Source organism: Candidatus Seongchinamella marina, from assembly GCF_026262685.1.
Classification (GTDB): Bacteria; Pseudomonadota; Gammaproteobacteria; order Pseudomonadales; family Halieaceae; genus Halioglobus; species Halioglobus marinus.
Genome location: NZ_SHNP01000009.1, coordinates 1 through 57,671 on the forward strand (window position 1 = coordinate 1; position 57,671 = coordinate 57,671).

Below are 57,671 nucleotides of genomic sequence, written 5' to 3' on the forward strand. Positions count from 1 at the left end.
CTCAGACACAATTCGAAAATCAAAAATTACAAGAATTTGTGAGTCACTCGTTGTGTCTGAATAGTCGTGATCAACTATCCCAACAAGTGCCCACACATCTGTCTTCGTCTATTTTGTTAAGCAACACCCAAACCGCCGGGGTTTTGGGTTTTGCGCTGAGGGGCTCCCTCAAGCGCGGAGGCGTATTATACAGCCGAGCCTCGCATTGGCAACTAAATATTTAAAATATTTGAAACCGTTTCGGCTTCGAAGGTTTTTCACTTTCTCTTCCTAAGCTGTTGATAGCCCTAGAATTTATAAGTGAAGCCAAACAGCGTTTTAAACGCCGCCCTCTTCGAAGGGAGGCGAACTATACGCAGCAGCTATTGGTGGCGCAAGCCCTTTTTAAAATTAATCAGCAAATGCCAATTTTTGCCATTATTGGTATGCGTTTTGTAAGTGAAAAGAAGCCCTGAAAGGAACAAAAGAAGCAGTCAGTCGATCTCAAAAAGGTGGTACTTCTTTTTGCCAAGCTTCACGAGGTAGTAACGACCGTAAAGAGCTTCAGACAACTCAAAGCAACCAGTGACGTTAGCATTGGCATCCCAGCCCACCGCTCGACTGTTAATTGTTACCGCGCTGCGCCCAAGAGCATCCTTCACTTGCTTGCCAGAACCGGCCATCCCGACCTCGGTCAATAATTGCGTCAGCGTTTCTGGAAACTGACTCCTAGAAACATGACTGGCAGGCAGCCCGTCTTGACGCAATTGAGCCAGATCGCCCTCTGCGAGTCCCTCTATGGAACCACTGAACAGGGACTCGGTAATACGCACGGCAGCAGCCAGCCCCTCCTCTCCATGCACCAGACGAGTGACCTCACGGGCAAGCACCTCCTGCGCTTCCGGGCGGCCTTCTCTGGCGGCATCGGCTTGCTCAATCGCATTAATCTCAGAGACCTCCAGAAAAGTGAAGTACTTGAGGAAACGATAGACATCAGCATCCGAGCAGCCCAACCAGAACTGGTAAAAAGCATACGGTGAGGTCTTGGCCGCATCCAACCAGATAGTACCCGCCTCTGTTTTTCCGAATTTGGTGCCGTCTGACTTGGTGATCAATGGCATAGTTAAGCCAAAAACCTGGTTACCGTTCAAGCGCCGGGTAAGGTCAATACCGCCGGTGATATTACCCCACTGGTCTGATCCGCCCAGTTGTAAAGTGCAATCATGACGCTTGTTCAGTTCGGCAAAATCATAGGACTGCAAAATCATGTAAGTAAACTCAGTAAAGCTGATGCCACTGCCCTCGCGCTCGATACGCTGCTTTACCGACTCCTTCTGAATCATGGCGTTGATCGAGAAGTGCTTGCCTATATCCCGAAGGAAGGTCAGCACGTCCATGTGTTCCGTCCAGTCTAGATTATTGACGACTTCGGCCGCGACCGAACCGGCGTCAAAATCGATAAAACGGGCCACCTGGGCCTTAAGCTTATCTACCCAGTTCGCCACAATATCCGGCGTATTGAGCTGACGCTCCTGAGTTTTGAAGCTAGGATCCCCAATCAGACCAGTTGCACCACCCACAAGCGCCAGGGGTTTGTGGCCAGCCAGTTGAAACCGGCGCAACATCAGCAAGGGCACCAGGGAGCCGATATGAAGGCTGTCGGCGGTAGGATCAAAGCCGCAATAAAGCGTACGCGGCCCGCCGTCTAACCATGCCGGGAGGTCGTCTTCGCCGGCGATCTGGAATATCAGTCCGCGAGCGTGGAGATCTTCAAGTAGTGCGCTGCTCATGTGCTGGTCTCGTACAATCAACGGGATTGGTCAAAAAAGGGGCGCCAACGATACAACACCGCTTCCCAAATGCAAGCTTCTGGTACTTCTGCCTATAGATGTTGTTGATTATTTTATATACTCGAGCTTCTTTATAACAGGAAGCACTGACGGGACATGGGAGCAGCGAACAGACAGCGGGGGGCCACCGCGATTCGCGCAGAGCAATCACCTCTAGCCAGCATTAGGCTGCTGCAGCTGAAACTAAGGCGGAGGCACCTAAAGGCGGGTGTAGCGATGATCGGCTGCATAGCGATTTTCTTTGGACTCAACACCAGCGAAAACGCCAAGCCGGAGCCTCAGCAAGCACTAGAGGACGCACCGCTTGTGCCCGTTGTTGACGGCGGCGCAGCTGCTGAACCAGCAAACCTCCTTACGCCGGAACCTGAAGCCCCGAAAGCACAACCCTGGAACGAACAGGTTGTGCGTAACGGAGACAATTTATCGCTAATTTTCAAACGCGCCGGTTTCGATACCCAAGATGTTCACCGGGTCGTCACGGAGTCTCCGGACGGCAGTGGACTGGCTCGCATCTATCCAGGACAAACCATCGCCTTTCTCGGCAATGAATCCGGAGAGTTGGCGGCAGTGCGCCATGTGAAAAGTGAGCTCGAAACCATCAGTTACACGCTCAGCGCAAATGGCTACGGCAGCGAGGTCATCACACGCACCCCAGTAACACGACAATCCAATGCTACTGGCATTATCACCTCCTCCCTATTCCTTGCCGGACAAGAAGCTGGTTTGTCTCACACCACCATTATGGATATGGCTAATATCTTCGGCGGAGTGATCGATTTCGTAGGCGATCCGCGCAAGGGAGACACCATGCACTTGCTGTTTGAGGAGCTCTACCTCGACGGCAACAAGTTCGACGATGGCGAAATTATAGCTGCCTCCTATGCGAATCAAGGCAAAACATTCACCGCTTATCGTTATACCGACAGCGCCGGAAAAACCGGCTATTTCAACACCGATGGCGTGAGCATGCGCAAGGCGTTCCTGCTGGCACCCGTGGATTTCACTCGTATCAGCTCCAACTTCAACCCTCGTCGCATACACCCTATATACAAGACCGCACGCCCACATCGCGGAACTGACTATGCCGCATCCACAGGGACACCGGTCTACGCCGCAGGAGACGGCCGCGTCATCAAAGCGGGTTACAACAGAGCGAACGGCAACTACGTTTTCATCCAGCACGGCGAACAGTTCGTCACCAAGTACCTGCACCTGCACAAGCGCAAGGTCAAGCAGGGGGCTCGAGTTTCACAAAGCCAGGTGATTGGTACCGTAGGGTCGACAGGTGCTGCTACCGGCCCACACTTGCACTATGAATTCCTGATGAACGGAGTCCACCGCAATCCTCGCACCATCCACAAAAAGTTGCCCAAGGCAAAATCTCTGGCTGCATCAGAGATGCCGCGTTTTCGCCAGGCCATTAGTGAAATATCCGAACAGCTGGCGGCCCTGCAGCAAGACACCGACAATCGATTGGCCATGACTGAGTCCAGTGAAGACAAAGGCTAGCAGTGTCTAACGGACTGTTCATCGGCCTCATGTCAGGCACCAGCGTAGACGGCATAGATTGCGCTCTCGTTGAGATCAAAGACACCCGGGTAAAGCTTCTACAAACCCTGCAACTTGATATTCCCCCTGCCGTTCGCGAGCAAGTCGCGAGCCTGAGCCACAGCGGCCCGGAAGAAATAGAGCAATTGGGTGTGCTGGACAGGAAGCTAGGCAGTCTTTTTGCCCAGGCCAGCCTGGATTTGCTTGAAAGCGCCGGAAAAACGGCGGGAGAAATTACTGCGATTGGCAGCCATGGTCAAACTATCCGACATCGCCCACCATCAGGCGGTCACAGTCATCAGCAAAGTTTCACCTTGCAGATTGGTGACCCCAACACCATTGCCGAAATGACCGGGATTACCACGGTGGCTGATTTTCGCCGCAGAGACATGGCAGCCGGTGGTGAAGGTGCACCATTGGCGCCGGCATTTCACGAGGGCGCTTTTGCGCAAGAACACAGCAATCGCGCCATTATCAATATCGGGGGCATTGCCAACGTCAGCCTGTTAAAGGGTAATCGCCTGGTGGCAGGTTTTGATACCGGCCCGGGGAACACCCTGCTGGATCACTGGATTAGACAACAGCGACAGCTACCATACGACCAGGATGGCCAATGGGCCGCCAGCGGCGAAGTAGAAGGCCCGCTGCTTGAGAAACTAATGGCTCATCCCTACCTGGCCCTGACTGGGCCTCGCAGTACGGGCAAGGAGGCTTTTAACCTGCCTTGGCTTTACGACTTGCTGTCGGCATTACCTGACATCCCTCCACAGAACGTGCAGGCCACGCTGGCTGAATTCAGCGCTAAAACAATTGCCGATGCCATCGTGCAAACTCATGTAGAGGTTGACGAAATCTATGTTTGCGGCGGCGGCGCTCATAATGGCCAACTGATGAAATGTCTCTGTGCGGCGCTGCCGGGCACGACGGTCGGAAAAACCGATGAGCTGGGGATCGATTCGGACTGGGTAGAAGCCGCCACTTTTGCCTGGCTGTCGTGGCGCACAATATCGAATCTACCGGGGAATGCGCCGGCGGTTACCGGGGCCAACGCAGAGAGAGTGCTTGGCGCTATTTATCCAGGGAACGTGTAAGAGAAGCTTTAAACCTCTTTCTGGACCAATCGGGTCACTGGTTTCAGTCGGCAGAACAGTGCGCCAATAAAAGTCAGCAGCTCCCCAACCTCCAGATCAGCTCTGTTAATCGCTAAATAGAGAAAGAAGCACCGCAACCGCAGGTAGTGGTCGCATTGGGATTGTTAACGATGAAGCGAGAACCCTCCAGGCCCTCGGTGTAGTCAACTTCGGACCCCACCAGATACTGGAAGCTCATGGGATCCACCAGCAAGGTGACACCCCCTTCTTCAATGGCTGTATCATCCTCAGCGACGTCCTCGTCAAAACTGAAGCCGTACTGAAAACCGGAGCAGCCGCCGCCGGTAATATAAACGCGCAATTTCAGCGCCTTGTTTTCCTCTTCCGACACCAGTTCCTGCACCTTGCGCACAGCGCTGGCGGAAAGATTAATACTGGATGGATTGAAAGATTCAGCTACAGACATGATTTTGCTCATGGCCAACAAAATGGCCGTCAACAGTTTTAAGACCCACTATTATCATAAATCCGACTAATTTGGTCAACTTTTAGCCGAGGCAAGTTTACCTGGACCGGATTTCTTGCCCGAACTCGCCTCAGTGACCTCCACCGATGGGTCCGGCGCTTTCTCCCGTCCACCGGTAGCTGCTGTGACGTGAGTCAGACTGCCATTGACTTCAGAGCCGGCGGCCATCTCCAAAAGGGTGTAGTGCACATTGCCCTGCACCCGTCCCTTGGCTGCGAGCTCTAGGTGCTTAGTGGAATATACGTCACCCTCTACCATGCCGTTCACGATCACCGAAGGCGCACGAATCTCGCCCTGGACGAGGCCCTTGTCGATAATGCGAACCAGTGCGTCCTTGCCCTCTTCGGCATAAATATTTCCTTGCACCAATCCTTCAACATCGAGGCTGCCGCTGAAATGGATATCGCCTACGATCGTTGTATCCCTGGCGACTAATGTAGTGTTTCCACTGGGCCCAAAACCTGATTTTCTACTTCCCAACATGGGTAAATTTCTCCGTAACTTGCCAGGGGTATTGTTCCCTGACTTCCATTTTACGCGGCGCGGTGGCTGTAGCCACCAGACTGACGCTTCTGGGCTCAAAACCCTCTGGCAGACTCAGCTCGCCGTCTATGGACTGAAAATAACGAAAGCGAAGGGCAATTTCACTGCCTTCGATGTCGGAGCTGAGTTCTGCGAGCGAATAGCTTACCTGCTGGCCGGCAAGCACGCCAATGACCTCTGCAGATAACTCGCCTTTTAGCTGGGAGTGCTTGCGAGCTTCCTGTTGCGCCACAATTCGATAGGAATAGTAGCCGGGGTTGTCCAGGGCAACCAGCTCCAACGGACGCAAACTCAACCCCTGGGCAATTTCTCCCGGCGCCATCAGGCTGCGATAAAACTGCAACCCCTCTTCCAGCGAAGCTATTTGCTCTTTCTGATCGGCGAGGTCCCTGCGCACCATTTCCAGGGCCTGTTGACCCATCTGGTTCTGGGTGCTCTGGACCTCCAGTCGGGCCTCGGCAACCACGAGCTGTGCCTGTAACTCGGGCAACTGGGTTTTCATAGCCCGATAAAGCTCCGGATTCAGGCCCATACCACTATAGGCTGCGCGCTCACCGATGTAGAAAGCAGCCACCATAAAACCTAATAAAATCAGTACCGCCAGCAGCAGCCGCTGCCGCCAGAGGCGGCGCATTTCCTGACTACTGAGGTGTCGCTTACGAGTAATTGGCATGAGCAGTAATCAGGGCAGCAAGCCGACCTGCTTGAGGCCCATATCCTCAGGCAAGCCCAACATGATATTCATATTCTGGACCGCCTGGCCCGAAGCTCCTTTAACCAGGTTATCGATAGCAGCCATGACCACAACAGTGTCGCGGTCCTGAGGAACCTGCAGGGCGATTTGGCAACGGTTGGCGCCTTTAACGGTGCGGGTCTGGGGGCACGTGCCCGCCGGGAGAATATCCACAAAGGGCTCATCCGCATACCACTCTTCGTAAAGCGCCTGCAGATCAACGCCGGTATCCAACAGGCGAGCAAACAAGGTGGAATGGATTCCCCGAATCATCGGTAACAGGTGCGGCACAAAAGTGAGCTGCACGGGGCTACCGGCTATAGCACCGAGCCCCTGCTCAATTTCAGGTAAGTGTCTATGCCCCGCTACCGCATAGGCTTTAAAGCTATCAGAGACCTCAGATAACAGATTGTCCACCTTGGCCTGGCGCCCGGCACCACTGACACCGGATGCGCTGCTGGCGATCAGATGCTGGCTATCTACCAAGCTATTTGCGAGCAGCGGAATCAAGCCCAACTGCACCGAGGTGGGATAGCAACCGGGACACGCGACCAGGTTAGCGCCGGCAATTTGCTCGCGATTAACTTCCGGCAAACCATAAACAGCCTGGGCCAGGATTTCCGGGCTGGCATGGGTCTCACCGTACCAATGGGACCACAACTGCGCATCCTTGATTCGATAGTCTGCTGATAAATCCACTATCCTTGCACCTGACTGCAGCAATTCAGGCACCAGGTTCATGGCGACGTTGTGCGGCGTAGCGAAGAAGACGATATCGCAGGCGGCAAGTTGGGCCGCATCAGGTTCGCTAAAGGCAATTGAGTAGTGCCCGCGTAAATTGGGATAAAGGTCATCTACCCTTCGCCCGCTTTCGGCCCTGGACGTGATAGCTACCACCTGAGCCTCCTCATGCAGCGCTAACAACCTCAATAACTCTACACCCGTGTACCCGGTGCCCCCTACAATACCAACCTTGATCATAGTTTTACCCGCCTTCCTATTCACCCGCATACCTCGCGGGCGGTGAACCCAATAGTATAAAAGTAATGCTGGCCCAAATAACTGGTAATATTGGCTTTTTGAGCGGAACCCTAAAGTTCGTGCGGAAACTGATCAGCAACTACAGACGACTTCTGACCAACTACGACTCCGTATTGGCCTACTCACTACTGGGCGTTATCGGCGGCGTCGCTTCCGGCCTGGTCATTCTTGGCTTTGAAGAGAGCATCGCCTATCTAGCTGCGCTTTGGGGCGTGGGCAGTAGCGGTGAAGATTTCGAGTCCTTGCCACCCCTGTTTCGCTTCCTTCTGCCGGCGATCGGGGCCCTGCTACTGGGGGTCTGCTATCAAATGTTGAGGAACGAAGATCGGGAAGTCGGCATTGTTCACGTGTTGAGTCGAATGCACTCTCATTACGGCGCGCTCCCCGCCCGCAATGCCATTATTCAGTTTTTTGGGGGCGCTTTTGCCCTCGCTTCAGGTCAGTCCGGGGGCCGCGAGGGCCCCGGCGTTCATTTGGGGGGCGCGATCAACAGCCTGCTGGGCCAGCGCCTTGGCCTGCCCAATAACAGCCTTCGCGTGCTGATTGCCTGCGGCACCGCTGGCGGCATTGCCGCTGCTTTTAACACCCCCCTGGCGGGTGTGATTTTTGCGATGGAGGTGATTATCGCCGAGTACACGGTGGTCGGTTTCATCCCCGTAATGCTGGCCGCGGTCTCGGCCTCGGCGGTCAGCCGCACCTTTGCCACAGGAGGCGCTGTATTTAACATTCCCAGTCTGCAGCTGACGTCTTTGTGGGAAATTCCGTATATCGTTTTGTTAGGCTTCTCCTGCGGACTGGCCGTGGTGGCTTTCGTGCAGATCAGCAAGCACACGGCGCGATTGTCCCATCACGCTGTCATTTTTCGCTTTACCGCTGCCGGCGTTATCACCGGCGCGCTAGCCTTATTTGTGCCAGAAATCATGGGCATAGGTTATGACACTCTGCGTCTGGCGCTCAACGGAGAAGTCGCCCTTTTGGCCCTGGTCGTTATCGCTGGGGCAAAAATAATCGCCACTTCAATTACCGTGGGAGCAGGCATGCCGGTAGGCATTATCGGTCCCAATCTGTTAATTGGCGCCTGTCTGGGCGGAGCGATGGGCATGATCGGCAATCAATTCATGCCCGGCCTCGCCTCAGACCCAACCCTTTACATTCTTATTGGTATGGGTTCTGCAATGGGCGCCATCATGAACGCACCGCTGGCTGCCATACTTGCTGTGCTTGAACTGACGCACTCCATGAGCATCGCCATGCCGGCAATGCTGGCGATAGTAGCTGCTACGCTGACTCACACTGGACTTTTTCGCCAGCGCTCCCTGCATCAGACTATTCTTCGACAGATGCAGCGCGCAGCTCCAAATGATCCCCTGAACCAACTGCTACACCGCACTCATGTCGGCTCAATCATGGATACCCGAGCGGTGCGAGTCCCTGCGGTACTGACACAGGAAGACAGGGAACCTCTGCTTGAGTTCAACCCCACCTGGTGTTTAGTCGGCCGAGATGGAATAGACCTTTATCTCGTCAAGGGCACTGAATTACTCGCTTGGTTGGCGCAGCACCGCGAGGTGGAAGAAGTTGACGTTACAGAAGCAGACATCCGACGCTGGACTCAAACATCGGTACCAATGCAGGCCAGTCTGAGGCAGGCCATGGACGGTATTGGCAAAGACACCGCAGAAACAGTTTGCGTTTATGAGCGCAGCCGCTCGACCAGCCAACCGATTTTGCACGGGGTGATTACTCGTGAAAGTATTGAGAAGTTCACCCTCGCACAGTTATAACAAGGAACACAATTTATGCTCTGGCTCTGGCTAAAAGCCCTGCACATAATCTTCATGGTCTGCTGGTTTGCGGGACTGTTTTACCTGCCGAGAATATTTGTCAATTATGCGGCGGCAGAAAACCCCGAAACCAAAGCCACGCTGGCTCAAATGGCACATCGGCTGTACCGCTTTATCACCCCCTTTATGTTTATTCTCGCAGCGCTGGGTATTGGCTTACTCATTCTTAATCCTGCATTGTTGCAAGCAAAATGGCTTTGGCTGAAGCTCGCTGGCATGGCTTTTCTGGTGGTCTATCACTTCCAGTGTGGCCGCTACGTGAAAGCTATGCTGGATAGCCGCGATGACCACGGTCACGTATTTTACCGTTTCTTCAATGAGGTCCCTGTCCTGTTTTTGTTTGGCATGGTGTTGCTTGCAGTGTTCAAGCCATTCTAAGGCCGCTGGATATTCTCTCGCCAAGGCCCGATAATCCTGCCCCGGCCTTTAAAAGGGCAAGCATTACCAGCCAGAGCATGAAAACCTATGAGCACTTCGCAACAATTATTTGAACGCGCCAGCAAGCACATTCCCGGGGGCGTTAACTCTCCAGTGCGGGCGTTCAAGGCCGTCGGTGGAACCCCTGTATTTATAGAGCGCAGCGAAGGCGCCCGCATTTTCGACAGCGAAGGCAAACGCTATATCGATTACGTATTGTCCTGGGGCCCCATGTTGATGGGTCATAACCACCCCGCAGTTCGCGAGGCCGTGGTGCGCCAAAGTGAAAAAGGCCTCAGCTTCGGAGCACCAACCGAGCTTGAAACTCAGCTGGCAGATCGAATCTGCAACATCATGCCGAACATGGACATGGTGAGAATGGTCAACTCGGGCACCGAGGCCACCATGAGTGCCATTCGACTAGCCAGGGGCTATACCGGCCGTGATACGATTGTAAAATTTGAGGGCTGTTATCACGGTCATTCAGACTCGCTTCTGGTGAAGGCGGGTTCAGGCGCCCTGACCCTTGGCGTCCCCAGCTCACCCGGAGTACCGGCCGCTCTCGCTGATCACACCATGACATTGACCTTCAACGATCCCGAAGGTGTACGAGCAGCTTTCGCAGAGCACGCCGATAAGATTGCCTGTGTCATTGTAGAGCCAGTGGCAGGAAATATGAGCTGCATACCGCCGTCACCCGGCTTTCTGGAAACGCTCCGCGAAGTCTGTGATAACAGCGGCGCCGTGCTAATTCTGGACGAAGTGATGACCGGGTTTCGTTTCGGCTTGCAGGGCGCGCAAGGTTTCTATGGCATTGAGGCAGACCTCACAGCTTTGGGTAAAGTCATCGGTGGTGGCATGCCGGTAGGTGCCTTTGGTGGCAAGCGGGAAATTATGGAGCAAATTGCCCCCCTCGGCCCGGTATACCAGGCAGGCACCTTGGCGGGTAATCCCATTGCTATGGCAGCGGGGCTTGCGACACTGGAGGTTATCTCAGCGGAGGGTTTTTACGAGCCGGTATTCAAGCGCACTGAACAGCTGTGTGCGGGGCTGCGCGAAGCGGCCAATGAAAACGGCGTGGCATTTACGACCAACTCTGCGGGAACTATGTTTGGCGGGTTTTTCACCGAATCCAGTAAAATTGAAAACTACGCCCAGGTGATGGCCTGCGATACTGAGCGCTTCAACCGTTTCTTCCACATGATGCTACAGGCAGGTATTTACCTGGCACCTGCTTCCTATGAAGCAGGCTTTTTATCCAGCGCGCACACGGACGCGGATATAGAAGCGACGGTCGACGCGGCCCGCTCGGCATTTGCCGCTCTTTAATCGAGGACAGCTCATGACTTTCAGTTCACAGCGAGGCCCCTTTCCCGCCACCCGTATGCGTCGATTGCGGGCCAACGAGTTTTCCCGCCGCCTTGTTAGCGAGAGTCTGCTAACGCCAGCGGATTTGATTTTCCCGGTTTTCGTACTGGACGGTGAGGGCCAACGCGAAGCTATTCCCTCAATGCCGGGTATCGAGCGTTTGAGCATCGACCTGTTGGTGCGCCAGGCCAGGGATATCGCATCACTAGGTATTCCCGCCATCGCCCTGTTCCCGGTGGTTGGTGCTAGCAACAAGAGCTTGATGGCGGAGGAGGCCCACAATGCTGAGGGACTCGTGCAGCGAGCCGTGAAGTCAATCAAGGACGCTGTCCCAGAGCTGGGTGTTATCACAGATGTTGCGCTGGACCCTTTTACCACCCACGGCCAGGACGGCATCATTGATGACAGTGGCTATGTACTTAACGACGTCACCACCGAAGTACTGGTAAAACAGGCCTTGTCTCACGCCACAGCGGGGGCCGACGTCGTCGCTCCCTCGGATATGATGGATGGCCGCATTGGCGGAATTCGTCAGGCGTTAGAAGGCGCTTCTTTTGCCAATACGCTCATTATGTCTTACGCGGCAAAATACGCTTCCAGCTATTACGGCCCCTTTCGTGATGCAGTAGGCAACGCCGATAATATCAAAGGTGGTAACAAATACAGTTACCAGATGGATCCCGCCAACTCTGACGAGGCCCTGCACGAGTGTGCCTTGGATCTGGCGGAGGGTGCCGACATGATCATGGTTAAACCAGGGATGCCTTACCTCGATATCGTTCGCCGCGTGAAGGACGAACTTAAAGCACCAACGTTTGCCTATCAGGTCAGCGGCGAGTACGCCATGCACCAGGCTGCCTTCGCAAACGGCTGGCTTGAGCCAGATGCGGTGATGCTCGAATCGCTACTGGCTTTCAAGCGAGCAGGCTGCGACGGCATCCTCACCTACTTTGCCATTGATGCGGCAAAAGCACTGCAGTAACCCGATGCTGCGTCGCATTCTATACTGCTTGCCCCTACTGGTTTTTACCAAGGCTGGCTTCGCCGAGTGCGAGTGCCTGTGGCAGGGTTCTTTCGCCGATGTTCAAGCCGCAACCGATCTGGTGGTTTCCGGTACCGTCATTGCTGGCAAGGGCAACTCCATTGATCTGGACATTGCCAAAACAATGCGGGGAGCAAGTCCTACTGAGCAGGTGCGTATCTGGCTCAAACGTGAAGATAACTGCCGGCCTGAAGCCAAGCTGTTCCCCACCGGCTCGAGCTGGGTCATGGCGCTGCAACGTATCGACCAGCTTGCACCGGGCGGCTTCAACCCCAGCACCCCAAACATCAGTTTTGGCAGAGTAGGCGATTATCAGCTGTCCAGTTGCGGCGGATATTGGCTCAAACTGAGCAACCAGCATGTCACAGGTGCACTGGTAGATTCGCCCCGCTGGGCGCATGATCCTAAAATGTCTCCAGTGTTGCTGGATCTGGTCGCTGCCTTTGTCGCAGGAAAAGTAGAGGCACCGGCGCTGCTGGAGGCGAGCCGCGAGGATCCCGCCCTACGCGACCTAATGCTTGATACCCGCGCCTTCATGCGTGGGGACATGGAGTAAAAAAACCCTCAAACACTAAGGGAATGTCCGGATTAAACAGGGCTCTGCCAGCAGCCTTGATGTATAACAGGGTAAATGCACGAATAACTACAACGATCCTATGACAAACGTGCTGCAACAGCTAACCCGCATTAGAGACTGGTGGATAGCGCTGTGTACCGGTCGCGATCCCCTGCGGCCATTGGACGAAGAGCACTATCGCCAACGCATACTTGCGATTACAAGCTTCTTCTGCCTGACAACCGTCATCGGTGTCCCCGTTGTAATACCTATCGTTATCGACATATCACCGCAAGGACGCTTCGCTGCGACCACATTGCTGGCCATTATCGGCCTCAGCGTGCTGGTCAGCGTACTGATACTAAGGTACCTGAACAATCGCATTGCGGCGCTGCACCTGTTACTGCTGGTTTATACCGGCGCGTTTGCCATTGCCTGCGCCTACTTTGGCGGCACTCGTTCTCCTACTTTTGCCCTGTTAATCCTGGCGCCGGTTATGGCTTCCATTGTTGGCGGCACTGGCGCCGGCTTGTTCTGGACCGCCCTGGTGCTCATCATTTGGTCAGTCATACTCGGACTGGAGCGCCTGGGCGTGCAGTTCACCCAGATCATCTCGCCGCAAAACTACAACATGGCCATCACCCTTTCATACGGCGCAATGGGACTCTCTGTCATCAGCATCATTACGGTGTACGCAGAAATGAACAAACATCTGCGAGAAGCCTTACAAGGTGCCAACAGCGAGCTTGAATTCCTCTCCAACCATGATGACCTCACCGGACTTTACAACCGTCGCTTCTATGAGCAACGCATGGCGCACCTATTGGAAAGAGCGGAAATCACCGGCAAGACCATCGGCCTAATCATGTTCGACCTGGATGATTTCAAACAAGTAAATGATACCCACGGCCACGGTATGGGAGACGCATTACTGAAAATGCTGGGAGAGCGTTTGCGCCATCAGGTCAGAGACATAGACCTCATTGCGCGGCTGGGCGGTGACGAATTTGTCGTGCTGATGGAGAACATGCGTTCGTCCGACGACTTGCCAGAAATCGCTGCCAAACTGGTCGCTGCGGTGGAAAAACCGATCAAAGCCCGCAATGAGGTGATGGCACTCAAAGTCAGCTGCGGGTTCGCTCTATACCCCGGGGACGGGTTAAGTCGAGCGGAGCTTGAAGAGAAAGCCGACAAAGCCATGTACCGTGCTAAAAAGAGGGGTAGCTCGCCGGACCCTAGCCTAATACTTCACTAAACCCGCCGCAGCACTGCAATACACTACGCTCGCCTCCAACGCGGACGCAACGGATTATCGCCGCCTTCAACCAGATCCATTAATTCATCCAGCATCATCAGCGACAGTCCCCAAATACAGCGCTGCTCATATTGATAGCAAGGGAGAGGGATTTTCACGCCTTTGTAATCCCAAGTCATTTTTTCGCGGTTGCCGGAATCCAGGAGGAACTCCAGGGGCACCCATACCACCTCGGCGACTTCATAATTGGGCGTAAACTCAACCTCCCGCTCGAGATGAAAAATAAAGGGGCTGACCGCCATCCCCAGCGTGTGTTTGCGAGGACGGGCATTAAGATCGCTAAGTCGCCCGAGGCAGCGATCCTGAGGCCCCAGGGTCAGACCGACCTCTTCTTCAGTCTCTCGCACCGCCACCGAATAACCGTTGGCATCCGTTTTATCCATGCGACCACCGGGAAACGCCATATGGCCAGACCAGGGATCACCTTCCCTTTCTGCCCTCTTGATCATTAGAATGTTCAGCTCGCCTTGGCGAACTTGCAACACCATAGCGACCGCCGAACGTTTCATTAGCGGCCGCAGTAAAGGCTTTTTCGGGGAGTACGCCGGCAGGCGCGTTTCAATCAGCTGTAACAGGGAAACCGACAACAGTACACATCCATAATGATTTAGGGGATTAAGCCAGCCCATTGTGCCAGTTACAAGCAACACCGGAACGGCTTTGTTATGAAATATTCGCCACTATTTAGCCTACGCGATGTGCAGTTGGTCTACCGCGCGCTGCCCGCACTCAAACACATCAGTTGGCAGGTACAAACGGGAGAGCAATGGGCTTGCCTGGGACCCAATGGTGCGGGCAAAACCAGCCTGGCGAACATAATCTGCGGTCAGGCCAATCACTACAGCGGCGAGTATCAAGGCTCACCTGAAATCGACTCCAGCGGAGTGGCCTATGTCTGCTTTGAACAAGCGCGTGCACTGTGCGAGCGAGATAAAAAGCTGGACGACTCAGAAACTCGAGCCGATGCCAACGATCCCGGTACCCTGGTGCGCGATACGATTCTAAACAGACAAGCAGCAGATGAGCGTTTCCATTACTGGGTGACGAGGCTGGGCATAGGATATGCTCTGGATCGGGGGTTACGCTTTATCTCTACCGGGGAAATGCGCAAGACCCTGTTGATCAAGGCAATACTGAGCGATCCCGCGCTACTGATACTCGACTCACCGTTAGATGGCCTGGACAGCAGCTCCCAACGCGAACTGAGCGGTATCATCGACGAGCTACTTCGCTCCGATCAAGCTGTGCTGATGCTATGTCGGCAGGAGGAAGACTTACCCGCGGGAATTTCTCACTTGCTGGTATTGGACAATGGCGCAGTGATTGCATCAGGTGAACGCAAGGATGTACTGGCACAAGCAGATGTCAGGACGCTGCTGCATCCGCCGCTTCCATTACTTGGCAAACTTCCACCACCTGCGCCGCGAAACTACGCCGTACCCGACAACTGCCCACTACTCGACCTGAAGGACGTCGATGTCATCTACGACGGACTACAGGTATTGAAAAACGTGCATTGGCAATTCGATCAAGGGCAACACTGCTATATCTCCGGCCCCAATGGCTGCGGCAAAAGCACCCTGCTCAGCCTCATCACTGGTGACAATCACAAGGCTTACGGCCAGGACATTACCCTGTTCGGTATTCGACGCGGCTCGGGAGAAAGCATATGGGATATCAAACAGAAGTACGGCCAGCTCGACAACCAGCTACACCTCAACTTTGCCCGGGGCATGAAAGCACTGGAAGTGGTGCTGTCCGGGTTCTTTGACAGCATAGGTCTTTATGACACCTGGGGCGACGAACAAAAATCAGTGTCACAGCAATGGCTCGCAGCACTGGGCCTGGAGCATATCGAACGGGAAAGCTTCGACGCGCTATCCTTCGGCGTGCAACGCATGGTCTTGTTGGCGCGGGCCATGGTCAAGTCACCGACCATTCTGCTATTGGACGAGCCAACCCTGGGGCTGGATGGCCATCATCGTCGCCTGATGCTGCGCGCCATCGACCACATCGCAAGTAACTGTGACAGCCAGGTAATTTTCGTGAGCCACTCTGTCGGTGACGTACCTAACTGCATTAATCAGCATCTGCGTTTCGAGCCTGACGCTGATGGCTTTGAAGTGAGCTGCGAGAACAGCTAACGCGTGTAGGCCCTCAAAGCATCGCATTGCCGACTCCCATAGCAGTAAAGCAGCCCACGCTCAGCGGTGGCGTTCGCCTGGTTCATATTACCAGCTGCGGCGTGCGTTTGAGCCAATCCCAGATAGATATCTGCATTGTCAGGGTCAATCCGCTGGGCTCGTTCAAGGTAAGCCAGAGACTGATCGTAGTCGCCACGATCCCGCGCAGCGTCTGCCTTGGAAATCAATCCGCTGTGAGCACTAGTGGCATCAGTTCGAGGAGGCTTTGCAGGTTCTACAACAGGGGGCTGGCTGGGCACCGTTTCAGTCGTCTCAGGCTCGCCAGTCTCAATTTTTGGCAGCGAATAGGGGTTTGAGCCACACGCACTCAGTACCAGACTCAGTGCGAGCCACAACAAAGGGGATCTGATACTCAAAAGACGCACTTGGAGCTCCAACCATGGGGGATCAGCAGTGTAACCCAGGCATTAAGTTCGACCGAGAGCGAAAACAGGGAAGTTTCTATCCGGTCCAGATCAACAAAGCAATCAATTTTCAGTCACTGTCGCTACAGAAATACCAGAATGTGCGCCTGAGGTATAAAAAGCGGAGTGTTTATGAGGGCAGTATTGAAGCTGCGCAGTTGGCTGCTGTTGCTCTGCTTCCTTGTGGCCTGTGGCTTTCCTTTGAGTCATTGCGCCAATCGGCGAGGACCTACCCCCAAGAAATGGGCAGACACGCTGATCGAGATGGTGGGGAATTATGAATTCTGACTAGTGACCAAAAAGCGACTGGAACCAATCGCGAATGCCGCTCTTCTTGGGCGAACAGTTGGTGTTGCGTCTGGGCTGTGACCCCTCCATAAACGGCATGCTCTGCGCGTTGGGGCAGCCTTTTCCAGTCAGATAGCCATTGCTGGTATCGATAGTCTGAACCGCCAGACCTTCCGGCATGTTATAGGCCAGCGAGCGTTTGCTGGCTGCTCCCATAAAGTGCGACCAAACCTTCAGGGCCCCGCTACTTCCAGTCAGGCCGGTACCGCCATTGTCATCACGACCAACCCAACTTACCGTCAGCAGGTCTCCGGAGAAGCCGGCAAACCAGGAATCGCGCCCATTATTAGTGGTGCCCGTTTTGCCTGCAAGCGTCAGGGTGTCAGGCACAGATCGGTAAGCGCCTCTTCCTGTGCCGTTGCGCATCACATCGATCAGGGCGTATTGCAGCAGATAAACCGCCTGCAGACTAACTTCGCGATCGTAGGTGAGCTCATAGCGGGTATCGATTTCACCGCGTGCGTCCAGCACCGTTCGAATGGTCTTCAGCGGTGTACGATAGCCACCAGAAGCAATGGTCTGGTACATAGTCGCCATATCAAACGGTGAGTATTCCCCTGCACCCAAGGTCAAGGCCGGCACTTCAGGAATATAATGTTCAATGCCTAGCCGGCGCAGCATATCAACTACGGCATCAATGCCCAGGTCCATACCCAACCGGGCAGTGGCCAGATTGTAAGATTTGGACAGCGCCTTAAACAGCAGTACCTCCCCATGAGCGACGCGGTCGAAATTTCGCGGCTGCCAGGGCTCGCCACTGGGCTGGGATATCGACAACTCAGTGTCCGCGATTACAGAAGCCAGGGAATATCGCTCGGGCTGTTCCAATGCTGCCAGGTAAACCGCTGGCTTGAGCAACGACCCGGCTGGCCTGCGGGCATCCAATGCGCGATTAAAACCGGCATAGCTGACCTTGCGCCCACCCACCAGAGCGGCGACTTCCCCGCTGTCAAAACGAGTCACAATGGAGGCGCTCTCAAGTTCCCCGCCCTTATCTAACTGGTTCATCACCGCGCTGGTGCTGCGCTCCAGCTGATGCTGCAACAGCGGATCAAAAGCAGTCAGAATCCCTAGCCCCTCAGAGGTCAGGTCTTCCTCTCGATAATCCTGCCGCAACTGTCGTCGCACCAGATCCAGGTATGCTGGAAAGGTATCGCGAATTTTAGGGGCGGTATTCAGGCCAAGGGGCATCGCCCCGGCAACCATTGCATGCTCCTGGGAAATCACCTCCTGCTCCACCATAAGATTCAGCACCACGTTGCGCCGTTCTATTGCTCGCTGGGGATTTCGTTGCGGATTGTAAAGCGATGGTCCTTTGATCATGCCTACCAGCAGGGCCTGCTGGTGCAATCCCAGCTGATCCAACGGGGTATCAAAGTAGTGTCGCGCGGCCAGGGCAAAACCGTGAATAGCCCGCGGCCCTTCCTGACCCAGATAAACTTCATTGAGATAGCTCTCCAGAATCTGGTCTTTGTCGTAATGCAGCTCTAGCAAAACGGCCATCAACACTTCGTTGAGTTTGCGCACGATGGTGCGCTCAGGTGTCAGATAATAGTTCTTCACTAATTGCTGAGTAATGGTACTCCCGCCGGCAACCACCCGGCCTGAAACCAGGTTACTGTATGCCGCCCTGGCAATACCGGTAATCGAAAAACCCCAGTGCTGGTAAAAGCGCTGGTCTTCCACCGCCATCAAGGCCTGCCACAGGGTGTCAGGCACATCCTCAAGGCGCACCAACATGCGGTCTTCACCGTGGGAGGGGTAGATGCCACCTATTTGCGCAGGATCCAGGCGCATCAGGTCGACACCGCTGCCGCTCTCGCTAACAGATTGCACCCGAGTAGCACCCAGTTCCACAATCACCCGCCGAGCCGGCTCGCGCTCTCCTGGAAAATCGAAGCCCCGGGTGTAAATTTCAAAACGCCCGCGGTTGCGGGCCACCTGCCCTGGGTTGCGAGTATGGCTAACCTTGCGATAGCCAAGCACCTCCAGTTCGTAAGCCAGATCATCGGGGCTTAATTCGGCACCTGAGTACAATTCCAGAGGCCTTGCAAACACCTTGGCGGGCAGTTCCCACATTTTATCGGTAAAGGTCGTGGTGATGCGGGCATCAAGATAAACCAGATACCCCGTAGCAATAACCAGGAACACCATGAGGAGCTTGAACAGGAGGTGACGAGTTTTTCTCATAGCGCGCGAGTGTAACGCACTTCGTTAATTGTTTTCCCGGTCGTTGACGCAAAGCATTAAAGAGCTTTCAACCCGCACGTTTTTCCGGATAATAGCCGGCTGATCTTATACAGGACCAAATACATGAAAAAGTACGTCGCATACGGCATCGGCGCAGCGCTAGTGGATACCGAAATCAAGGTGCAGGACACCGAGCTAAGCCAGATGAACGTCGAAAAAGGCATGATGACCCTGGTCGATGCTGACCGCCAGGCTGAATTACTGAGTCATCTTGAAGGCCACCTGGTGAAAGCCAGCCACGCCAGTGGCGGCAGCGCGGGCAACTCAATGATTGCGGCAGCACAATTTGGCGGCCCAACCTTCATGTCCTGCAAAGTGGCCAACGACTCAGACGGTGATATTTACATCGCCGATATGGAAGCGGCTGGCGTAGACCACTGCCTGACCGGCGAACGCGAAGAAGGCACCACCGGGAAATGCCTGGTCCTTATTTCCCCTGACGCCGAACGCAGCATGAACACTAACCTGTCAATTAGTGAGACCTTGTCCGAAGAACAATTGGTCCCCGGCGCGATTACTCAATCAGAATACCTTTACATAGAAGGCTACCTGGTGACCTCTCCTACGGGCAGGGCCGCAGCGATCAAAGCTAAATCAATTGCAGAAGAGGCCGGAGTGAAAACGTCTATCAGCTTTTCTGACCCAGGAATGGTTGAATTTTTTCGCGAGGGCATGGAAGAGATGGTTGGCGATCGCGTCAATCTGGCATTTTGTAACAAGGCAGAAGCGCTGGGCTGGGGCCAGACAGACAACCTTGAGGCAGCCATCGAGAAACTAAAGCTGGTCGCAGATACTTTCGTCATCACTCTGGGAAGCGAAGGGGCTGTGACCTTCGATGGCGAAGCACTGGTAGAAGTGCCACCACACAAAGTACACGCGGTGGACAGTAACGGTGCTGGCGATATGTTTGCCGGGGCCTTCCTTTATGCGATTACCCGCGGCGAAGATTTCCCCACAGCAGGCCGCTTCGCCAGCCTGGCAGCGGGAAAAATAGTAGCTAATTATGGCCCGCGGCTGCCTGCAGCTGATTATCCTGCACTGCGAAAAGAGTTTTTCGGCGACTGATTCAACACGCGGTCATCCGCTCAGAAAAGATCAATTTGCTTATCCACCAGGCCGCGATAGCTTAGCCCCACAAAGCTCAGGATACCGTCAGCTACAGGCTGTAGCTGACGCTCCACGTATTGCTCATAATCCAGCGATGCTTTTGAACTTTGAGCGGGTTCAGCACCCGCTGTGGTTATCACGTACTCCACCCAACCGCCTCGAGTGGGGGCCTGCAGGCCCCGCTCTTCATACAACCTCGCCGCCTGCACGTGGGGTGGCACATTACGCTCGTACTCATCGAGTTTGCGTCGCAAGCGCTTGCGATAAACCAGCTGTGAATCGCATTCCCCCGCTCGTAACTGGGCAGTCACCTGCTTAACATAATCCTCGAACGGCTCGTCATAAAACACCCGGCGATAAAGTTCTTCCTGGAAGTCCCGGGCCAAACGGGTCCAATCTGTGCGCACATTCTCCAGTCCTTTAAACACCAACTGGTCGCCACTCGCGGCCGATACCACGCCGGCATAACGCTTCTTACTGCCTTTTTCAGAGCCTCTTATGGTGGGCATAAGAAAGCGCTTGTAATGCGTTTCAAATTCGAGCTCCAGCGCACTATCCAGAGCGAATTCATTGGCTATCTGCTCACTCCACCAACGATTCAAATCCCGCTCCAATGCTTTTCCTGCTGACACCGCCGCCTCGTTTGAGTCTGCCTCGTGAATCCATACGAAAACCGAGTCTGTGTCGCCGTAAATAACCCGTTGGCCCGCTTCCTCAATATAGTCGCGGGTGCGCTGCAATATTTGATGGCCACGGCGAGTAATAGAACTCGCCAGCCGAGCATCGAAAAAGCGGCATCCCGGCGTACCCAATACACCGTAAAAACTATTCATAATGATCTTGATAGCCTGCGACAGTGGCGCATCTCCCACACGCTTGGCCTCGTCACGCTGCTGCCAAAGCTGCTGAATCAGTTGCGGCAGAATATGTCCCTCACGAGCAAAGCGTGCTTCCAGAAAACCAGGCACGGTGGCCTCCTCATCCAGCTCTGCAGAAACACCCAGAGCCAGTCCCAGTGGATCGATACCAAAAGTGCGGATAATGCTGGGATAAAGGCTCTTGAAATCCAGCACTAACACGTGCTCATAAATACCGGGGGTAGAATCCAGCACCCATCCTCCGGGACTGGCGGTATGGTCTTCGCTGGCGTTGGGTGCCACGTACCCGGCACGGTGCAACCGCGGCAGGTAAAGGTTGTCAAAAGAAGCGACTGACCCGCCCATTCGATCCATGTTCAACCCCGTCATCGCCGTTCGAGCTATTGCGAAGTCCATCATCGACGTGACCTGAAAAATACGCGAGACGAGCTCACAGTCTTGCAGGTTATAAGCCGCGAGTGAGCTTTTGTCCTCCCGAAACTGGCGCCCGATCTCCTCGCCCCGGTCCGACCCATGGATCAACTTACCTTCGCCCAACAACTCATGAGCGACGTTGTTCAGGGCAAAACTCTCGAAACTGTAAAAAGCGGCCCGCAGCATATCGATGCCATCAAGCACCAGCCTGCCCGGGCACTGTATCACCTTGCGCTCACCATCATCATCCAGGTTGCGCCAGTGCGCTGGTCGCCGGTCTCGGCCCAAAAGAAGCCTTCGGCTCAGGTGATCCGCGACCCGTTGCAGGTACCAGCAGTCAAAATTGATAACATTCCAGCCGATCAATACATCAGGATCATAGGTCTCAAGCCAATCGAGAAAGGCCTGCAGCAGCGTCTCCTGGCTGGAGCAGGTCTGCACGTAATCCTGCTCCGCCCCCTCGCCCAACATGAACACTTTTCGCGCTTGCTCATCGCCAAAAACACCGTGCACTGCAATGGAAAAAAGCTGCACCCCGGACATGGCAGTTTCGATATCAAAAGAGACCACTTTGAGTTTCGGTTGATATTGAGCGCTGCGAATCGATGGATTATCCAGGCGCAGATATCCCCCGCGATCAACAGGGACTCCCAGAATTTCGGCCCCGCCTGCAATAAAGCGCTCGATCAGGAACCGGTCTGCCGGATTAACGTCGGCCTCTAGTGGATCCAGACCTGCCTCTTGCAATCGATCGGCCAGCCGCCTTGACTGACGGTAACTGTGACAGTAGACGCCCACCACAGGCTGTAAGGCAAAGTTGCGCAGCTTTAACTCACGAAACTCCACTCCCGACACAGCGCCAACCAACACCTTCGCGCGCTCGGCTTCTGCCACTGATAGAAAAAAAACACTCTGCTCGGAATGCACCAGCGCGCACAGTGGCCCCTGGTCCGTGGCAAACCAATACTCAAGCTCAATGCCACCAGGACCGTCACGCCAGTGTCGCGTGAGCAGGAAGCCGGTAAAAGTTTGTGCTGTCAAAGCGACTCTCTTGTCATCACCCACCGTTAAATTTAAGCTATGCCCCCCAACCGGGGTTTTCTTCAAAAGGTACTCGCATGAACAAGCCCGTTATCAAACCCGATCCTCTTTATCAGTTATTGCGGAACGAGGATATCAAGAGTTTCAATGAGCAGCGGGATACCCTGGACAATAGCGACCTGAAAAGTGGCGATTACCGTGGTCGTGACCTGCGCAATATGAATGCCGTCGGGCTTGACTTCAGCAACTCGTATTTTCGCAATGCAGATCTCAGCGGTATTGATTTTCGCCATACCAATCTGGAAGGTGCAAGCCTGCTGGACGCTAAGCTCTCCGGCACCTACTTCCCCAAAGAGCTGTCAGCAACCGAGATTCGCCTCTCTCTGGATACCGGCACCCGCCTGCGTTATTTCCAGGACTGATTCTCAACCCTGGAGTAAAAGGTCTCGCAAATCAATAATCGCGGCATTCGCCCGGCTGATATAGGAAGCCATCACCAGGGAATGGTTTGCAACCAGGCCAAAGCCAGTACCATTGAGAATAAGCGGGCTCCACAGGGTTTCCTGAGAGGCTTCCAGTTCACGAATGATTTGCTGCAAGCTGACCCGCGCATTCTTCTTCGCTAATACGTCCGCGAAATCCACCTCCAGCGCTTTGAGAAAGTGGATTAATGCCCAGGTGGTGCCGCGCGCCTCGTAAAACACATCATCAATCTCCAACCAGGGTGTTTTTACCTCCATCTCGCGGGGCGCTGCGGTTGACTGACTGGCTCCCGCATCTCCTGCCAGGTCGGTATTGATGCGGCGCTGGCCTACGCTCGCTGAAAGACGCTGGGACAGGGAACCCAGGCGCGTGTTCACCGTCGACAACCAATAGCGGAGATTGTCAGCCCGGGCAAAAAACTGCGCTTCTGCCTGAGTCGAATCAGACAGGCGACGAAAATAGCCGCGAGTATAGTCCTGAGCCTGACGGTACTCGGACTCAGAAGAGGGCAGGATCCAGCTGCCAGAGTCGAAGTGGTAACGAGGTTCTGCCATAGCCAGATCCTTGTCTTCGGTAGACTGGGACTGTGAACGACTAAACACCTCCCTCATGGCCCGGGACAAATCCCGCACCTGAACCAGAGCGCCGTATTCCCAGTTGGGCATATTGTCCAACCAGATGCCGGGAGGGAAGCGGTCGTTGTGCAGGTAGCCGCCGGGTTTTTCAAGCAGCGTTTCCATCACTCCCATCAAGGCCGCAGTGGTGGTCGAGCCGGTCACCACTTCACCACCGTCCTGAGCAGCATATTCGGCGGCCTTCTCACTGGGGTCAAAATGATCCGGGGGCAAACTCCAGATCATGCCAACGATAATTGCAATTAAGAGATAGGCGACCAGCGCTAGCAAGGCCCAGCGCACGGGCCTGGCATCTGGAAAGAAATCAATCAGGCTATCGCGCCAGTCAGCCAGGGTTTCTTGTACTTCATTCATCCGTGGTTCGCCTTATTAGTGGTGTTGATGGTGATCATGCCGGCCCTCAGCAGCGCTTTTGCGCACCGCCGATTCAGTACAGACCTTGCCACCGTCCTGAAAGTTCAAACACATCTGCTGATAGTCGCCTGCTCGTGGCATCGCAGCCAGGTCAAACAACATGAAATGCGCTCCGCCCGGGGCCAGAGCCTGGGTCTCGCCCGGTTCTATCGTCAATGTGGTCAATTGCTCCATCCTGACGAGCCCATCTACTTCCCGGGTGGTATGAATCTCTACCCGACCCACGCCATCAATATCGGCCCCCGTCAACGTAATCGGGATCGCGCCCGAATTAGTGATAGCCACATACGCCGCGGTCACTGGTTGAGTCGGCGGCAAGGCCCGAATCCAGGCATCAGCCAGCGTCACCGCCGGCTCGCTGGCTAGCGCTACAGCAGAGCAAAGACCGAGAACGGGAATTAACAAGGTACGAGATAAAAACACGAATTACTCCGGAGGAAACTATCGCCAGGCAACGGCGTCATACATTATAACACTGCCGGTACAGCCAGGGCAGTGGATTGGGAGATAAGGCTAACACTGGTAGACTTCGCAACCGGTCACTTCAATTCAATAAGGATAGACATGCGCGCATTGCTCGCTGCACTACTCGTTTTCACCGCTAGCCTGTCCCTTGGCCAGACCTTGGGCTCCTCTTCGGCACAGCTGCTTGGCGGCGATGCTGCCCCGGAGTTTCTCCCCGTTGAGGAGGCCTATCAACTGGAGGTCGCTGTTGAGGATACCCAGAATGTACGTCTTTACTGGCAAATAGCCGACAGCTACTACCTGTACCAGCACGCCTTCAAATTCAAATTGGAGATTGACGGCAGCCCCGCCAGCGTTAGCGCTGATTTCCCACCGGCGCTGGAGCGCAATGATGAGTACTTCGGTGATGTCAGCGTTTACTACAACAATGCCGATGTACAGCTGCTGAGCGAGCAACCGCTAGAGAAGCCCGCACAGCTTGCGATCACTTTTCAGGGCTGCGCGGACGCGGGTCTTTGCTATCCCCCCAAAACCCAGCATTTTACGCTGACCCCCAGCGGAACCGTTACCGAAATCGCCGCGCCCACTGCGCGCAAAAAGGTTCCCGCAGTCCGAGAGCAGCCAACGGACCTGGGCTCCCTGCCCTACATGCTGCTGCTGGCCTTTTTGGGCGGCGCTATTCTCAACCTGATGCCCTGCGTATTCCCGATTTTATCCTTGAAGGTACTCAGCTTCGCCCGCAGCACCGATCACGATCGCCACCTGCATAGCTGGGTTTACACCGCTGGCGTGGTGCTGAGCTTCGTTGCGATTGCAGCAGTCTTAATTAGCTTGCAGCAAGCGGGCAAAGCAGTGGGCTGGGGATTTCAGCTGCAGTCACCCGGATTCGTCATTGCCCTCGCCTACCTGTTTCTGGTGATGGGCTTATCCCTGTCCGGGCTGGTGCAACTGGGTGGGAACCTGATGAACATAGGCAGCGGTCTGGCGCAGCGCAACGGTCTGCCTGGCAGCTTCTTTACCGGAGTGCTGGCAGTGGTAGTTGCCAGTCCTTGCACAGCGCCCTTTATGGGGACCGCTCTTGGTTTTGCCATCACTCAACCGGCAGCAATCGGTCTTTCGGTATTCGCAGCGCTGGGCCTTGGGATGGCAGCGCCTCTGTTACTGTTCAGTTACAGCGGCGGTGCGCGGGGCTTGATGCCCAAACCCGGCGCCTGGATGGAGACGCTCAAACAATTTTTGGCCTTCCCGCTCTATGGCGCTGCAATCTGGCTGCTGTGGGTAGCGGGCAGGCAAACCGGCGTCAATACGATGGCAGCGGTACTTGCCGGTGCCCTGGTTCTGAGCATGGCAATGTGGCTTTGGGGCCTCGGTGGATGGAAACGCGGACTGGCAGTCTTGTGCGCGCTACTAGCGCTAAGCCTTGCCAGCTGGAGAGGACTGGACCAAAACGGAATGGCCGGCGCGTCGCTTGCCAAAGGTAAACTGACCTGGTCGGAGCAGACACTGGATACCTTGCGCCGCGATGGCAAACCCGTCTTCGTCGATGTCACCGCAGACTGGTGTATCACCTGCCTCGCTAACGAAAGCGCAGTATTACTCACCGACACTATGACGGCGGCCTTTGAAGAGCATGGTGTCGTCTACATGGTGGCAGATTGGACCAATTACGACGAAGATATCGCCAGGTTCATCAGCGGGCATGGCCGTACCGGTATCCCTTTATATCTCATGTACCCGGCCGACCCGGCAGCAAAACCGCTCTTACTGCCGCAAATTCTAACCAATGACACGGTCCTCGAGGCGCTTGAGGCTGTTTCTATTAAAAATACGCTAGTTGCGCGCAACTTTGCCGACGATAGACCCTAAATCAACGAATTTCCGAAAACGTGGCTTATCAATACAAAAACGCCACGGAGATAGCGACAACTTCGTAAAAAAGGCTAACTTCTGCAATTAAGCTGCTAAATGCTGCCAAAATACCAAAAAATACCAGAGTCGGTAGACAGTACGCGCTGATTGGGCCAAACTTAACAAAAATAATGCTCGGCCCCCCAGGAGTTCAGCCATATGGCGACCATTCTCGTATTGCACGGCCCCAACCTGAACCTGCTGGGCGAGCGCGAGCCTGAGATCTACGGCAGAACCACGCTTAACGATATCAACCAACAGTTGCAGCAACTGGCCAAAGACAAGGGCCATCACCTGCTTTGCGTGCAGAGTAACGCTGAGTATGAACTGGTAGAGCGCGTGCAAGACGCCCGACACGAGGGCGTTAACTTCATCCTGATCAATCCGGCTGCTTTTACCCACACTAGTGTAGCCCTCAGGGATGCACTAGCCGCCGTTGAAATTCCATTTATTGAGATTCACCTTTCCAATGTGCATGCGCGAGAAGAGTTTCGCCAGCATTCTTATTTTTCTGATCTCGCCCAGGGAGTGATTTGTGGACTGGGTCCACAGGGCTACGAACTTGGGCTGCAGGCAGCACTACGCCACCTGGAACAATCCTGACAACTAACGAAGAGATATCAATATGGATATTCGCAAGGTTAAAAAGCTGATCGAACTCCTGGAAGAGTCAAACATTGGTGAAATTGAGATTAAAGAGGGCGAAGAATCCGTCCGTATCAGTCGCAATGGCAACCAAAATATGATGCCCGCGCAGGCGCCCATGTACGCGGCACCTCCGGTGGCGGCGCCCGTTGCGCCCGCAGCCGCGGCAGCTCCTGTTGCCGCCAGCGCCGACAGTGCCCCTGCCACCAGCGGGCATGTCGTCAAGTCTCCCATGGTGGGCACCTTCTATCGGTCTCCTGCGCCCACTTCACCCTCTTTTGCCGAAGTGGGACAGACCGTAAAAGTAGGCGATGTGATCTGCATCGTTGAAGCGATGAAAATGATGAACCAGATCGAAGCAGACAAGGCCGGCACCATCGAAGCCATCATGGTGGAAAACGGCGAGCCGGTGGAATTCGACCAGCCCCTGTTCTCCATCGTTTAAGGCTGCGGCCCTCGAGGATCAACAAATGCCCATACTGGACAAGGTACTGATCGCCAATCGCGGTGAGATCGCCCTGCGCATACTGCGCGCCTGCAAGGAACTGGATATCAAGACCGTGGCGGTACACTCTTCCGCTGACGCCGAATTAATGCACGTACGCCTGGCAGACGAATCCGTTTGCATTGGACCGCCCTCCTCTACTGAAAGCTATCTCAATGTGCCCGCGATCATTTCAGCCGCAGAGGTCACAGACACCACCGCCATTCACCCTGGATACGGCTTTCTAGCAGAAAATGCAGACTTTGCTGAGCAGGTCGAGAAAAGCGGATTTACCTTCATTGGCCCAACCGCCGACACCATAAGACTGATGGGCGACAAAGTCTCTGCCATTAAGTCGATGAAGCGCGCAGGAGTGCCCACCGTGCCCGGTTCAGATGGCCCACTCACCGATGACCATGACCGCACCAAGGAAATTGCCCTGCGTGTTGGCTACCCAATCATCGTCAAAGCAGCAGCTGGCGGCGGTGGTCGAGGCATGCGGGTGGTGCACAACGAAGAAGTCCTTATCAGCTCTATTGAAGTGACCAAGAGTGAGGCTGCCGCGGCCTTCGGCTCTGATGTGGTCTACCTGGAAAAATTCCTGCAGAAACCCCGACACGTTGAAGTCCAGATTATCGCCGATGGCCAGGGGAACGCTATTCATCTGGGAGACCGGGACTGCTCACTGCAACGCCGGCACCAGAAGGTTTTGGAAGAAGCCCCAGCGCCAGGTATCCCTGAGGACCTGCGCGCCCAGGTTGCCGAGGCCTGCGTCAACGCCTGTATCGAGATCGGCTATCGCGGCGCGGGCACTTTCGAATTCCTCTACGAGGACGGCGGCTTTTACTTCATCGAAATGAATACCCGAGTGCAAGTGGAGCACCCGGTGACCGAAATGATCACTAATTTCGATATCGTTAAGGAACAGCTACGTATCGCGGCCGGTATGCCACTGTCGGCCACACAGGAGGACATTAAGTTTCACGGTCATTCCTTTGAGTGCCGGATCAATGCAGAGGATCCTCAAAACTTTTTGCCGTCTCCGGGCAAGGTCACCACATTCCACGCACCCGGGGGCTTGGGAGTGCGCTGCGACTCTCACCTTTACGATGGTTATACGGTGCCCCCGTTTTACGATTCACTGATCGCCAAGGTGATTACCTTCGGCGAGAGTCGAGACGTTGCCCTGGCTCGCATGCGCCAGGCACTCGATGAACTGGTGATAGAGGGCATTCGCACTAACACACCTCTGCACCGCGACCTCACCAGGGACCGTGCATTCCAAACGGGAGGCGTAAGCATCCACTACCTAGAGAGTAAACTGGAAGACTGATGCTTGCTGTGCGTTGTACTGGAGCTCAGTCACCGGACTCCAATCCCTTCCGCCTGGCAATCAAGGCCCACCAGGTCATATCCCGATGAGCTGGATTCAGCTTCGACTGGACACCCACCCAGAACAAGTCGAGCAGTTGGAAGAGCTAATGCTCGCCAGCGGCTCAGTGGCGGTCACCCTGGAAGACAACGCCGATCAGCCAGTACTGGAACCCGCCGTCGGTGAGACTCCTCTGTGGGGCCAGACCCGACTGACCGGCCTGTATCCCGCTGACACAGATATGAAAGCAACTCTGGCGCATTTCCCGGCGGAGTTCCTCGCACAGTGCAACCAACGCATCGAAATCCTGGAAGACAAAGATTGGGAGCGGGAGTGGATCAAGCACTACCAGCCGATGCAATTTGGCCAGCGCCTTTGGGTTTGCCCCAGCTGGCTTGAACCACCCGAGCCAGATGCGGTTAATTTGTTACTGGACCCGGGCCTGGCATTCGGCACTGGCACCCATCCCACTACTGCGCTGTGCCTGGCTGAACTGGATGGTATGAATATGGAACAACAAGTCGTCGTCGATTATGGCTGCGGCTCTGGCATTCTCGCGGTGGCCGCCCTGAAACTCGGCGCCTGCGAGGCGCTTGGCGTAGACAACGACCCGCAAGCGCTGGTTGCCAGCAAAGACAACGCACAGCGCAATGGCGTTGATTCAGCCGTTTTGCCTGTCGCGCTACCTGGACAATATGATGCCGATCACTGGCAGCAGCGTGCCGACACCGTCATTGCCAACATCCTGGCAGGTCCATTGATGGAGCTATCAAACACTTTGCTGCACTGCCTCAAACCGGGTGGCACCCTGATGCTTTCAGGCCTGCTAAATACCCAGGCACCTGGCATGATCGAGCACTATGCCCCCTGGGTTTCCTTGCGAATTGCTGGCGAGCACGAAGGCTGGGTATGCCTGAGAGGCGAAACCGCGAAGTAAACCCCAGCTTGTTAGGTCATAGCGGACTCACCCCTGAGCAGAACAGACAGGAATGTTGACCGACTGCACAAACTGGCGAATTTTTGTGCAGATAATCTTCCCCGAGTACCGCCTTGGGAGTATGATACCGCCTCTTTTTCACACCATGCTTTGCATAGCGTTTTTGATGCCGCGAATCGGACCCTACAAACTGGCCAACCCGGTTGCCCTTGCCCCAATGGCAGGTGTGACAGACTTGCCGTTTCGCCGCTTGTGCGCCGAGATGGGTGCTGGGCTGGTCGTCTCCGAAATGATCAGCAGCAACCCTCGCCTGAGAGACTCCCGCAAGACAGCCTGGCGCAGTGTTCATGACTTTGAAGTGGAACCCCGCTCGGTACAAATTGCCGGCAGCGAACCGCTGGAATTGGCCGCAGCAGCGCAATACAACGTGAGCCAGGGTGCCCAGATCATCGATATCAACATGGGATGCCCGGCGAAGAAAGTCTGTAAAAAGGCCGCTGGTTCTGCGCTTTTAGCAGACGAAGCATTGGTAAAAGATATTCTGCATACCGTGGTCAAGTCCGTAGATGTGCCCGTAACCCTCAAAATTCGCACCGGCGCCAACCCCGGTGAACGCAACGGCATCAATATTGCCCGAATCGCTCAGGACGCAGGGATTGCAGCATTGGCTGTTCATGGCCGCACCCGGGCCTGCAAATTCGAAGGCGAGGCAGAGTACGACACTATTGCCGCTATTGTCGCAGCCACCGAATTCCCAGTGTTCGCCAATGGCGACATAGACACCCCCGAGAAAGCCGCCGCAGTGATCCGCCGCACCGGCGCTGCAGGTGTCATGGTCGGTCGCGCTGCTCAGGGCAAACCCTGGCTATGCGGCCAGATCGCCGCGCACCTCTCCGGAGAAACCATTGTTTCGGTAACTCCAGAAAAACAGTTCGCCATTCTTCGACGTCACCTGCTGGCGTTGCATGATTTTTATGGCGAATTCATGGGCGTACGCATCGCTCGCAAACATGTCAGCTGGTACCTACAGGGCCAGCCCGACTATCGCTCGCACCGGGCAGCCTTTAACGGACTGCAAACGCCGGCAGAGCAACTGCAACAAATAACCCGACTTTTTAATATCGACCGTCATAAGGAAATCGCAGCATGACCAGGGCTGAACCCCTCCACTCGCCAGCAGAAGGCGACACTGCCGCCAACGATGAGCAGCTTCAAACCAACGAAGCATCCAACTTACGCAACGCCGTGACCGCCAGCGTGCGCAAATACCTTGCGGAACTGGATGGCCAGCTATCCACAGATGTTTACCAGATGGTACTTGCCGAAATGGAAGCCCCTCTACTGGAGGAGATCATGGCCTACACGCGCAACAACCAGACCAAGGCTTCCATCATGCTGGGCCTGAACCGGGGCACCTTGCGCAAGAAGCTCAAGCAATACCACCTGATTGACAACAAGGATTAGGGCCATGAGTGAGATGGTTAAAGTGTCACGAGCCTTGATCAGCGTTTCCGACAAATCCGGGATCGTTGAGTTCGCCAGTAGCCTGCGCGCAATGGGTATAGAACTGCTTTCCACTGGCGGCACATACAAATTGCTGCAGGAAAATGGTCTGGACGTTACCGAGGTTTCCCAATACACCGGTTTCCCGGAAATGATGGATGGTCGCGTCAAGACCCTGCACCCAAAAGTGCACGGTGGCATTCTCGCCAGACGCGGGCAAGACGATGCGGTTATGGCAGACCACGGGATCGATGCCATCGACATGGTTGTCGTCAACCTCTATCCCTTCGAGGCCACTGTTGCCAAGCCAGACTGCACGCTTGAAGACGCCGTTGAGAATATCGATATAGGCGGGCCCACCATGGTCAGGGCAGCGGCCAAGAATCATCGCTTCGTCAATATCGTCGTCAACGCCAGTGACTACGCGACCATCGTGGCGGAAATGCAGGCCAACGAAGGGGCCACCAGCATGGCGACCCGCTTCGACCTCGCAATTAAAGCCTACGAGCACACCGCCGCCTACGACGGTGCCATTGCCAACCATTTCGGCAAGTTGGTCCCCGGTGGCTCTGCGAGCTTCGCACGAACCTTTAACTCCCAGTTTCACAAAGTGCAGGAGATGCGCTACGGCGAGAATCCGCACCAGAAAGCCGCTTTCTACGTGGAAAAAGAGCCTGCTGAAGCTGGCATTGCGACTGCCAAGCAAATTCAGGGTAAGGAACTGTCATACAACAACGTGGCAGACACCGATGCAGCCCTGGAATGCGTTAAAAACTTCTCCGAGCCCGCTTGTGTCATCGTAAAACATGCCAACCCCTGTGGCGTTGCCATTGCCAGCGACATCGGCAAAGCCTACGAGCTGGCTTTCGATACCGACACCGAGTCTGCCTTTGGCGGCATTATCGCCTTCAACCGGGAACTGGACGCTGCCACCGCCGCAGCGATCTGCGAACAACAGTTCGTAGAGGTGATCATTGCCCCTAGCGTCAGCCCCGAAGCCGCTGCTGCAGTGGCAGAAAAGAAAAACGTGCGTCTACTTGAGTGCGGCCAGTGGTCACCCCAGGGTCCGGCGCTGGACTACAAACGAGTCAACGGCGGATTGCTGGTGCAGGACCGCGACCTGGGCATGGTAAGTGCGGCAGACCTGAACGTGGTCAGCAAAGTCCAGCCGACAGAGCAGCAACTGAGTGACCTGCTATTTGCCTGGAAAGTGGCCAAATTTGTGAAATCCAACGCGATTATTTACGCCAACAATGGCCAGACGGTAGGTGTGGGTGCTGGTCAGATGAGCCGGGTCAATTCCGCGAGGATTGCTGCCATCAAGGCGGAGCATGCCGGCCTGGCAGTGAAGGGCTCGGTAATGGCGTCAGACGCTTTCTTCCCGTTCCGTGATGGCATCGATGCCGCTGGCGAACGAGGCATTGCGGCGGTAATTCAGCCGGGCGGCTCGATTCGTGACGACGAAATCATCGCCGCGGCGGATGAACATGGCATGGCCATGGTCTTTACCGGCATGCGCCACTTCCGCCACTAATCGCTCGGCCTGGAGAGACACAAGTGAATGTTTTGATTATCGGCAGCGGCGGTCGCGAACACGCCCTCGCGTGGAAAGCCGCCCAGTCTGACAAGGCGGAAACTATTTATGTTGCGCCTGGCAATGCTGGTACCGCCAACGAACACGGTATCGAAAATATTGCCCTCGATGTCATGGACTTCCCTGCCCTGGCAGATTTCGCCGAGCACAATCAGGTTGGCCTGACTATTGTTGGCCCGGAAGCTCCCCTCGTAGAAGGTATCGTCGATTACTTTGCCCAGCGCAATTTGCGTTGCTTTGGCCCCAGCGCTGGCGCCGCCCAGTTGGAAGGATCAAAAGCCTTCACCAAGGACTTTCTCGCTCGCCACCAGATTCCCACCGGCGCTTATGCAAATTTCACTGAGGTCGAACCGGCACTGGCTTACCTGCGTGAGCAGGGCGCACCTATTGTCGTTAAGGCCGATGGTCTGGCAGCGGGCAAGGGTGTAATCGTCGCCGAGACGCTGGAGCAGGCCGAGGAAGCTGTCACCGATATGCTTTCTGGCAATGCCTTTGGCGACGCCGGCTGTCGTGTAGTGATAGAGGAATTCCTCGAAGGTGAGGAAGCCAGTTTTATCGTTATGGTCGATGGTGCAAACGTTCTTCCCATGGCCACCAGCCAGGACCACAAACGCATTGGCGAAGGCGACATCGGCCCCAATACGGGTGGCATGGGCGCCTACTCGCCGGCTCCGGTGGTGAATAATCTGATTCACCAGCGCATTATGGATGAAGTGATCATGCCAACCGTGCGCGGAATGGCTGCCGAGGGCAACGATTACACGGGCTTCTTATACGCGGGTTTGATGATTTCACCCGAGGGTGAGCCCAAAGTGATTGAATATAACTGCCGTTTTGGCGACCCGGAAACCCAGCCCATTATGGTTCGCCTGCAATCAGACCTGGTGGCACTCTGTGAGTCAGCGCTGGATAAAAAGCTGGACACGATCAGTGCTCACTGGGATCAGCGTTGCGCCATTGGCGTGGTATTGGCGGCCGGCGGTTATCCCGCAAGCTACGGCAAAGGCGCTGTCATTCAAGGACTGGCCGCACCGCAAGCAGACAATATCAAGGTATTTCACGCAGGAACCGAGCAAGATGGCGACAAGATCGTGACCAGCGGCGGTCGCGTGTTGTGCGTCACCGCGCTGGGCGATGACATCGCTGCTGCCCAAAAGGACTGTTACCTTGGGGTGGACAAGATCAGTTGGGAGGGCGTGACCCTGCGCCGGGACATTGGCTGGCGCGCAATCGCGCGCTATAGTCAGGACTGAGTTCAAAGAGCACTACAAAATGCGCAAGCGCAGACTTTCACTGATCGACAGATTCATCAGCGAGACCGACTCGGTGATGCGTACCATCACCAATCAAGGTCATTCGGCAGGCCGTCCCTCGCCCGCCGAGGGCCATACCGATACCGAGCTGGATGAATCGGACCGCAAACACGTGGCCGGCTTGATGCGAGTCAACCATACCGGAGAAGTGTGTGCCCAGGCGCTTTACCAGGGCCAGGCGCTGACCGCACGCCTGCCGAAAGTGCGCGAAGAAATGCAACAGGCCGCCGACGAAGAGATTGATCACCTGGTCTGGTGTGAACAGCGTCTGCGAGAACTCGATAGCCACACCAGCTATCTGAACCCCGCTTGGTATGGCATGTCATTCGCGCTGGGTGCCATCGCTGGCGCACTCGGTGACGACGTCAGCCTCGGCTTCGTCGCCGCCACCGAAGAGCGAGTGTGCAATCACCTGAAAGATCACCTCAAGGAACTTCCCGGGGACGACCGCAAGTCGCAGCTCATTTTGCAAAAAATGTTGGAAGACGAGGAACGCCACGGAAGCAATGCCCTCAAAGCGGGCGGCAAGGACTTTCCAACGCCAGTGAAGAATGCAATGACAGCGATGTCAGGACTAATGACTGGCAGCAGCTACAGAATTTGATTCCTAGATAGTTATGGGCTCGAACAACACTGTCTTTTATCGCTCCCGCCTCTGGGCCCTGATCTGGATCTACATCCTCTCGATTTATGTATCGCTGCCGCTCATGCGAGCAATTCTTGGCTTTTTAAAGGACTCATTGGGGCAAGCGAGTTTCTCGTTATTACTTTCACTTACAATGATGTCCGTTGGACTAATTATTCTGGTCTGGGGCGGACGCCGAAGCGCCCGTCATTGTTTCATGGCCTGCATCCCAGTCGCCATCATCGGTACTATCTCGTACAACTTGTCGATACCAGAAGAAAAGGTCCACTTTCTACAGTATGGCTTGCTGGGGATGATGGTAACCGCAACGGCCCGTAGCGAATCGATCAGTTTACTGGCAAAACTCGCCATATTCGCCATATCGGTGGGAATGATCGATGAAACCATTCAGTGGTACCTCCCAAATCGAGTAGGGGATCCAAGAGATGTGGCTTTTAATACCGTGGCGGCTATCCTAGGGATATGGATAGGAAAAATACTCTTTGGATCGTCGCCGTTTGGCTCGCTGCCGCGGTCGCCCTGAAAGCAAATGCCCTTGAGATTACCTTCCTCGATGTCGGCGAAGGCGAGGCCATTTTCTTGAAGTCGGCTGGGCAGACAGCCTTGATCGATAGCGGCAATCCGCTTAGCGGAGCGGTAGTCACCGACTTTCTTAAAGCGAGGGGAGTCAATAGTTTGGATAAAGTTATTATTACCCACCCCCATTTGGACCATATGGGTGGCGTATTCCAGATACTTCCTCGATTTACCGTCAAGCAACGCTATGACAACGGGCAAAACGCTGATCCTAAAAATCACCTTTACCGCTGGTATCGACAGGCTTATAGGAACGTTAATTATCAAGCACTAAAACCGGGAGATCGACTGACTCTTGGAGAAGCTGAAATTCTCGTTCTCAACTCAACGCAGCCAGACCGTTCAAGCTGGAACAAAAATTCTCTTGTGCTCATGGTAAGTCATCGTGAGAGTCGCGCCCTGCTGATGGCGGACGCGGATGCCTCAGTAGAGCAGAAATTGCTCGACCAAGGCGCATTGCTAAGCGCAAATCTTCTAAAACTGGGTCATCACGGTCACTCAGACGCAACAACAGAAACGTTTTTGCAAGGCGTATCACCAGATTTTGCGGTCATTTCCATAAATGAAGATAATGCGCGTGGCTATCCGTCAAAGAAGATATTAAACCGGCTAGAGGAGCATTCCATAAAAACGCTGACTACCTACGAACACGGGCATCTATTCTTCAAGAGTAACGGCCAGTGCTTTTATCGCTCTGGACTCTTATAAGCCTTATGCTTCCATCTCCTCGATTTCATAACTGTGGGTCATTTTTACGCCAGCGGCGCCCAACATAATAGAGGCACTGCAATACTTCTCTGCAGATAATTCCACCGCACGCTTAACCTGGTTTTCCTTCAGGGCAACGCCGCTCACTACAAAGTGCAAATTGATTTTAGTAAACACCGCTGGCACCGCGTCGGCGCGCTCTGCCTCAATTTCCACCCGACAGTCGACAACCTTCTGCCGCGACTTTTTCAGCATGCTCATGACGTCATAGGTAGAGCAGCCGCCCGTGCCGATAAGGAGCATCTCCATAGGGCGAGGCCCTAAATTACGGCCTCCCAGTTCTTCTGAGCCGTCCATCACCACCGCGTGACCACTGCCAGATTCGCCCAAGAACATGGCACCATCAGTCCATTTAACCGTCGCTTTCATCGGTTCCTCAACTACAAAAAAACAGGCGCAGGAGCTTAGCACAACATCTAGCATTTTACTTGAGATGCGTCTGGGCTAGAATCGAATCACACTGAAGCAAAAATAAGGTAAAGCGTGTGCTAAAACCGCAAGTGACCAGCAATATCCCCAACGTGGAAAACTTTCTACGACATTGCCAACGGCAGCAATACAAGGCCAAAGGGAATGTAATGAATCAGGGCGAAGCTGGCGACAAGCTTTACCTGATTTTGGAGGGTTCTGTCTCCGTAATGGTGGAGGATGTATCAGAGCCAGGCCACATGTTGGTTGTCAGCTACCTCAACCCCGGCGATTTTGTTGGCGAAATGGGTTTGTTTGAGGACGATGTGAGTTCGCGCAGCGCGATGGTCGTCGCTAAGACCGAATGCGAAGTCGCTGAAATTAGCTACGATAAATTTCACCAGATCAGCGCTCATTATCCCGATGTGCTTTACGCCATAGCACGGCAGTTGGGCAAACGCCTGCGCCAGACCACTCGCAAGCTTACAGACCTGGCCTTCGTCGATGTCTCTGGGCGCATTGCTCATACCCTGATAGACCTCTGCCTGGAGCCCGATGCTATGACCCATCCAGATGGCATGCAAATCAAGATCACCCGCCAGGAGTTGGGTAAAATTGTGGGCTGTTCCAGGGAAATGGCAGGGCGCGTGCTGAAGGCGCTGGAAGAGGACGGACTGGTATCTGTTACAGGTAAAACCATGGTGGTGTTTGGGGCTCGTTAGTCTCAGTGCGACATTGAGCAACAAATACCGATATAAATACTTTTACTCGACCGTCAGCATCATTAGAAAAACAACTCTTTTAGCTTTTCCCCCGGTTCCTCAGCGCGCATAAAAGCCTCTCCTACCAAGAAGGCATGTACGTTTCGCTCGCGCATCACTGCCACGTCTGCAGGCGTGTGAATTCCACTCTCTGTCACCACAACCCGGTCCTCGGGAATATGAGGCAAAAGCTCCAGTGTGGTCTCCAGGCGCATGTCGAAACTATGCAAATCCCGGTTGTTAATGCCTACCAGCTGGGTCTCGAGCTCCAGAGCACGATCCAGTTCAGCCCGGTCATGCACTTCTACCAGCACATCTAGCTCAAAATCAGATGCAACCTCGGCCAACTCGCGCATTTGGTCATCCGCAAGAGCCGCGACAATAAGCAAGATTGCATCAGCGCCTATGGCTCGTGCTTCCACTACCTGATAGGGATCGACGGTAAAGTCCTTACGAATCACCGGTAGCTCGCAGGCCTTTCGAGCCTGCTGCAAATATTCGTCCGAGCCCTGGAAAAAGTCGATATCGGTAAGCACAGACAAACAGGTTGCTCCTCCGCTAGCGTAGCTGGAGGCAATATCTGCAGGCTGGAAGTCTGCCCGAATAATGCCCTTGCTGGGCGACGCCTTTTTCACTTCGGCGATAACCGCGGGCTCGGAGCGGGCAACTTTTGCCGCCATTGCTGCGGTGAAACCCCGAGGCGGCGACTGCTCCTTAATCAGTGATTCAATACTACCCAAAGACTGCCTGCTGCGGCGCGAGGCTACCTCCTGAGCTTTGCGGGCCAGAATCTTGCGTAAAATGGTTGGAGGGTTCACAGCCATCGTTCGATCAAGCCCCGCCACGCATCAACTGGGTGAAATCGATGAAAGACTTGAGCTTCTCTGCTGCCTGGCCGGTAGCCAACAGGTCCTCCGCCATATCAACACCATCGGCCAGAGTGCTGGCAACGCCGGCCACATAAATAGTAGCGCCCGCGTTCAATGCAATTATCGCCGCGGCCTTGCGAGAAGCCTCATCATTCTTGCCCGCGAGCGCGTTACGAATCAGTGCCGCAGACGCATGTGAATCGGTCACTGATAATCCTTCCAAACTCTCACGCTGAACGCCAAAGTCCTCAGGATTAATGTGATAGGTCTCGACAGTGCCGGCCCGCAGCTCTGCAACCTGCGTACCTGCCGCAATGGATATTTCATCCAGACCATCATCCGAATGAAGCACCATCACATGCTCGGCACCCAGTGCCTTACAGACGTGCGCCAGAGGTTCACAGAGTTCTGCAGAAAATACGCCAATCACCTGGCGCTTAACTCCCGCCGGATTGGTCAGCGGACCCAATACATTAAAAATGGTACGCATTCCCAATTCACGCCGGGGACCCACCGCATAGCGCATGGCACTGTGATGGGCAGGAGCAAACATAAACCCCACTCCAATTTCTTCGATCGCCCTGGCGACTTGTTTAGGATCCAGATCCAGAGGCAAACCCAATGTTTCCAGAACGTCAGAACTGCCACTGCTGGACGATACTCCGCGGTTACCGTGCTTGGCCACGTGCGCGCCCGCAGCAGCCACGACGAACGTCGATGCGGTAGACACATTAAACAGGTTGGCGCCGTCGCCACCGGTGCCCACCAGGTCCACCAGGTGAGGACAGTCCACCGTTACCGGTGTAGCCAGCTCGCGCATGACCTGAGCGGCACCAGCTATTTCATCAATGGTCTCGCCTTTGATCCGCAGGGCAACCAGTAACGCACCGATCTGGGCGTCGGTGGCGTCTCCGGACATGACCTGGCGCATGACGCCTGCCATTTCCTCGCGAGTGAGATCCCTGGGCTCTACCAGAGCGACAACAGCTTTTTGAATATCCATGTTATTGCTCCAGGAAATTGCGCAGCAAGTCGTGACCATGCGCGGTAAGAATAGACTCCGGGTGGAACTGTACACCCTCTATCGCCAGTTCCCGATGGCGAAGTCCCATGATTTCGTCAACCTCACCAGATTCAGTCTGGGTCCAGGCAGTAACCTCTAGACATTCGGGCAGGCTATCTCTAGCAACCACCAGACTGTGGTAGCGCGTCGCCTCGAAAGGTTGACTCAGGCCGCGAAAAACACCGTCTCCTCGATGGTGCACAGGGGAAGTCTTGCCGTGCATAACCTTTCTGGCGCGAATGACTTCACCACCAAAGGCCTGGCCGATGCTCTGGTGTCCCAGGCAAATCCCAAGAATGGGCAACTTACCCGCATATTCTTTAATCACAGCCATGGACACGCCCGCCTCGTTAGGAGTGCAGGGGCCGGGGGAAATCACTATTTTCTCCGGAGACAGCGCGGCAATATCCGCCACTGCAATTTCATCATTGCGCACTACATGAACGTCTGCGCCCAACTCACCCAGATACTGCACCACGTTATAAGTGAAGGAGTCGTAATTATCGATCATCAGTAGCATGGTTTACTCCTCCCCTGCCAGAACCATGGAGGCCGCGCGAAACATTGCACGAGCCTTGTTATGAGTTTCTTTCCATTCCAGTCGTGGCACAGAGTCTGCAACCACACCGCCGCCCGCCTGCACATACAGTTTGCCATCTTTGATCACAGCGGTGCGAATGGCTATCGCCGTATCCATATCGCCCGCCCATGAAATGTAGCCCACGGCACCACCGTAAACGCCACGCTTGACCGGCTCCAGCTCGTCGATAATTTCCATGGCTCTAATCTTGGGAGCGCCGCTCAATGTACCCGCGGGAAGCGTTGCCCTAAGAACATCAATCGCTGTCTTGTCGTCTTTTAACTCGCCAGTGACGTTGGATACGATATGCATGACATGTGAATAACGCTCAACAACCATTTTGTCTGTCAGTTCTACAGTACCGGTCTGGGCGATGCGACCCACATCGTTGCGCCCCAGATCGATTAGCATCAGATGCTCCGCAATTTCCTTGGGATCAGCCAGCAACTCATCTTCCAGAGCCTTGTCCTCATCCTCGGTGTAACCACGCCGACGAGTGCCTGCAATAGGGCGTACGGTCACCAGCCCCTTTTCCAGCCGCGCCAGAATTTCAGGCGATGAGCCCACGATGTGGAAATCTTCCAGATCCAGGTAATACATATACGGTGACGGGTTGAGATTACGCAGCGCACGATAAAGATTCAGCGGCGGCGCAGAAAAAGGCACGCTCATGCGCTGGGAAGGCACTACCTGCATGACGTCGCCTGCCAACACATAATCCTTCACCTTTTCTACGGCTTCGTAGTATTGCTCCTCGGTAAAGTGCGAATCGGCCTGCTGCTCCAGGTCTGAACTATCGGCAGCACCGAGCACCACCTCGGGCAGTGTCGGCATTGGCTCGGGGAGTTTGGCAACCAGCGCTTGGAGTCGCTGGTTCGCCCTCTCCAGCGCATTGTGTTGCGAGGGATCAGCATTGATCACCAGGCGAATCGTACCTGCGAGGTTATCAAAGACCAATACTTCCTCGGACACCATTAACAGGATATCGGGATTACCCAGTTCGTCTTCGGGCGCCCCGGGCGCTAAACGAGGCTCGACATAGCGAACGGTATCGTAGCCAAAATAGCCCACCAGGCCACCGTGAAAGACAGGTAGATCATCTCTTGGCGCGGTGCGATAGCGGTGTTGGAAATCTTCGGCGAAAGCCAAAGGGTCCTCTACCTCGTGGCTTTCCTGCAGTTGACCGTCCACATAAATATCTGCCTGATAGCCATGGACTTTGAGCACAGTTCGGCAAGGCAAACCAATAATTGAGTAACGACCCCACTTCTCACCGCCCTGAACCGACTCGAAGAAGAAGGAGTAAGGCCCTTCTGCCAGTTTGCGGTAGGCACTGATAGGGGTTTCCAGATCAGCCAGCACTTCAAGGCTGACGGGTATACGGTTGTAGTCTTGTGCCGCCAGAGCGGCAAAGTCCTGCGGATTCATGGGTGTTCCTCGGAGATTGAATGTGCGTAATCAGGTCGTAGTGAGTTCCTGGCTACCATCGCCAGCAAGTGATCTCACGCATTGAGGCCAACTCAATGCTATTACGCGGGGCTGTTTGCACAGCTTTCTCCGAATTCAAGGGGTGCCCATTGTACATTGACAGATAGTATTGGCAAATGGCTTGGAAAGCGGCTTGAGAGCAGATGAGTCCCGCGAAACACCAGCCGCCTTGCGTCTTAAACAGTGGCGAGCTGTGACCGCATCTCAGCAATCACCGTCGCATAATCTGGCTGATTGAAAATCGCAGACCCGGCAACAAAGGTATCCGCTCCGGCAGCGGCTATTTCAGCGATATTTTTCGCCGACACACCACCATCGATCTCCAGGCGAATGTCATAACCTGACGCGTCAATTAAAGTCCGTGCCTCGCGCAGCTTGTCCAATGTGCCGGGAATAAAAGATTGACCGCCAAAGCCGGGATTAACCGACATCAACAAAATCATGTCCACCTTGTCCATAACGTATTTCAGCGCATCCAGTCCCATTGCCGGGTTGAAAACCAGCCCTGACTGACAACCTGCGCTGCGGATCATCTGCAAGGAGCGGTCCACGTGGGTAGATGCATCAGGGTGGAAAGTAATAAAGGAGGCTCCAGCCTCTGCAAAATCTCCAATCAGGCTATCTACCGGGCTTACCATCAGGTGCACATCAATCGGGGCAGTCACCCCATGATTACGCAGGGCCTTGCAGACCATGGGGCCAATGGTCAGGTTAGGTACGTAATGATTGTCCATCACGTCGAAATGCACCACGTCGGCACCCGCTTCTAATACATTGTCGACCTCTTCGCCCAGACGAGCAAAATCAGCAGAGAGTATGGAGGGGGCAATCAGGTATTCAGCCATTAGCGAGGGCTCCAAAGGATTAATCCCGCCATTCTACCTGCTATCGCGGTCAGGGACGAGATGGGCCGACATATTGCTATGAAATTACTGACCGAACCCTGACATCCAATGCAGCCAGCCGCTCAGGTGTACCCACATCCTGCCAATCTCCGGGATAATATTCCGCACCCAGGCAGCCGCTACCAATTGCATCATCCAACAGGGGTCGAAGCGGTAATTTCCCCAACGACATGGCTGCAAAAAAATCCGCTGAAAACACACCAACACCGGAATAGGTATAGCCCTGACTATCAACCGGGCGATACTGGACCACGCCGTCGTCGCCCAGGCAAAAATCCCCCAGGGGATGCTGTGGCGGATTATCCACCATCACCAGGTGAGCCGACTCCCAGGATTTAAAGCGATAGTCCATCAGCTCATCAAAGGAATAATCAATCCACACGTCTGCGTTGATCACTAAAAATGGCTGCTCACCGAGCAATGGCAAAGCCCGATGAATACCGCCCGCTGTTTCCAGCGGCTCATGTTCTCTCGAATAGGCAATGCTCAATCCCCACCGAGAACCATCGCCGCAGTGCTCGATAATCTGCTGCGCCAGATGAGACACATTAATCACCAACTCGGTGAAACCGGCTGCTGCCAAAGCGCGGATGTGATAGTCAATCAACGGCACATCGGCCACACGCAACAAGGGCTTGGGAGTATGATCGGTGAGCGGACGCATGCGTTCGCCAAAGCCCGCTGCCAGAATCATCGCCTTCATGAGGGCTTGGCCCAGGGCTGCGTATCGATGACCGGCATCAGTGACGTCTCAAACCAATCGGCAAAGGCTGCGACTTCAGGTAACTCCGTTCGGTATTTTTCCAGCATCTCTCGCACATACAGCAGTACTAAGGGCAGATCTTGAAGGTATCCGGATTTCCGATCCCGCAAATACAGTCGCGCAAACGTGCCCAATACTTTGATGTGACGTTCCAGCCCCATCAGATCGAACCAACACAGGAATTGACCTGCTGCTACATCAACGAGCTGCCCTTTACTCTGCAACAGGCTCAGATACTCCAACGCCCATTGCTCAACCTGCGCAGGTGTCCAGCGGATATAACAGTCACGCAGCAGCGATACCAGGTCATAGCTCACCGGCCCCATCACTGAGTCCTGAAAATCAATCACTGCCAAAGAACCGTCTGCCTGGGGCATGAGATTGCGGCTGTGGAAATCGCGGTGCACCAGCACGCGGGGCTGCTCCAGGGCATTGCGCTTTAACAGATCAGCAAAAGGCCGCCAAACCGGTTCTGGAGGCAAGTCACACGTCAGCAATGCATCCACAAACCACTGTGGAAATCGGCTCAGCTCTTCACTAAACAAGGCATCGTCATAAGACGGCCAGCGAGGGTCATCCGGTTCTATAACGCCCAGGGTGAGCAAGACATCAAAGGCCCGCTGATAGCTGGCATCGACAGTATCGGGCGTCAACTCATCCAGCAGCAGGCGATCACCGAGATCGCCCAGCAGCATAAAGCCGTTCTCCAGGTCTGCGCCATAAAGCCTGGGCACAGTGATTCCGGCCCGCTCTAACATACCCCTGACAGCCAGGAATTCGGTGTTTTTCTCACTGGTCGGCGGAGCTTCTACTGCGATGTAGGTTTGACCTTCGAAATGCAGACGGAAGTATCTCCGGGCGCTGGCATCTCCGGCGACCGAAGCTAGTTCACTGACTTTTACGCCTCCAAGGGTGGCTTGTGCCCAGGGTAATAGTCCTGCGGATGGGTGGCAGACTGCCAATGAGCTCTCCTCAAATAGCGTAAATGAAAGTATCGCGCGCCCCAAGGGGTCAAATTTTCTCGGACAAGGGCAAACCTATGCATTAGAATCCGCCCTTTAATCAGAAGAACCCCTGACACGAATGACATCCAGCACTACCCATCCGAATCTGCGAACTAGCACGTTGAGTCGCCTGGGTCTCGCCGTGGCATTCACATTAATGACGCTGCCCGCGTTGGCACAGGATAGCAGTGAGCCGTCCAAGGCACACCCCCTGGACTGGACTGATATCAAGGAGGTGCCGCCAGAGTTGCGCGATGACCGATGCATTGACTGCCAAGGGCGCTACATGGATCCACTGCGGGATGTGGACACCTCTGTTTCGCCCGACAACGCGCCTATTAACGCTGATGCCAGTGAGGTTGAACTGTATGAAAACACCGCCATCCTCAGTGGCGGGGTATCACTGACCCAGGGCTACCGGCAGATGCGCGCAGATCAGGTCAGTCTGGATCGGCTTGAGAGCATGGGCATACTCGAAGGTAATATCACGTTGCGTGAGCCCGGTATTTTACTGCGCGGTGAACGAGCACAGATTTACTCAGAAACAGGCGTTGCGTCGATTGAATCCAGCCAATGGGTTTTACATAATCTGCACATGCGCGGCAGCGCAAACATTCTGGAGCGCGATAAGGACGGCCTTCTTCACATTCACGACGGAGAGCTCAGTTACTGTGCTCCCAACGAGAATGAATGGTTGATTCAGGCGGAAAAACTCGAGCTTAATGTGGAAGAAGGGTTGGCGGTGGCACGCGGCGCGAAAATCCGCATTGCCGACGTGCCCATTATTTATCTGCCCTGGATACAATTTCCAATTGATGACAGGCGCCGCTCCGGCGTGCTCTGGCCAGACGTAGGCTCGGACTCACGCGGTGGTATCGATGTGGCGATGCCCGTCTACTGGAATGCAGCCCCCAACTACGACCTGCTTTACACGCCTCGTTACATTGAAGAGCGCGGTATTAATCATGAGGCGAAAGCACAATACCTCAACCCCGTGTTGGGTAGCTGGACCGTTGGCGGTGCCTTCATGGACAACGACAAACGCTACGAAGACGATTACCCCAGCGAACGCAACTATGATCGTTGGCTGGCCGTCGTCAGGCAAAACGGCCTTTTTGAGGAGCGCTGGCGCTCGCAGATAGATTACAGCAAGGCCAGTGATGTCAATTATATGAAGGATCTGCAAACCTCTAGTCTGGATTCCAAACGTCGCACCGCGTTGTTGCAGTTGGGCGCCCTGGACTACCTTGGGGATCAGTGGATGGCTACCCTGGAGGTTCAGCAATTTCAAAGTTTGGCGGACGACATTAACAACGACTACAAGAAACTACCCCAGCTGACCGGCAGGTATCGTCCCGATGGCACACCCTTTGAGATAGACCCGATTTTCCTGGCGCAATACTCCAACTTTGACACCGATACCAATAGAGTCACCGGCGAGCGCATCTACACCGAGGCAGGCGCTACCTACCCTATGCTCTGGACTTATGGCTTCTTCAAACCCACAGCCAAGTATCGCTATCTTAGTTACGACCTGGACAAGCACAACAATTTCAGAGAACAAGCGCCGGATGCAGGCGCTCCAATGATAAACCTGGACGCAGGTCTTTTCTTCGACCGGGACACGGAGTTATTTGGCAATTCAATGGTCCAGACCCTGGAACCAAGGCTTTACTATCTTTACAGTAAATATCAGGATCAGACCGGCAACCCGGACTTCGACAGTGCCGAACTGACCTTCACCTACAACCAACTGTTCCGTGAAACGCGTTTTTCCGGTCGAGATCGCATTGACGACTCAGACCAGCTCTCGGTGGGTATCACCACCCGCTTTATTGATCAGGAAGATGGTCGCGAGGAATTCAACGCCAGTTTGGGACAGATCTTCTATTTCAGGGATCGTGAAGTACGCCTCGGTCGCAAGGATCCACCGCTAGCCAGCGGCGGTTCTGAGGTGGCAGGAGAGTTGTCGTTTTTTCCAAACGAACGTCTCAGTGCGCGCACCAGCGTGGTCTGGGACCCCTATAGCGACAAGGTGAACTCTGGTAACTTCTTCACCAGCTATCAACGTGACAATGGCAGCATCTATAACGTGGGCTATACCTATCGACGCCCTCTGACCACAGTCATCACCGCCCAGCCACCCACCGAAGAGGCACACTTTTCGTTCTATGTGCCTACCAGCCAAAATTGGAGCGTCTTTGCGGCGGTGAACTACTCCATTGAAGCCGGGGAGAGCGTAGAAGATATGTTCGGAGTGGAATATGATACCTGCTGCTGGAAGGTGCGACTGCTGCACCTACGTTACTATGATAACACCGCCGGGGAAAACCCTGGCTTTATCGATCCGACACTTGAGCGGGAAGACTCCACCCAGGTACAAATCGTGCTTAAAGGCATGGGCGGCGTTGGCAGCCGTGCCAGCAGCATAATGAAAGACATGATTCGAGGTTTTACCGATAGTGAATATTAAAGCCATGCTGTTGGGCACTTGCCTTACAGCTTCCGCACTTGCCACAGGCCTTGCCCGGGCAGAAACCCAGATGCTGGACCAGGTGGTCGCCGTCGTTGAAGATGACATCATCATGGCCAGCGAACTGCGCGAGCGAATGACATCCGTCACCGAGAACATCAGCACTCGGGGAGTAGAGATGCCTCCTGAGGATGTTTTGATCAGAGAGACCCTGGACAGACTGATTTTGGAAAGCATCCAGATGCAAAAGGGTGCGCGCGTGGGTGTGCGTATTTCCGACACTCAGTTGAACGGTGCAATGCAGCGGGTTGCCGCGCAGAATGGCTTAAGCCCGGATCAGTTCCGCATGGCCCTGGAGCAACAAGGCCAGTCTTACCAGGTTATGCGCGAGCAAATTCGCAAGGAATTGATCATCCAGCGGGTTCAGCAGGGCAACGTTAATCAACGGATTGAGATCACGGAACAGGAAGTAGAAAACTTTCTTGCCACCGAAGAAGGACAAAAGCTGACTCAACCTGAATACCAGATAATGCATGCATTATTGGCGGTATCACCCGGTGCTCCAGCGGCTGAAGTTGAGCGCGCGGAAGCTTATGTGACGCGATTGCTCGAAGAAATAAGTGCCGGCGCGCCGTTTGACAAGGTAGTCAGTGCCCCCGGTCCCTACAATTTTACCGGCGGCAACCTGGGTTGGCGCAAACTGGATGACCTGCCATCACTGTTCTCGGACGTAGCGCCGGAACTTAGCAAGGGCAAAACCACACTGGTAAAGTCCGATAGCGGTTTTCACCTGGTGCACATGGCAGACCGCCGCGGCGGTGAAGACATGATGGTGAGCCAGACCAAGGTTCGCCATATTCTGGTCAAGCCATCGGAAATCATGACCGACGGCCAGGCCAAAGCATTGGTGACCAGCTTGAAAGCCCGCGCCGAAAACGGCGAAGACTTTGCCGATTTGGCCAGGGAATACTCTGAAGATATTGGCTCAGCACAGGAAGGCGGCGACCTCGGATGGACTGACCCCGGCCAGATGGTGCCCGAATTTGAGCAAACCATGCAGATTACAGCAGTGGGAGAGATATCCGATCCGGTTAAAAGCCAATTCGGTTGGCACGTGCTGGAAGTGCTGGATCGTCGAGATGAGGACATGACCGACACTGCCACCAAAAACATGGCCATGAATTACCTGCACAACCGCAAGTACCAGGAAGAGTTGGACGCCTGGCTAAGACAGATTCGTGACGAAGCTTTTGTGGATATCAAGTGACGCGCGGGGATGACCAAATCCAGTGATCCCCAGAATCGCCCTGACGCCTGGTGAGCCCGCCGGCATAGGCCCGGACATCACCCTGGCCATCGCCCAGCAAGCCTGGGATGCAGAACTAGTCGCCATTTGTGACCCGCAGCTGATGCAAGAGCGCGCCGAACTTCTGGGTCTCGAGGTTGAGATACAAGTCATCAACAGCCCATTAGGCGAGCCAAGCCCGCACCAACCCGGCACCCTCAAAGTCTACCCGATCAACCTGACCGCCCCCTGCAAACCCGGTCAGTTGAACCCCTCAAACGCCAGCTACGTTCTCTACACGCTGCACGCGGCGGTGGACGCCTGCATTGCCGGCCGCTGCAACGCTATGGTTACTGCCCCAGTGCAAAAATCGGTGATCAACGATGCTGGCATCCCGTTTTCAGGCCACACCGAGCTGCTGGCAGAGGACACCGACACCCATAGAGTGGTGATGATGCTGGCTAGCAAAGACATGCGCGTTGCGCTTGCCACCACCCATCTGCCCCTGCGCGACGTTGCCGACGCCATTAATGCTGACATGCTGGAAGATACCCTGAACATCCTCCACCGCGACCTGCAAAGCAAATTTGGCCTGGCAAACCCCAAAATTGCGGTATTGGGGCTAAACCCCCACGCCGGCGAAGGCGGTCACATGGGTCGGGAAGAACTGGATATCATCATCCCGGTGCTAGAAAAACTGCGTGCCTCCGGCATGCAACTGGACGGCCCCCTCCCCGCCGATACCGCCTTCAACCCGAAAGTGCTCTCCAACTGCGATGCAGTACTCGCCATTTACCACGACCAGGGTCTACCGACTCTGAAATACGCGAGTTTTGGCGAAGCCGTAAACGTTACCCTGGGCCTCCCCATCATCCGCACCTCGGTAGACCACGGCACCGCCCTGGACCTTGCTGGCTCAGGCAAAGCCGATAGCGGCAGCCTTAAATCTGCTCTGCAAATGGCTATCGATATGAGCCAATCAACTCAAACCAGCTAAGGACCTGCCCTCTGCGGTTTACAGCCAACCCTACCCCCTCTAAACTCCCTCTTTTCCCCGACAAGAGCCCCACATGACCGACGTCCAAACCATCGCCCCCTCCGGCCTTTACGCCTTTAAAGAATGTGAGGTCGTGCTAATGTTCGACGGCGCTGCGATGCTTATGGATAAGTTCAGCGATGCGCAAGTTTTGGTTGGGGCGCCGGTCGCCCATGCCATGCAGCGCTGTCGCAAGTTTCGCACCCTGGAGAATCATGCTGACGTACTTGTCTCATCAATACCAGAGCTCGCCGGCCAGCAGGCTGACGTGATGAACGTGCTCAACATGCTCAAAGATGCAGGCCTACTGGTGACCGCTGACTCCGTATGCGAGCGATTGAACGCCCAAGTTGCTGCGCCGGTCGATCTCCCCCCTACCCGGGTTTTCATCATTACCTGCGATCGCCCCACTGCCGTGGAGCGGTTATTGGAATCTATGCTCCGCACGGGTAACCTGACCCGGCATGAATCCCTTTTCTTGATCGATGACTCTCGCGACCCGGCTAACGCAGACCAAAACCGCGATGCATTAGAACGATTCAACCTGACCTCGCCCCGAGATATGCATTACTTCGGAGCCGATAAAGCCAGGGAATTTATGGATACCCTGATCACGGAGCGGCCAGATCAGGAGAATGGGATACGTTTCCTGATTGATCGCGAAAAATGGGCAGACCACAAAACCTACGGCGTTGCGCGTAACCTGAGTTTGTTGCTCTCGGTAGGCTGTCGAGCTATCGTGATGGATGATGACGTTATCTGTAACGCATTTCAGTCGGCCCATAAAAAAGAGGGTCTGGAATTTCACCCCGTAGACCGGGAAGTCGATTTTTACGCCAATCAGCAAGACATGCTGAACAATGCCCTGCCTGCTGAACTGGACCCGCTATCCGGACACGCCCAATGCCTGGGCCTGACGATCGGCCAAGCCGCACGCAAACTAAGCGACAAGCCCATAGCACCCACAGACCTTGCGGACGCTAACTCCGGCTCATTTATTTTATGGGATGCCGAGTCACCGGTTCTGATTACTCAAAGCGGTACCCTGGGCGATCCCGGCTCACCCACCACAGCCTGGCTTTACCTCTCAAGCGGAGATTCATTGCAACGGCTCATGTCCTTTCCCGGTGGTCTGCAAGGCGCACTAACTGGTCGCAACTACTGGATGGGCCACCCTCGCCCCTGCTTTACTAAAATGGCCGTCATGTCGCAGGTTACCGGCCTCGACAATTCACAACTACTGCCACCTTATTTTCCGGTTTTTCGCGGCGAGGATTACCTGTTCGGTTCGATGACCGAGTATTTGTACCCGAATTCTGCGGTTTTGCACTACGACTTCTGCGTACCCCATATCCCCGTTGACGACCGCACGAATAATGCAGAGCCCGAACCCAGCGATGGCAAAGGTCGCCTCAGAATTGGCAAATACGTTACTGATCACACTGACTATCAAGCAGGTATCAGCCCCGAAGCGCGCCTTACTGCACTGGCGGCAATGGCCAAGCGTCTCTCTGAAACTGACGACCGAGGGCTTCAATCACTCTACCGAAAAGAAGTCGCGGAGCTTCAAGGGCTGGACCAGGTACAGCTGGATGGCCTGCTCAGAGACGGCACCATCAGGTCACCGGAATGGCAGGACTGGCTTCAGCAGAGTGCGAGTAACGTTAATCAATCAATGCAGCAGACCGCTAAAGTCACTGATATGCCTAATCTGCCCGAAGGTGCGTCAGCCGAATACCTACTTGAGGAATTTAGGGGTTTGGCCTCCTGCTTTGCAGAGTCTCTGCAACAGTGGCGAGCCATCAGGCAGGTGGCTAAAATAACAACTGCTTCTATGTTTAACAAAGTCTTGTAGGAAGCTTGAACCATGAAATGGATAGTGATGCATTATCGAGTCAGATGACAATTAGCAATCGGGAATTCATTCGTAGCCTGGGCCTAGCTCTGCTGATGCTATCCGTCAGCGCATTGGTTCTCGGAACCGGCTATTTAATTTTGTCACCTGAATTGGCCAGCCATCAGGAGAACGCCACCCGCGCCGACCCCCGACCTTGGACATTTTCGGGAGGCGACCTAATTCCACGACTGGGCAGCGGCAAAGCCACTGAAGAGAATTACCTTTCAATCACCCGATTGGACCAAGGCATTGACGACCGAGCCATCTTCACCCGCAGAACCAATCTAAAAGCCGCCGACTTACCATTTTTAGAGTACAGAATTACCGACAGGAATCCCGGCTCGTCCTTTTACTTGATTTGGCGCAGGGCGGACAGCCCAGAAGAAGTCTTTAATTCAACAATTCACTGGGCAGACGATCACGCCAGCGTAATTCAACTCTCTAACAACCCAGACTGGCAAGGCACAATCACCGAAATTGGTCTCGATGTGTATGGAGATCTTAGAGATCAGGCACCAGTCGTTGAATACCTGAAGCTGGCACCCTCTCAACAAAACCTACTGGCAAGAGCGATCTGGAATGAATGGACTGTGTTTCGGGAGTGGACCCAAAGATCCGCACATCATTTACGCGGCACTCTTGAAACCCCAATACTTTCCCCCACGCTGGCAATGGCAGCATGGGCTGGCCTTGCGCTGTTACTGCTCTTTTTTCTTGCTCGCATTAAAAAGCAATCTGGCTTCGTCAGTTACATTATCGCGGTATCTATTCCCTGGATTGCACTGGATATGCTCTGGCAATCCAATCTTTCCAAACAACTGGATGAAACCCAGTACCTCTTTGCCGGGAAAACACAAAGTGAAAAGCACCTGGCAGACTGGGAATCTGACTTGTACCAATATGCGCAACACCTTAAGAAAAGCGTGCTTCCAGCACCAGGTGTGAGAATTTTCTTACTGAACGGCGAGCCACACCGAACCTACAAGCGCCTGAAATTGCAATACTACTTACTACCGCACAATACCTTTAATTTTGATCAGTATCCTCGTCCAGGATCGGTTCAGGCAGAAGACTACTTGATAACCCTCGGAGAGATCGAAGGCCTTAAATTCAACGCTGATACCAGTCGCTTGGCCTGGTCACAGCACTCCCTACCTGTGAAGCGACTTGACCATGGCGAACATGGAAGTGTTTATCTTTACGAGGGCAAGCGATAGTGGACACCTGGTTTAGCGCCATAATCGCCCTTTTCCTGCCTTGGCTTGCAGGCTCAGCCTGGACTTACTGGCTACTATCCCGCAGTAGTCGCTGGCATCCAGCTGCAATCATCGGCCACGGCTATTTACTTGGCCTGGTTGCCACTACAATGATTATGCGTGGCTTCCACTGGGCGGGCTTACATCAGAGCTTTTGGGGTGCCAGTTTGTGTCTGGTTTTCCTAACGTTTGCTGCGTTAGGCTTACTTTACCTGAAACCGGCACGCGCACGATTTCGAACAGAAGAGCTTGCCCTGCCGGTCTGGCAAAAAGCGGTCATCGCCCTACTACTAGGACTAATCGCACTTCGGTATGCCACGATCTTTCAGGAACTCATCCTCCGCCCTCTGTTCCCATGGGACGCATGGATGAACTGGGCGCCCAAGGCTATTGTTTGGTTTCACTATAGTGACCTAATGCCGTTCCGCAGCCAGGCGGAGTGGTTGGCTGCGCCAGCTGATGCACTGGTACACCTAGAGGGGGCGAAGAATGCATGGAAGTACCCCGTGGCCGTTCCGTTGGTGCAGCTCTGGGGAATGCTAGCTGTGGGCACTAGTCAATCTACATTGCCATACCTGCCATGGGGTATTATTGCTATCTGCCTGGTGGCAATTATGTACGGGCACCTTCGTCTTCGCGGGATGCCTCCTCTTGCGGCCTGTTTAGCTGCCTACATTATTGCTAACTTGCCATTTATCAACGTACATTCCGCTCTTTCCGGGTACGCTGATCTTTGGGTTGCAGTCTACTTTAGCGCTGCAGTGCTCTTACTCCACGAATGGCAGAGTTCAAGAAAGCACGGCGTTATGCTTCTTTCATGTATGTTAGCCATTATGTGCGCTATGCTGAAAATACCAGGACTGCTTATGACAGGTATCTGGCTGCTGGCGCTCGTCACCTGCCAGATTGATTTCTCAAGGCGATGGGTTTTGATAGCAGTAGCTGTAAGCGCCGCGATAGTTAGCATGTCGCTCACTATTGGCGTGGAGCTTCCAAACCTGTTTACCTTAAGCTGGGAGGAAATAGAAACCCCTTATATCGGAACTTATGCCTTAAAGTTTAACGATGTGTTTTTTCCTGTTTTCGACACTACCCTGATTATGATCAATTGGAATTTTCTATTTTATGCGGTTCCGTTACTACTAATGTTAGTTGTTCCGAGTGTACGAAAAAAAATTTTCTCTACGGGCATTTCGCCGCCCACCATTGCACTACTTTTAACACTAACGTTTCTCTCAATCGTTTACTTCTTCACTGAGCGCTATAAATTCGCAGTGGATTATACCCAAATAAATAGAGCCCTTCTCTATGCTGTGCCGCTCACTATTTACTGTTTTTTCAACCTGATTTACTTAGCCTCGGGCTCACGCGAGAACCCTGCACGCTCCGTCACCTAACGCATGAAGAGCCAAACAAATAAACGTGTATTACTGCATATTGGAGGATATAAGACTGGCTCCACCGCAATCCAACGCTATTGTCACAGCCACCGAAATGAGCTTGAAGGAGTTGGAATACACTACTTGACCAATGCCAGGCCAAAACACAGCGACTCAAACAGCCACAGTGTGCTGCCGGGATCTTTATTAAAGATGGTGGGCGAACCGACACCGAAATGGTATCAAGACAAAGCCAACCTTGAGCAGGTTATAGCCAATTGTCGTAGTGAGATAGAAATGACAAAAGCCCCTGCAATACTTTTTTCTTCTGAAGAATTCGCTGTTCTACCACTCTGCTCAATGGCTAAACAACAGGTTATAAAGGCTTTGTTAGTCGAACTAGTGAATATGAACCCGAAGTGAAGCCACTTTTGGCAGACCTCTCGGGATTGCGGAATTATTTAATAAGAGCGTAATCAAATAATGCAACGATCGGGCTACCTACACGAACATTCCGACCTACTTCTGTGGGTTATGCGCGCTTCAGACCTACTGCTATCTCTCCTGAGCTGCATTGTTGCATATTTCATTGTTTTTTCAGATTCTTCGCCACCGAGTTTTTTACTCTACCAAGTGGCTGTCATCATGGCCTTGCTGCTGCAGCTGGTCACTTTTCAGGCAAGTGAGCTCTATCGTGCCTGGCGCGGGGAATACCAGCTGGAGGAGTTCACCCAGCTGTTGCTGGCGTGGACAATCGTATTCGGCACACTGATTTTCCTGTCGGTCATTACCAAAACCTCTGCCAATTTCTCTCGCGCCTGGCTGCTGATGTGGTTCACATGCGGCTACGGCGCATTGATGGTGCAGCGCTTCGTACTGCGACGGATACTGCGCAGAATGCGCGCCCGCGGGTTTAACCTGAGACATATTGTGATAATAGCGGAGGGTAAAACAGGGGCAAAGGTTTTCAACCAACTGCGTGAAACACCGGAAGCCGGCTTCAACATCCTCGGCTACTATTCATCCTCGCCTCCGCCGCCTGCACCTGATTCGATTGCCACCGGCAGTCTGGAGCAGGGCATCCAGTTTGTGGCGCACCATCATGTCGATCAGATCTGGCTTGCCATGCCCTTGCGCGAGGAGAACCTGATCGAGGAGATTATGGCTAGATTGCGCTATGTCACCGCCGATATTCGCCTTGTACCAGACCTGTTCGGCTACCGACTAATCAATCATTCAATCAGCTCCGTTGCCGGCATGTCGGTTATTAATCTCTCGGTCACGCCAATGGATGGCATCAACCGCTGGATCAAGGCGCTGGAAGACAAGGCAACTTCACTGCTGATTCTGGTGCTGATCAGCCCTCTGATGCTGCTAATCGCCCTGGCGGTCAAGCTTAGCAGCCGCGGGCCGGTCTTCTACAAACAGACTCGCCTAAGCTGGAATGGCCGCGAATTTGAAATGTACAAGTTTCGGACGATGCCGGTTAATGCCGAGGACAAGAGCGGACCGGTATGGGCCACCAGTGGCGAGAAACGGACTACCAATGTAGGCCGATTCTTGCGCAAGTCTTCACTCGACGAACTCCCCCAGTTCTGGAATGTACTCAAAGGCGACATGTCTATCGTCGGCCCCCGGCCGGAGCGAAAAGTATTCGTGGAGCGGTTCAAGGACGAGATTCCCAGCTACATGCAAAAGCACATGGTTAAAGCCGGCATCACCGGCTGGGCCCAGGTCAATGGCTGGCGCGGCGACACCGACCTGCAAAAACGAGTTGAGCATGACCTATATTACATAGACAATTGGTCCCTCGGGCTGGACCTGAAGATCATTTTTCTAACCCTATCCCGGGGCTTTGTCCACAAAAACGCATACTGAATCGAGCGACTCCAACACTCATGACACATTTCGCCGCTATCGGCGCCGGCTTTTCCGGCGCAGTCATCGCCCGCACCCTCGTCGAAGCGGGACACCGGGTAACTGTGTTCGATGCTCGCACCCACGTCGCCGGCAATTGCCACACCGAGCGGGACCCCGAATCCGGCGTAATGGTGCATAAATACGGCCCGCACATCTTTCACACCGACAACGAAAGAGTCTGGGAGTACCTGAACCAATATACCGAGTTCATGCCCTACACCAACCGAGTCAAGACCATCAGTGGCGGCAAGGTTTACTCCCTGCCAATCAACCTGCTCACCATAAACCAGTTTTTTGGCGAGGCCATGTCACCCGCCGAGGCCCGGGCATTTATTGAAAAACAGGCCGACCTGAATATAGAAGATCCGCAAACCTTTGAAGAACAGGCGCTACGTTTTGTCGGCAAGGACCTCTACGAGGCCTTCTTCAAGGGCTATACACAGAAACAGTGGGGCTGTTCACCCACTCAATTGCCCGCAAGCATTCTCAAACGACTGCCCGTGCGCTTCAACTACGACGATAACTACTTCTTTCACAAGTACCAGGGAATGCCGCGCGAGGGCTACACCGCAATTGTGGAGAAAATACTCGATCATCCCAATATTTCTGTACGCCTGAGCACCCCCTTTTCCCGGTCGCAGGTCAAAGACTACGATCACGTGTTCTACAGCGGCCCTGTAGACGGCTATTTTAATTACGAACTGGGTCGCCTTGGCTACCGGACATTAGATTTCAAGGAGATTCGCACTGATGGTGATTATCAGGGTTGCGCGGTGATGAACTACGCTGACGAGTCAGTGCCCTATACCCGCATAGCCGAACACAAGCATTTTTCGCCCTGGGAAGAGCACGATAAAACAGTCTGCTTTGCGGAATACAGCCGGACTTGCGAATCGGGCGATATACCATATTACCCTGTTCGCCTTGCGCAAGAGCAGACCATGCTCAGAGACTACATAAAAAAGGCTCGAGCAGAGCCGGGGGTCTCATTTGTCGGGCGCCTTGGCACATATCGCTATCTAGATATGGACGTGACCATTGCTGAAGCAATGCACCTCGCTGAGTCGTTCCTAGAATTAACCGCAAAAAATAATCCCGTACCTGCTTTTTTCAACGAGCCAATCTAACGTGGTAGACGAACGATCTCTAGCGGCAGTTATAGTTACTTTTAACCGACTAGAAAAGCTGAAGCGCACAATCGAGCACACATTAATAAACAGGTTTGACTTGGTTGTCGTGGTCAATAATGCCTCTACAGATGGAACTGCTGAATGGCTAGAAAGCCTTGAAGACGAACGTTTAATCGTTCTTCACAGTGAAAAAAACCTTGGTGGAGCCGGAGGCTTTAGTCAGGGATTTAATCATGTGGCCACCGAACTCCCTGAAATCCAATGGCTGGTTTGCTTCGATGATGATGCTTGGCCTGAGCTTGGCGCAGTCACACAGTTTCAAGAGTTAGAAATACCCAGCGACGTAGGATCGGTCGCCGTCGCTGTATATTTGCCTGATGGAGAGCAAATTAGTGAAATGAACAGGCCCAGCGTCAATCCATTCTGGCACTTAAAAAAATTCGTTGGCACAACACTCAATGGTCGCAAAGGGTTTCACGTAGGCGATAGCGATTACCACGGGAACGAGGTAGTGGAAGTGGATTCTTCTTCTTTTGTGGGCTGCTTCATAAGAGTAGAGAACATCCGAAATGGAGCGATCGGGCTTCCCCGGAGCGAGCTTTTCATTTATGCCGATGACATTATTTATGTATTGGAATCCAGGAAGGCAGGGTTCCGCCACTTCTTTGCTCCATCCATCCGATTCCGACATGATTGTGAAACACTCGTTAATCAACAGGATGTGTATCGCCCACTATGGAAGGTCTATTACACTTATCGCAATCGTCTTGAGTTGTTTCGCATCGCTTCTGGGTTCTTTTACCCTTTCGTACTCCTTATTAAAGTACCTAGTTTCTTTTTAAAATTCCGGTTCTACGAAAAATCAGAGCAGAGGATGTTTTTCAGCATCACCGCTCGAGCAGTGTGGGATGGTATTAGAAGAGACTTCAGAAAGAAACACCATGAAGTCTTGGCGTTTAGCAAATTGAAAGAATGAGCTAACTCTTCAATGATTTTTGATATTGAGCGATAACGGACTTCGGGTCACCGGCCGCCTTGACCTGACCACCATCTATCCAAAGCACTCGATCACAAAGGCTGCGCACCTGCGACAGGGAGTGAGACACAAAAACAACCGTCTGATCTCCACCTATACGTCCTTTCATTGCGCTCTCGGCCTTTTTTTTGAACTCGGCATCACCCACGCTGAGTATTTCGTCGACCAACAAAATA

56 protein-coding genes (1 of these 56 running past the window's edge) are annotated in these 57,671 nt (G+C 54.1%); 35 read left to right on the top strand and 21 right to left on the bottom strand.

What is annotated here, in order from left to right; all coding sequences use genetic code 11:
* Nucleotides 1-473: 473 nt before the first annotated feature.
* Nucleotides 474-1,769 carry a tyrosine--tRNA ligase gene (tyrS, locus tag EYC87_RS18280; protein WP_279254168.1) on the bottom strand — a complete coding sequence of 432 codons (1,296 nt, stop codon included), beginning with the start codon at nt 1,767-1,769 and terminating at the stop codon, nt 474-476.
* A 276-nt stretch (nt 1,770-2,045) separates the two neighbouring features.
* Here tyrS and EYC87_RS18285 point away from each other — a divergent pair, with 276 nt between their 5' ends.
* Nucleotides 2,046-3,338: a peptidoglycan DD-metalloendopeptidase family protein gene (locus tag EYC87_RS18285; protein ID WP_279254169.1), complete on the top strand. Its 1,293-nt coding sequence runs from the start codon at nt 2,046-2,048 to the stop codon at nt 3,336-3,338.
* A 2-nt stretch (nt 3,339-3,340) separates the two neighbouring features.
* A complete protein-coding gene (locus tag EYC87_RS18290) occupies nt 3,341-4,468 on the top strand; it encodes an anhydro-N-acetylmuramic acid kinase (protein ID WP_279254170.1) in 1,128 nt (375 codons plus the stop codon).
* A gap of 112 nt (nt 4,469-4,580) precedes the next feature.
* On the opposite strand, the gene erpA is transcribed toward EYC87_RS18290, so the two are convergent.
* The 4 genes from erpA to argC all read right to left on the bottom strand — a co-directional run bounded on the left by erpA (nt 4,581) and on the right by argC (nt 7,251).
* Nucleotides 4,581-4,934, bottom strand: a complete 354-nt coding sequence (gene erpA / locus EYC87_RS18295) for an iron-sulfur cluster insertion protein ErpA (RefSeq protein ID WP_040540648.1) — start codon at nt 4,932-4,934, stop codon at nt 4,581-4,583.
* Nucleotides 4,935-5,009: 75 nt separating this feature from the next.
* Nucleotides 5,010-5,477, bottom strand: coding sequence for a bactofilin family protein (locus tag EYC87_RS18300; RefSeq protein WP_279254171.1), 468 nt, complete (start codon nt 5,475-5,477; stop codon nt 5,010-5,012).
* Nucleotides 5,464-6,210: a DUF6776 family protein gene (locus EYC87_RS18305; RefSeq protein ID WP_279254172.1), complete on the bottom strand. Its 747-nt coding sequence runs from the start codon at nt 6,208-6,210 to the stop codon at nt 5,464-5,466. The genes EYC87_RS18300 and EYC87_RS18305 overlap by 14 nt, the downstream gene beginning before the upstream one ends.
* A 9-nt stretch (nt 6,211-6,219) precedes the next feature.
* Entirely contained in the window at nt 6,220-7,251 is a 1,032-nt protein-coding gene (gene argC, locus EYC87_RS18310) for an N-acetyl-gamma-glutamyl-phosphate reductase (RefSeq protein WP_279254231.1), read from the bottom strand.
* 119 nt (nt 7,252-7,370) lie between these two features.
* On the opposite strand from argC, the gene EYC87_RS18315 reads away from it, so the two are divergent.
* The 6 genes from EYC87_RS18315 to EYC87_RS18340 all read left to right on the top strand — a co-directional run bounded on the left by EYC87_RS18315 (nt 7,371) and on the right by EYC87_RS18340 (nt 13,793).
* On the top strand, nt 7,371-9,095 hold the full coding sequence (locus EYC87_RS18315) for a chloride channel protein (protein ID WP_279254173.1): 1,725 nt from the start codon (nt 7,371-7,373) through the stop codon (nt 9,093-9,095).
* 15 nt (nt 9,096-9,110) lie between these two features.
* Nucleotides 9,111-9,533, top strand: a complete 423-nt coding sequence (locus EYC87_RS18320) for a CopD family protein (protein ID WP_279254174.1) — start codon at nt 9,111-9,113, stop codon at nt 9,531-9,533.
* A gap of 87 nt (nt 9,534-9,620) precedes the next feature.
* Complete coding sequence (gene hemL / locus EYC87_RS18325) at nt 9,621-10,901, top strand: glutamate-1-semialdehyde 2,1-aminomutase (protein ID WP_279254175.1); 1,281 nt, start codon at nt 9,621-9,623, stop codon at nt 10,899-10,901.
* Nucleotides 10,902-10,914: 13 nt separating this feature from the next.
* Nucleotides 10,915-11,922 carry a porphobilinogen synthase gene (gene hemB / locus EYC87_RS18330; protein ID WP_279254176.1) on the top strand — a complete coding sequence of 336 codons (1,008 nt, stop codon included), beginning with the start codon at nt 10,915-10,917 and terminating at the stop codon, nt 11,920-11,922.
* 4 nt (nt 11,923-11,926) lie between these two features.
* Nucleotides 11,927-12,538 (top strand): delta-aminolevulinic acid dehydratase, encoded by a 612-nt coding sequence (locus EYC87_RS18335; RefSeq protein ID WP_279254177.1) that lies wholly within the window; start codon nt 11,927-11,929, stop codon nt 12,536-12,538.
* 100 nt (nt 12,539-12,638) lie between these two features.
* Nucleotides 12,639-13,793 carry a diguanylate cyclase domain-containing protein gene (locus tag EYC87_RS18340; protein WP_279254178.1) on the top strand — a complete coding sequence of 385 codons (1,155 nt, stop codon included), beginning with the start codon at nt 12,639-12,641 and terminating at the stop codon, nt 13,791-13,793.
* 23 nt (nt 13,794-13,816) lie between these two features.
* On the opposite strand, the gene EYC87_RS18345 is transcribed toward EYC87_RS18340, so the two are convergent.
* Nucleotides 13,817-14,362, bottom strand: coding sequence for an NUDIX hydrolase (locus tag EYC87_RS18345; RefSeq protein WP_279254179.1), 546 nt, complete (start codon nt 14,360-14,362; stop codon nt 13,817-13,819).
* A gap of 156 nt (nt 14,363-14,518) precedes the next feature.
* Between EYC87_RS18345 and EYC87_RS18350 the strand changes: the two genes are divergently transcribed.
* Complete coding sequence (locus tag EYC87_RS18350) at nt 14,519-15,997, top strand: ATP-binding cassette domain-containing protein (RefSeq protein WP_279254180.1); 1,479 nt, start codon at nt 14,519-14,521, stop codon at nt 15,995-15,997.
* On the opposite strand, the gene EYC87_RS18355 is transcribed toward EYC87_RS18350, so the two are convergent.
* Nucleotides 15,994-16,413: a tetratricopeptide repeat protein gene (locus EYC87_RS18355; RefSeq protein ID WP_279254181.1), complete on the bottom strand. Its 420-nt coding sequence runs from the start codon at nt 16,411-16,413 to the stop codon at nt 15,994-15,996. The genes EYC87_RS18350 and EYC87_RS18355 overlap by 4 nt on opposite strands.
* A 23-nt stretch (nt 16,414-16,436) precedes the next feature.
* Between EYC87_RS18355 and EYC87_RS18360 the strand changes: the two genes are divergently transcribed.
* Nucleotides 16,437-16,742, top strand: coding sequence for a hypothetical protein (locus tag EYC87_RS18360; RefSeq protein WP_279254182.1), 306 nt, complete (start codon nt 16,437-16,439; stop codon nt 16,740-16,742).
* Nucleotides 16,743-16,749: 7 nt separating this feature from the next.
* Here EYC87_RS18360 and mrcB read toward each other — a convergent pair whose 3' ends face one another.
* Nucleotides 16,750-18,999 carry a penicillin-binding protein 1B gene (gene mrcB / locus EYC87_RS18365; protein WP_279254183.1) on the bottom strand — a complete coding sequence of 750 codons (2,250 nt, stop codon included), beginning with the start codon at nt 18,997-18,999 and terminating at the stop codon, nt 16,750-16,752.
* A gap of 123 nt (nt 19,000-19,122) precedes the next feature.
* Between mrcB and EYC87_RS18370 the strand changes: the two genes are divergently transcribed.
* Nucleotides 19,123-20,124, top strand: coding sequence for an adenosine kinase (locus EYC87_RS18370; protein WP_279254184.1), 1,002 nt, complete (start codon nt 19,123-19,125; stop codon nt 20,122-20,124).
* A 20-nt stretch (nt 20,125-20,144) separates the two neighbouring features.
* Here EYC87_RS18370 and EYC87_RS18375 read toward each other — a convergent pair whose 3' ends face one another.
* Nucleotides 20,145-22,499 (bottom strand): DNA polymerase II, encoded by a 2,355-nt coding sequence (locus EYC87_RS18375; protein WP_279254185.1) that lies wholly within the window; start codon nt 22,497-22,499, stop codon nt 20,145-20,147.
* 77 nt (nt 22,500-22,576) lie between these two features.
* Between EYC87_RS18375 and EYC87_RS18380 the strand changes: the two genes are divergently transcribed.
* Complete coding sequence (locus EYC87_RS18380) at nt 22,577-22,921, top strand: pentapeptide repeat-containing protein (protein ID WP_007228273.1); 345 nt, start codon at nt 22,577-22,579, stop codon at nt 22,919-22,921.
* A 3-nt stretch (nt 22,922-22,924) separates the two neighbouring features.
* Here the strand turns inward: EYC87_RS18380 and EYC87_RS18385 are convergent, their stop codons facing one another.
* Together EYC87_RS18385 and EYC87_RS18390 are read right to left on the bottom strand one after the other, a co-directional pair.
* Nucleotides 22,925-23,971: a DUF2333 family protein gene (locus EYC87_RS18385; protein ID WP_279254186.1), complete on the bottom strand. Its 1,047-nt coding sequence runs from the start codon at nt 23,969-23,971 to the stop codon at nt 22,925-22,927.
* A 15-nt stretch (nt 23,972-23,986) separates the two neighbouring features.
* The gene (locus EYC87_RS18390) at nt 23,987-24,454 is read right to left on the bottom strand and encodes a copper chaperone PCu(A)C (protein ID WP_279254187.1); all 468 of its coding nucleotides are present in this window, start codon (nt 24,452-24,454) and stop codon (nt 23,987-23,989) included.
* 141 nt (nt 24,455-24,595) lie between these two features.
* Between EYC87_RS18390 and EYC87_RS18395 the strand changes: the two genes are divergently transcribed.
* The 10 genes from EYC87_RS18395 to coq7 all read left to right on the top strand — a co-directional run bounded on the left by EYC87_RS18395 (nt 24,596) and on the right by coq7 (nt 34,856).
* Nucleotides 24,596-26,362, top strand: a complete 1,767-nt coding sequence (locus EYC87_RS18395; protein WP_279254188.1) for a protein-disulfide reductase DsbD family protein — start codon at nt 24,596-24,598, stop codon at nt 26,360-26,362.
* 201 nt (nt 26,363-26,563) lie between these two features.
* Nucleotides 26,564-27,007, top strand: a complete 444-nt coding sequence (gene aroQ / locus EYC87_RS18400; RefSeq protein ID WP_007228280.1) for a type II 3-dehydroquinate dehydratase — start codon at nt 26,564-26,566, stop codon at nt 27,005-27,007.
* Between the two features lie 22 nt (nt 27,008-27,029).
* On the top strand, nt 27,030-27,494 hold the full coding sequence (gene accB, locus EYC87_RS18405) for an acetyl-CoA carboxylase biotin carboxyl carrier protein (protein WP_007228145.1): 465 nt from the start codon (nt 27,030-27,032) through the stop codon (nt 27,492-27,494).
* A 31-nt stretch (nt 27,495-27,525) separates the two neighbouring features.
* Nucleotides 27,526-28,866, top strand: coding sequence for an acetyl-CoA carboxylase biotin carboxylase subunit (accC, locus tag EYC87_RS18410; protein WP_279254232.1), 1,341 nt, complete (start codon nt 27,526-27,528; stop codon nt 28,864-28,866).
* A gap of 85 nt (nt 28,867-28,951) precedes the next feature.
* The gene (prmA, locus tag EYC87_RS18415; RefSeq protein ID WP_279254189.1) at nt 28,952-29,842 is read left to right on the top strand and encodes a 50S ribosomal protein L11 methyltransferase; all 891 of its coding nucleotides are present in this window, start codon (nt 28,952-28,954) and stop codon (nt 29,840-29,842) included.
* A gap of 166 nt (nt 29,843-30,008) precedes the next feature.
* Nucleotides 30,009-30,992, top strand: a complete 984-nt coding sequence (gene dusB / locus EYC87_RS18420) for a tRNA dihydrouridine synthase DusB (RefSeq protein WP_279254190.1) — start codon at nt 30,009-30,011, stop codon at nt 30,990-30,992.
* Nucleotides 30,989-31,306: a DNA-binding transcriptional regulator Fis gene (fis, locus tag EYC87_RS18425; protein ID WP_279254191.1), complete on the top strand. Its 318-nt coding sequence runs from the start codon at nt 30,989-30,991 to the stop codon at nt 31,304-31,306. Before dusB ends, fis begins: the two co-directional genes overlap by 4 nt.
* A 4-nt stretch (nt 31,307-31,310) precedes the next feature.
* Complete coding sequence (purH, locus tag EYC87_RS18430) at nt 31,311-32,879, top strand: bifunctional phosphoribosylaminoimidazolecarboxamide formyltransferase/IMP cyclohydrolase (RefSeq protein ID WP_007228266.1); 1,569 nt, start codon at nt 31,311-31,313, stop codon at nt 32,877-32,879.
* Between the two features lie 23 nt (nt 32,880-32,902).
* Nucleotides 32,903-34,192, top strand: coding sequence for a phosphoribosylamine--glycine ligase (gene purD / locus EYC87_RS18435; protein ID WP_279254192.1), 1,290 nt, complete (start codon nt 32,903-32,905; stop codon nt 34,190-34,192).
* Nucleotides 34,193-34,211: 19 nt separating this feature from the next.
* On the top strand, nt 34,212-34,856 hold the full coding sequence (coq7, locus tag EYC87_RS18440; RefSeq protein ID WP_279254193.1) for a 2-polyprenyl-3-methyl-6-methoxy-1,4-benzoquinone monooxygenase: 645 nt from the start codon (nt 34,212-34,214) through the stop codon (nt 34,854-34,856).
* 228 nt (nt 34,857-35,084) lie between these two features.
* Here the strand turns inward: coq7 and EYC87_RS18445 are convergent, their stop codons facing one another.
* Nucleotides 35,085-35,285, bottom strand: a complete 201-nt coding sequence (locus EYC87_RS18445) for a hypothetical protein (RefSeq protein WP_279254194.1) — start codon at nt 35,283-35,285, stop codon at nt 35,085-35,087.
* Between EYC87_RS18445 and EYC87_RS19535 the strand changes: the two genes are divergently transcribed.
* Nucleotides 35,194-35,421, top strand: coding sequence for a VanZ family protein (locus EYC87_RS19535; protein WP_423243987.1), 228 nt, complete (start codon nt 35,194-35,196; stop codon nt 35,419-35,421). The genes EYC87_RS18445 and EYC87_RS19535 overlap by 92 nt on opposite strands.
* Nucleotides 35,361-36,182, top strand: coding sequence for a ComEC/Rec2 family competence protein (locus EYC87_RS18450; RefSeq protein ID WP_279254195.1), 822 nt, complete (start codon nt 35,361-35,363; stop codon nt 36,180-36,182). Before EYC87_RS19535 ends, EYC87_RS18450 begins: the two co-directional genes overlap by 61 nt.
* Before the next feature lie 3 nt (nt 36,183-36,185).
* Here EYC87_RS18450 and EYC87_RS18455 read toward each other — a convergent pair whose 3' ends face one another.
* A complete protein-coding gene (locus EYC87_RS18455) occupies nt 36,186-36,611 on the bottom strand; it encodes an OsmC family protein (protein ID WP_279254196.1) in 426 nt (141 codons plus the stop codon).
* A 116-nt stretch (nt 36,612-36,727) separates the two neighbouring features.
* Here EYC87_RS18455 and crp point away from each other — a divergent pair, with 116 nt between their 5' ends.
* The gene (gene crp, locus EYC87_RS18460; RefSeq protein WP_007228359.1) at nt 36,728-37,372 is read left to right on the top strand and encodes a cAMP-activated global transcriptional regulator CRP; all 645 of its coding nucleotides are present in this window, start codon (nt 36,728-36,730) and stop codon (nt 37,370-37,372) included.
* 62 nt (nt 37,373-37,434) lie between these two features.
* Here the strand turns inward: crp and trpC are convergent, their stop codons facing one another.
* The 7 genes from trpC to EYC87_RS18495 all read right to left on the bottom strand — a co-directional run bounded on the left by trpC (nt 37,435) and on the right by EYC87_RS18495 (nt 44,041).
* Nucleotides 37,435-38,235: an indole-3-glycerol phosphate synthase TrpC gene (gene trpC / locus EYC87_RS18465; RefSeq protein ID WP_279254197.1), complete on the bottom strand. Its 801-nt coding sequence runs from the start codon at nt 38,233-38,235 to the stop codon at nt 37,435-37,437.
* Between the two features lie 7 nt (nt 38,236-38,242).
* Nucleotides 38,243-39,283, bottom strand: a complete 1,041-nt coding sequence (trpD, locus tag EYC87_RS18470) for an anthranilate phosphoribosyltransferase (RefSeq protein ID WP_279254198.1) — start codon at nt 39,281-39,283, stop codon at nt 38,243-38,245.
* A gap of 1 nt (nt 39,284) precedes the next feature.
* The gene (locus EYC87_RS18475; RefSeq protein ID WP_279254199.1) at nt 39,285-39,863 is read right to left on the bottom strand and encodes an anthranilate synthase component II; all 579 of its coding nucleotides are present in this window, start codon (nt 39,861-39,863) and stop codon (nt 39,285-39,287) included.
* A 3-nt stretch (nt 39,864-39,866) separates the two neighbouring features.
* Entirely contained in the window at nt 39,867-41,351 is a 1,485-nt protein-coding gene (gene trpE, locus EYC87_RS18480) for an anthranilate synthase component I (RefSeq protein ID WP_279254200.1), read from the bottom strand.
* Between the two features lie 236 nt (nt 41,352-41,587).
* Nucleotides 41,588-42,256 carry a ribulose-phosphate 3-epimerase gene (gene rpe, locus EYC87_RS18485; RefSeq protein WP_007228344.1) on the bottom strand — a complete coding sequence of 223 codons (669 nt, stop codon included), beginning with the start codon at nt 42,254-42,256 and terminating at the stop codon, nt 41,588-41,590.
* A gap of 76 nt (nt 42,257-42,332) precedes the next feature.
* Nucleotides 42,333-43,019: an N-acetylmuramate alpha-1-phosphate uridylyltransferase MurU gene (murU, locus tag EYC87_RS18490; RefSeq protein ID WP_279254201.1), complete on the bottom strand. Its 687-nt coding sequence runs from the start codon at nt 43,017-43,019 to the stop codon at nt 42,333-42,335.
* Nucleotides 43,016-44,041: an aminoglycoside phosphotransferase family protein gene (locus tag EYC87_RS18495; RefSeq protein ID WP_279254202.1), complete on the bottom strand. Its 1,026-nt coding sequence runs from the start codon at nt 44,039-44,041 to the stop codon at nt 43,016-43,018. Before EYC87_RS18495 ends, murU begins: the two co-directional genes overlap by 4 nt.
* Before the next feature lie 184 nt (nt 44,042-44,225).
* Here EYC87_RS18495 and EYC87_RS18500 point away from each other — a divergent pair, with 184 nt between their 5' ends.
* The 10 genes from EYC87_RS18500 (at nt 44,226) to EYC87_RS18545 (ending at nt 57,435) form a co-directional block, all read left to right on the top strand.
* Nucleotides 44,226-46,556, top strand: a complete 2,331-nt coding sequence (locus EYC87_RS18500) for an LPS-assembly protein LptD (RefSeq protein WP_279254203.1) — start codon at nt 44,226-44,228, stop codon at nt 46,554-46,556.
* Nucleotides 46,546-47,823 carry a peptidylprolyl isomerase gene (locus tag EYC87_RS18505; RefSeq protein WP_279254204.1) on the top strand — a complete coding sequence of 426 codons (1,278 nt, stop codon included), beginning with the start codon at nt 46,546-46,548 and terminating at the stop codon, nt 47,821-47,823. The genes EYC87_RS18500 and EYC87_RS18505 overlap by 11 nt, the downstream gene beginning before the upstream one ends.
* 22 nt (nt 47,824-47,845) lie before the next feature.
* Nucleotides 47,846-48,838: a 4-hydroxythreonine-4-phosphate dehydrogenase PdxA gene (gene pdxA, locus EYC87_RS18510; protein WP_279254205.1), complete on the top strand. Its 993-nt coding sequence runs from the start codon at nt 47,846-47,848 to the stop codon at nt 48,836-48,838.
* Nucleotides 48,839-48,911: 73 nt separating this feature from the next.
* On the top strand, nt 48,912-50,732 hold the full coding sequence (locus tag EYC87_RS18515; protein WP_279254206.1) for a hypothetical protein: 1,821 nt from the start codon (nt 48,912-48,914) through the stop codon (nt 50,730-50,732).
* 17 nt (nt 50,733-50,749) lie between these two features.
* Nucleotides 50,750-51,991: a hypothetical protein gene (locus tag EYC87_RS18520; RefSeq protein ID WP_279254207.1), complete on the top strand. Its 1,242-nt coding sequence runs from the start codon at nt 50,750-50,752 to the stop codon at nt 51,989-51,991.
* Entirely contained in the window at nt 51,991-53,427 is a 1,437-nt protein-coding gene (locus EYC87_RS18525; RefSeq protein WP_279254208.1) for a hypothetical protein, read from the top strand. Before EYC87_RS18520 ends, EYC87_RS18525 begins: the two co-directional genes overlap by 1 nt.
* 3 nt (nt 53,428-53,430) lie before the next feature.
* Nucleotides 53,431-53,832 (top strand): hypothetical protein, encoded by a 402-nt coding sequence (locus EYC87_RS18530; RefSeq protein WP_279254209.1) that lies wholly within the window; start codon nt 53,431-53,433, stop codon nt 53,830-53,832.
* A gap of 111 nt (nt 53,833-53,943) precedes the next feature.
* Entirely contained in the window at nt 53,944-55,287 is a 1,344-nt protein-coding gene (locus tag EYC87_RS18535) for an undecaprenyl-phosphate glucose phosphotransferase (protein ID WP_279254233.1), read from the top strand.
* Nucleotides 55,288-55,307: 20 nt separating this feature from the next.
* Nucleotides 55,308-56,456 (top strand): UDP-galactopyranose mutase, encoded by a 1,149-nt coding sequence (gene glf, locus EYC87_RS18540; RefSeq protein ID WP_279254210.1) that lies wholly within the window; start codon nt 55,308-55,310, stop codon nt 56,454-56,456.
* A gap of 1 nt (nt 56,457) precedes the next feature.
* Nucleotides 56,458-57,435, top strand: a complete 978-nt coding sequence (locus tag EYC87_RS18545; RefSeq protein ID WP_279254211.1) for a glycosyltransferase — start codon at nt 56,458-56,460, stop codon at nt 57,433-57,435.
* A 1-nt stretch (nt 57,436) separates the two neighbouring features.
* Here EYC87_RS18545 and EYC87_RS18550 read toward each other — a convergent pair whose 3' ends face one another.
* Nucleotides 57,437-57,671: the end of an ABC transporter ATP-binding protein gene (locus tag EYC87_RS18550; RefSeq protein WP_279254212.1), read on the bottom strand. Its footprint extends 476 nt past the window's final position; 235 of the gene's 711 nt are visible here — the last part of the coding sequence; its start codon lies beyond the right edge, outside the window — the gene reads right to left on this strand; its stop codon occupies nt 57,437-57,439.

Coding starts and splice junctions, on each gene's coding strand:
- tyrS (WP_279254168.1), bottom strand. CDS start 1,769: ATGAGCAGCGCACTACTTGAAGATCTCCACGCTCGCGGACTGATATTC.
- EYC87_RS18285 (WP_279254169.1), top strand. CDS start 2,046: ATGATCGGCTGCATAGCGATTTTCTTTGGACTCAACACCAGCGAAAAC.
- erpA (WP_040540648.1), bottom strand. CDS start 4,934: ATGTCTGTAGCTGAATCTTTCAATCCATCCAGTATTAATCTTTCCGCC.
- EYC87_RS18300 (WP_279254171.1), bottom strand. CDS start 5,477: ATGTTGGGAAGTAGAAAATCAGGTTTTGGGCCCAGTGGAAACACTACA.
- EYC87_RS18305 (WP_279254172.1), bottom strand. CDS start 6,210: ATGCCAATTACTCGTAAGCGACACCTCAGTAGTCAGGAAATGCGCCGC.
- argC (WP_279254231.1), bottom strand. CDS start 7,251: ATGATCAAGGTTGGTATTGTAGGGGGCACCGGGTACACGGGTGTAGAG.
- EYC87_RS18320 (WP_279254174.1), top strand. CDS start 9,111: ATGCTCTGGCTCTGGCTAAAAGCCCTGCACATAATCTTCATGGTCTGC.
- hemL (WP_279254175.1), top strand. CDS start 9,621: ATGAGCACTTCGCAACAATTATTTGAACGCGCCAGCAAGCACATTCCC.
- hemB (WP_279254176.1), top strand. CDS start 10,915: ATGACTTTCAGTTCACAGCGAGGCCCCTTTCCCGCCACCCGTATGCGT.
- EYC87_RS18335 (WP_279254177.1), top strand. CDS start 11,927: ATGCTGCGTCGCATTCTATACTGCTTGCCCCTACTGGTTTTTACCAAG.
- EYC87_RS18340 (WP_279254178.1), top strand. CDS start 12,639: ATGACAAACGTGCTGCAACAGCTAACCCGCATTAGAGACTGGTGGATA.
- EYC87_RS18345 (WP_279254179.1), bottom strand. CDS start 14,362: ATGAAACGTTCGGCGGTCGCTATGGTGTTGCAAGTTCGCCAAGGCGAG.
- EYC87_RS18350 (WP_279254180.1), top strand. CDS start 14,519: ATGAAATATTCGCCACTATTTAGCCTACGCGATGTGCAGTTGGTCTAC.
- EYC87_RS18360 (WP_279254182.1), top strand. CDS start 16,437: ATGGGGGATCAGCAGTGTAACCCAGGCATTAAGTTCGACCGAGAGCGA.
- mrcB (WP_279254183.1), bottom strand. CDS start 18,999: ATGAGAAAAACTCGTCACCTCCTGTTCAAGCTCCTCATGGTGTTCCTG.
- EYC87_RS18370 (WP_279254184.1), top strand. CDS start 19,123: ATGAAAAAGTACGTCGCATACGGCATCGGCGCAGCGCTAGTGGATACC.
- EYC87_RS18380 (WP_007228273.1), top strand. CDS start 22,577: ATGAACAAGCCCGTTATCAAACCCGATCCTCTTTATCAGTTATTGCGG.
- EYC87_RS18385 (WP_279254186.1), bottom strand. CDS start 23,971: ATGAATGAAGTACAAGAAACCCTGGCTGACTGGCGCGATAGCCTGATT.
- EYC87_RS18395 (WP_279254188.1), top strand. CDS start 24,596: ATGCGCGCATTGCTCGCTGCACTACTCGTTTTCACCGCTAGCCTGTCC.
- aroQ (WP_007228280.1), top strand. CDS start 26,564: ATGGCGACCATTCTCGTATTGCACGGCCCCAACCTGAACCTGCTGGGC.
- accB (WP_007228145.1), top strand. CDS start 27,030: ATGGATATTCGCAAGGTTAAAAAGCTGATCGAACTCCTGGAAGAGTCA.
- prmA (WP_279254189.1), top strand. CDS start 28,952: ATGAGCTGGATTCAGCTTCGACTGGACACCCACCCAGAACAAGTCGAG.
- dusB (WP_279254190.1), top strand. CDS start 30,009: ATGCCGCGAATCGGACCCTACAAACTGGCCAACCCGGTTGCCCTTGCC.
- fis (WP_279254191.1), top strand. CDS start 30,989: ATGACCAGGGCTGAACCCCTCCACTCGCCAGCAGAAGGCGACACTGCC.
- purH (WP_007228266.1), top strand. CDS start 31,311: ATGAGTGAGATGGTTAAAGTGTCACGAGCCTTGATCAGCGTTTCCGAC.
- coq7 (WP_279254193.1), top strand. CDS start 34,212: ATGCGCAAGCGCAGACTTTCACTGATCGACAGATTCATCAGCGAGACC.
- EYC87_RS19535 (WP_423243987.1), top strand. CDS start 35,194: ATGGTAACCGCAACGGCCCGTAGCGAATCGATCAGTTTACTGGCAAAA.
- EYC87_RS18445 (WP_279254194.1), bottom strand. CDS start 35,285: ATGGTTTCATCGATCATTCCCACCGATATGGCGAATATGGCGAGTTTT.
- EYC87_RS18450 (WP_279254195.1), top strand. CDS start 35,361: ATGGATAGGAAAAATACTCTTTGGATCGTCGCCGTTTGGCTCGCTGCC.
- EYC87_RS18455 (WP_279254196.1), bottom strand. CDS start 36,611: ATGAAAGCGACGGTTAAATGGACTGATGGTGCCATGTTCTTGGGCGAA.
- trpC (WP_279254197.1), bottom strand. CDS start 38,235: ATGGCTGTGAACCCTCCAACCATTTTACGCAAGATTCTGGCCCGCAAA.
- trpD (WP_279254198.1), bottom strand. CDS start 39,283: ATGGATATTCAAAAAGCTGTTGTCGCTCTGGTAGAGCCCAGGGATCTC.
- EYC87_RS18475 (WP_279254199.1), bottom strand. CDS start 39,863: ATGCTACTGATGATCGATAATTACGACTCCTTCACTTATAACGTGGTG.
- trpE (WP_279254200.1), bottom strand. CDS start 41,351: ATGAATCCGCAGGACTTTGCCGCTCTGGCGGCACAAGACTACAACCGT.
- rpe (WP_007228344.1), bottom strand. CDS start 42,256: ATGGCTGAATACCTGATTGCCCCCTCCATACTCTCTGCTGATTTTGCT.
- murU (WP_279254201.1), bottom strand. CDS start 43,019: ATGAAGGCGATGATTCTGGCAGCGGGCTTTGGCGAACGCATGCGTCCG.
- EYC87_RS18515 (WP_279254206.1), top strand. CDS start 48,912: ATGACCGACGTCCAAACCATCGCCCCCTCCGGCCTTTACGCCTTTAAA.
- EYC87_RS18520 (WP_279254207.1), top strand. CDS start 50,750: ATGGATAGTGATGCATTATCGAGTCAGATGACAATTAGCAATCGGGAA.
- EYC87_RS18530 (WP_279254209.1), top strand. CDS start 53,431: ATGAAGAGCCAAACAAATAAACGTGTATTACTGCATATTGGAGGATAT.
- EYC87_RS18535 (WP_279254233.1), top strand. CDS start 53,944: ATGCGCGCTTCAGACCTACTGCTATCTCTCCTGAGCTGCATTGTTGCA.
- glf (WP_279254210.1), top strand. CDS start 55,308: ATGACACATTTCGCCGCTATCGGCGCCGGCTTTTCCGGCGCAGTCATC.